A 57,671-nucleotide genomic window follows, 5' to 3' on the forward strand; every position below is an offset into this window, starting at 1 on the left:
TGTTTAGCTTAACACTCTCCTCTTAGCCTTGCACCTAGCTAAGACTCAACAGGTAGCCATAATGGTATCTTAAGCTGCCAATCTAATTGCAGCATATCTCGCTCAATATAATCCTTTAAAGCCTTACGGGCTTTAATCGTATAAACCCCTTTTTCTAACCTAAAGTCTAATAATAAAGTTCTTTTTAAGGTTTCTGGCAAATCAGGATTTGGTTTAAAATGTAGCTCAATATAATTATGCCACTCTTCATCCTCTTCTGAAGAAACCCATTCTTGATGAGCAAAATCAGCATCTACTATCCGAGATAAAACCAGATCAATAAATTTATTTTTAGAATAACAATAAGCCCTTAAATGATAGCGTTTACTGGTATAAACCAAATGATGAGGGGCAATAATTAAATTCTCATCACCGGATTGCTTAGAGTGATAATATAACTCTAGCGGTCTTTTGGTTTGAATCGCCTCTACCACAAAACGTACAGCCTTCGCATCCAAATGCGGACGATAAAGTGCATCACCATCCTCTATCGGTAAAATCCCCCAGTCTTCATCCTCCCAAAAATGATTAGTCAACGAATTACCACGTAAGTAATTCAGATAATAACGCGGCTCTCGATTAATGCAATGCGGGTGGGACTCTGCTTGGGCTTCATGGCGTTTAGTTGAACGATTATAAACCATATTATGCGGATACTGTTGGCGATACGCCTCAATACTCGCCTGTGCATTTTGGCGCGTGATGCCAAATGTTTGCCCTAATTGCCCTGCCGTAACGCCCCCGCCCCAGTATAAACAAGTTTCAATATAAGCAAAACGCCTTAACAAGTCTCGTTTCATGACAGTTCCTAGTATTGATTAGGTTAAACCATTTAACCCATAATGAATTGTATATTAAATCCCCACAAGGAGTCCCCATGTTACGGATTAGACTAACGTTACCTCCTCCTCTTGCTGCTAAACCCTATACACATCAAGACCTTATTCATGACGCTATTATTAATGGCATAGAAAGTGCGGGCTATCCCGCCTCTAACCTAATCGGGTCTCACGCCCAAATCTGGAATTTTGCCCCACTAGGATGGCATCGTGGTCATGTAGGGTTTGTCCAAGGCCTTGTAATCAGCACCACGGATCCTGAATTGGCACGCGCCTTAACACGCTTAAAGCCAGAGCATATTGCTCAACGGCGCTGGAATGATGAGTCGATTAATTTTGCTGGGGCTGAACTTCACGTAGAGCCTGACCCACTCTTTCCCCAACAGACGCAACTAGCCTGTTTATTATTATCGCCATTAGCACTGCAACAAACCCAACACGGCACGGCTAAACACTGGTGTAAAGATCTGCGTGACCTTGATTTAAGTGAAATTATTAGCCGTAAGCTCTCCGCCAAAGCAGGACGCCCTATTCAATTAACGATTAAGCCCGATGCCCTTTATCTTCGTGCGAATCCTGAGCACTCCGTTTTAGTCAACCTTAAACAACTGCGTCAGGGGCAGAAAAGTTTTGTGATAGGTATGCAAGCTCCTTTACTGCTAGAAGGGAGTGAGGAGGATCTGCGCTTTGCGTGGTATGCAGGTATTGGCGAAAAGACTCGCAATGGATTTGGCTGCTTAGGCTTATTAGAGCAAGGACTTCAGGGATGAACACAACACTGATGTACCAAGCGGGTGAATTAGCTGCTCAAGTTTATGAACGCTTTATGGTAGAAGTGATTGAGGCCAAAGTGCTAAATGAACGCGTGGGGCAATTACTCACAGATAAGCAAAAGCAAGACCTGCACAACGGCAAAATTATTGATACCCGTGTGCTGTATCTCATGAGTCTCAGCGGCAAAGGTGGCTGGGATGAGGATGCACAAAAACGCGAGCGTTATCTGAAAAATCAAAATATTACCTTACTAGATCACCTCCTCTCTGTGGTGCGCGGTGCGGTAGTACTATGCGCCTTAGACACAGCGGGTGCTTTAGGTACGGAAACAGTAGAGGCAGAGGATGAGCAAGCCTTGCTTGATACCTTGACCGTGGTTGCCGCGATTGCCTTTTTGCATGATTTAGACAAGATGCTGCGTTTAACGCGTGATGCTCCTCTGACACTAGAGCAGGTCGAGCAAAGCTTACAGCGCTATGGCATACGGGAGTACTTGGGGGAAATTAAACTCAATGCTGAGCAAATCCGTTTTTTAATTGAGCAAGCTGAAGAAACCCAACGTCATCGCCATCCTAGTCACACGCCTATTCCGCGTAGTTACACCCTTGCGGTTGAGCGCTATGTCAAGCTTGCGGATAAGCTGGATGGTTTATGGCAAGAGCACAGTAGCCAAGGCGGTCTAGAAAAAATTATTGAGCGCTTAGATCAGGATCAAAGCCTTGCCACGCGCTTATTAACTCAATGGGAAGCCGTTGATATTTATGACCCCCACCATCCATTTTTGCTGGATGAGTTACAACGTGCTTTATCAGGTCTTTGTAGTAATCCACGCTATGCAGGCATACCGCCCTTAATTGAAACACATCAAGATGGGCGCTTGTTTATGCTCCTACCTAAAGCCCATGCTGCTGCTATTAAAAAAATGGCCTTACAGCGCTTAATCAAACATTTGCCTTTCCAACTAGCGATCAATGTATCTAATCGTGGTATCCCCGAATTACTCAATGGCACACCGGATCATGAGGCACTCAAAACCTTTTTAGCCGACTATCCCCGTAAAGAACTCGGACGTTTATTTTTCATCAGTACCAGCCTAGTCGATAGTGTCACCTCCCCCTTAGATAGCTGCCTGAGCGCCCTAGGTTTAGCCCCACGCTGGCCTAAAGCGGTAGGACAATTACGCACACCCTATCCCGATCCAGAACAACTATCCCCCGCAGCACAAGGCTTATTTTTGCAAGCGGCTCATTTGGTATTGCTGCTCAATTTAAAGTTACCTGTCAGTAAGAAAAATGGTTTACCGGACTATGCCGAGCGCGAACGGCATGTACTTCAGTGCCTTAATACTGAACTACCTATCTGGCTAAGTGAGCTAAACGATGAGCAATCGCGGCGGGTCTTATTGAGCTTGTGGGCAGTGGCCTATTGTGACACTCATATTGAAGCTAAAGAGGCTATTTGGGGAGCGAATGGTTTATTAAAACAATGGTTGGAGGGTGATGAGCAACAAGCCGGATTCAATCAGTTTCTAGAAGGAGAGGGCGCTCAAGCTCAATTAGCTATAACGCGACATTTTAGTCAACTGCTCCAACAGCAACGCGCCCACCCTGAAGATGAAACCGCAACAGGTCGGTGCCTATTTACCGATATGCCTGCTAGTACCCTAATGGCTAGTAACTTAGGTTTATATCAAGTCAAGGTATCCGCTTTTTCAGGACGTGAAGGCAAACCAGACTCACTCACTGCTCCGGCTAATGGACAAGTACCGATCAACCTCATTTCTATCGCTGAACATAAGCTGCGCCAAGAAGCATTTAATCGCCAAGGCGGAAAACCCTCTGGCGTACCAACGCTTATTTCATCCCCCACTACCACAGGATTATTCGGCGCACTGACCCTCAATAATGAAGCCGATCTAAAAGCCCTGTCTATTTACGACTTAAGCCGCCAAAAGATAGAGGAAGGTAAGGCAGCCTATCGCGGCTTAGAAGTCTACCGCTATCGTTACCGTATGGCTCGATTGGAACGTATTCCTGAAAAAATAGAAGAGCAGATCAACACGTTACGCCTAATCCTACAAGCCTGTTTACGTATTGGTCGCCCGATTCATATTTTTCGCGGCTTACCCACACCCCAAAAAGCCTTCTTTTATTTTGATGCTATGCCCAGCCTGCTTAAGGCTTTAATGGGTTATCAAGCACTACGCCTTGAGCAAATTTCTAATGCTTTGGATCAATTACAACTCGCGCAAACCCTGATTGAAACCACCGGCTTAGGCTATGACGTGCTCAATCTCTATGCCTATGCACGTACCCGTTTTAGCGCTATTTGTCTGGTGTGGTGCCATGCCCACGATACCTTAAAGCAAGCCAGCGCCATTAAAACTGCCGCATTGGCAGAATTAAAAATACGCATGTATCACGACTTTCAAATCTTACAGGAGAATCAAACTATGACTGCAACTGATGGTGCTCTAGTGCGCTTAGGCCAAGCCGCCAGCCAAATCCAACGTCGGCCCCTCGCCCAAGCCTCTACTAATGAAGAAATGTTGGTATTCAATTTGTGTATGGATACTGCCATGGGCTTACGCGCCACCGGGCAAACGGATCACGCCTCCCTTGTGTATGGCATTGCAGGCGAGCTTGAAACCAATTTAGGGCGTAAAGACAAAATGTCGGCGAGCAAATTTCGAGAGGGGCAAACACTAGAAATCGCTTGCATGAATTTCGCCGCCCAATTTGTAAATGAAGTCTGGGACGGTGTGCTACAAGGCAAACCACCTGCCCAAAACACCCGGCGCTTATTAGGCAGTGTGTATCGCATGGCCTTTTTGCAAGGCTTTCGTCAAAGCACTCAAGATCACTCCACTGAAGAACTCACCCCAACTGTTTAAGGATAATCATCATGCAAGTACTCACTCCCTATTTAGCCTCTATTGACCAATTGACTAGCAGCAGCCCGATTGATGATAAGAAAACCTATATTCACCCTAAATTGAAAAATCTAGGCTGCATTAGTCTGGTGCTGATTCGCGAAGCCATTGCGCCGGTCATATTTCGCAATGCTGAACAAGAAATCACGGATATTGAATGGCTAGATGATCTCTATGTGCGTGCCGTACCGAATAAATTTAAATATACCGAGCGCAGCCGTGGCTTACAGATTTTGCGTGCCTTAGGTGTGGGGGGTAAACAAGCACAAAATAAAACCGTACTTTATAAGGGACAAAAGCCCGCCGATGCGTTTGATCTCAATACCTTAGTCTTTGGTGACTCGGCTAATTTTGATAATCGAGTCTTACCCGTGCGTGCAGCGATCAGCTATTCCGATGCTTTGAGTATTAAGCCGAAAGAGCAATGTGTGGATTCGACTTTCCATAATCGCGCGATGGAAGATGGCACCTTATTTGATGCAGAAACGAAAAAAAATAGCGATAACTTATTCACCCGCCACTTTATTAAACCGGGGACTTTAATGGTGCAAGTGCTCAGTACCCGTGGGCAAGTATTACCAGAAATAGGCTTAAAACATTTACTGCTCAGTATGGGGTTAGCGGGGAGTTATGGCGGGCAAACCTCGGTAACGGGTATTAATATCAGAACCCATATGGTAGGGATTTATGCCGACCCATTTGAGCAGGCCATTACCTCCCCCTATGAATTGCTTAAAGTACTCCAACCCCAAGCTAATGGGGATTTAATCAGTATTAAAGCCACGCTGCACGAAGCCCTACAAGCCCAGCATACGGTCAGCATTCAAGGCTCAGAAGCCGAACAGTGGCAACATGAACTGATTAAAGCATTTGAAAAGAATGGCAGTCCTTTAGAGCAAGACTATAAACAAGCCCAACCCAAAATCGCCACATTATTCAATGAATGGTTCAGTTAGGTTTCAATCCACGCCCTTAGGGGCGAATTTGGCAGGGGTTATACATACCCCTCCCAGCCAGTATATCTCCCTGAAAGGAAAGGTTTCAACCTAGGAGACATTTGATGAAAGCCATTATAACTGGCATTCAGGCAGAAACACTCACCCCCTTTGCCTATCACTCGCTGATGGTGCATGGGGGTAGCTCCACCCTGCCAGAATTAATTAGTGATCACGCGATTATGTTTGGGCTAGCCGCCACTTTAGGCATGATGCGAGCGTCGGTATGCTTGCCGCCTAAAGACTATAAGCGTGATTTAGACGCTATGCCGTGGCGAGCTTCGATTTTTACCACCACTACCCCAAGACTCTTAGCTCCAATCACGCGGCGCTTAAATCTAGAAGAGGAAGGTGGCTTCAAAAGTCGTCATTATGCTGTCACTAGCAAGGGTAATTTCAAAAACTATTTTTCCACCCAAGAAGTACCCGCAGGTATTGGCTATAGCGGGGCTTTATTTGGCTTTGATCCCTTTAAAGAAACACAACGCGATGAGCTAATTATTCGTATTGGTTTACATCGGGGGGGTATGCTGCGTTTAACGCCTGCACCCGTCGAACAAGTACAACTCAATGCTGCTACAGCTCATTTATTTGGGCGGGAATTAAGTGTGGCGCGTTATCTACTCTATGGGATTCAACTCACGCCTAAGATGAGCAGTAAAGAAGCCTTAGCCGAGGTGCAGCAATGGAATTAATCGTTAAACGCCATTGTGTCACTGCCCTAGCCAATGGCTTATCACCCTTACAACAGCGCTTATTAGATGAGCCTAAACGGGTGCGTATTGCTGATGCCCCCACGGGAGCGGGTAAAACCTATGCCTTTATTAAAGCCTTACTCCAAGGCAGCCGTATCTTATTCATTGTCCCTACGCGGCGTTTGGCACAAAACATTGCGGCTACAGTTATCAATAACTTAATCAAGGCGGGTTGGTCGAGCACACTTGCCGAGCAAAAACTAGCGGTCTGGAGTTCTGACCAAACCGCTGTTTTGCAAGAGCAAGGAGTCACACATATTCGCGGCTTACGAGTACGCCAAATGCAGCGACTCAGCCCGCGCCTGCAAGGTGAGAGTGAAATGATTGTGGCAGTACCCGAAGTGGTAAACCAACTCTTATTACGTGGTCGTCCCGATGCCCCTCAGACCGGATTAGATAAGGGGCAGGCCGGATTTAGCGTCTTTGATCTCTTGGAGTACTTCGATCATATTGTCTTTGATGAATTTCACACCATTGAAGCGCGAGGCTTTGGTTTAGCGGCATTACTCGCTAAATTAGTCAGTGTCACGACTGAATCAGGTCATACTGGCTATGGACGTGCCAAAATCAGCCTACTCTCCGCCACCCCACTGAATATCAAGCCTACCCTAACCGCGTTAGGTGTACCGGAAGGCGAAATAGCCGAGCTAAAAGAGGTATTGACCGAGGGACAAAATGATCGTGCCTTACACGGTGATGTGCGTTTAGTATTACATGAACAAAGCACTATGCCTGCTCTAGTTGGGGCGTACCTAGAGCCGATTCAGTACGCGGTCGCACAGGATCAGCAGGTGGTTTTAATCTACAATGCACTGGCGGATCTGCGCCGTGATTTACCAGCGCTTATTCAACAATTTAAAGCCTTAGGTATTCCTGCCAATAAGGTGCTGGTGATTAATAGTATTGATGATAGTGCTCAGCATCATCAAGCGCGGGCAGGCTATTATACCGGACGCCAACAAGACCCAGATCAATTTGCCATTTTAATTGCCACCGCCAGTGTCGAAATCGGTGTCACCTTCCGCGCTGCCAATCTCATGCTCATGGAATCTGGCTTTGCTCCCATGAATTTTTTGCAGCGTTATGGACGGGCAGCACGTAAAGGGGCAGATGGTTTGGTGGTGGTACGCCTAGATAATGCTTTATGTGAGCGCCAACCGTGGTTACGTGCTTTAAAAGAGTGGGTCAGTGCTCATGAAAATACAAAAGTTTCTATTCTAGAGCTAAGCCAAGTATTAAGCCATGAAGCACAACAGCAATTTCAGGGCGAACCTGTTAATACCAATACGTTATATTTTGGAGCCTTACCGCAGCAAGCGGTGTATACCAGCGGCCTATATTGGCAATTACTCATCCGTCACCCTAGTGCGGCTAAACACCGAAAACAACATTTGCTGCAACATCAACCGGATAGCAGTAAATGGGTCTATAGCAAGCTGAGTCAACTAGAGCCGCTCTTACAAGACCGACGTTATGCTAAACCGGCGCAACAATGGCGAACCTTGTTGTTTATGCAAGCCGCACAATACCGTGACATTGGTAAACGCGTTGCAGTACTAGAGGGTGATGGTCGTCGCTTACAAGTGGATCGGGTATGGCTAGAGCGTGAAACGGATATTATGCGCCTCTGCCCACCTCGCTATGATGAGCGTGAGCAAGAATATTTTCAGCTCCAAGGCGAGCTAGATGACTACTTACTCGATGATAAAAACCGAGCTACTCGACGTTTGAATGTCTATTTTCCACATACTAAATACCCTAAATTCTTAGAATACAATAGCGCCCTATGGAGCGAGTGGCGCAAACATCTGAATAATCAACGTGATATAGATACCGAAATGGCGTGGGATGACTATCCCGATGCTATGAAAGCGGCTGAGCAATTAGTTGCCTTAACTGGCTTAACTCCTAGTACCGATACGGAAGTAAGCACTTCAACTATGAACTTGGTATGGTGATTTTCTTATGCCGGAACAATTTCAATGGTCAAAAGCCGCCGCTTTTGTAGAGCGGGTGGAGCGTCTTAATCTGCATGGCTTGCACTTTCAACATATTGAACTATGTCAGCGGCGGGCTTGGATGTATTTGCATAAGGTTAATTTCGCCCAATGGTATGCACGGGTACAAACCGGCACCGCCCTGCACGATACCAGTTATCAACGTGATCATTCAGTGCGCGGTTTAATGGGACTCGCACCGGATCGCATTGATTGGGAGCAGTGTATGGTGTTTGAAAACAAAGGCACTGGTGGGGCGGTTGAAGCCTCCAGTAATCAAACCGCGTTTTATGCTCTGATATTATCCATTAGTACCGGACAAGTCTGGCGAGCCTATACGCATATTTTAAGTTCGCGGCGTAGACGTGAGGTGGTATTGGATGAGTCACGTTTAACAACACTATGGCAAGCCTCTGAACAGCTCGAACGTTTGAGCCACCAAGAATCTGTACCGAGTGCGCCTAAAATGGCTTTATCAGTTTCGCCGTAAAACCCCGTCGTTCACTGTGGGGATATCAGGCAAATCGGTTACAAATCGATGATTCGGTCATTTACTTGAGGTAGAATAGCAGTATGACAATCTCCCCGGCCTCTTCTTTTCTAAAAACCCTAAAAGTACGAGTTAAGGATAAGCACACGCCTATTCTGGAGCGTATGGCGTTTGAAGTGAATCAGGTCTGGAATGCAGCAAATGAGCAAAGTGCTTACTACGCAGCAATACCGNTTCCCGAAGTCGGTTGGCTGCATCTCTACGTGAGTGCTTATGATCTTGCCAACTCTCAAGCCGCTTTGCGTAAAGAACGTGGATTTCTCATTCATTCCCAAACAGTTCAAGAAGTGACGGAAGCCCACGAGAAAGCCCGCAAGCAATTCAAGAAAAGCAAATTGCGCTGGCGTATTTCTAGCGGTTCTAAGCGTTCCTTAGGTTGGATACCCTTCAAAAAAGGTGCAGCCGTATGGAAGAATGGGCAAGTTCGCTATGCGGGTCACTACTTCAAGGTATGGGATAGCTATGGACTAGCTCAATATGAATTCCGTTCTGGCTCATTTTCTCAGGATGCTAGAGGTCGCTGGTACTTCAATGTGGTCGTAGCAGTCCCTCTTATAGAGTCGATCGCTCAAGGGCAAATCGGCATTGATCTAGGACTTAAAGACACGGCTACCTGTAGCAATGGATTAAAACTGGAGTCCAAACAGTTCTATCGAGAACTGGAATCTAAACTGGGTATAGCTCAAAGGGCTAATAAGAAGCAGCGAGTCAAAGCGATTCATGCCAAAATCAAGAATCGCCGCCTAAACTCCATTCACCAATTCACGACCCAAGTCGTTAAAAACAACGGCTTAATCATCATTGGCAATGTCAGTAGTTCAGCCCTAGCCAAAACCAAGATGGCTAAATCCGTCTTGGATGCAGGGTGGCACATACTCAAGACACAACTGAAATACAAAGCGAGTGCGCGGTCAGGTGTGTGTTTAGANGTCAATGAATCGTACACNACCCAAGNNTGTTCGTGTTGTGGCTGCATAGGCTCCAATAGTCCNAAAGGTAGANNNGGCTTGCGAATAAGAGAATGGTCTTGCTCTGAGTGTGGAGCAACGCATGATAGAGATATCAATGCAGCTAAGAACATTCTCGCGCTCGGACATGAGCGTCTGGCAGCAGGAATCCCCGTCTTTTAGGTCGGGGAGGATGTCAAAGCGAACTTCGACCCCCAGTGCAGTATTTGAGTCGGGGGGTTGATGTGTATTCATCAATGAGTTATGTTAGATTTTACTCCTCTGATACAGCGGTATTTAGCCAGAAACACGTTGAAATCAGGGGTTACGAATCCCCATGCGGGGTTATGACAGCCCACTACAGCAGCGCTAATGCGCTCGTGCGAGGTGTTACGAATCCCCATGCGGGGTTATGACAGGCGCGTATCCTTTACTCCCCGGCGATTGCGAGAAGTTACGAATCCCCATGCGGGGTTATGACAGACAATTGTCTGAGTGCTGCGTCGTTGCTAGGTAGGTTACGAATCCCCATGCGGGGTTATGACAGCGAGCTGATCGCTCCTAACACGATTACAACGCTAGTTACGAATCCCCATGCGGGGTTATGACACTGATATTGCTAAATATCGAGATGAGCTAGTCGATGTTACGAATCCCCATGCGGGGTTATGACAAGGGTAGTAAAACCAATACGCAGCACGCGAACCCGGTTACGAATCCCCATGCGGGGTTATGACAGTGGCACACGAGGTGTTGGTTTGCTTGTGGCTCTAAGTTACGAATCCCCATGCGGGGTTATGACTTAATAAAACGTTACGGGAGCAATTGCGACTAGCTGTTACGAATCCCCATGCGGGGTTATGACCAAATCCTTAGCTCCGGCACATATGCCATTCCGCGCGTTACGAATCCCCATGCGGGGTTATGACTTGAATAGGTTTTTAAACGACACTTTGCTGAGACAGGTTACGAATCCCCATGCGGGGTTATGACGTCAATAGTTCGGTATTGGGCATTGGTGGGAGCCGTGTTACGAATCCCCATGCGGGGTTATGACACAGTGCTTACATGCTATCAACGCCATGACTAACTCGTTACGAATCCCCATGCGGGGTTATGACCCGCCCACTGACAGTCCCGCTATTTTTTTGCGTCGCCGTTACGAATCCCCATGCGGGGTTATGACTTGTTTGCACCTCTAAAAAGGAGTGCAATTCTCTTGGTTACGAATCCCCATGCGGGGTTATGACCTTGCGATGCGGCATGTTTTTAGCAACCTCTACTAGGTTACGAATCCCCATGCGGGGTTATGACCTAGAGCAATAATAGCCAGTGGAGCAGCAAGCGTTAGTTACGAATCCCCATGCGGGGTTATGACTACATCAGGGAGAAAGCAGCCGAACGCCTAACCGATGTTACGAATCCCCATGCGGGGTTATGACAAAAGCCTGCCCTTGATCTGGCAGTGGCTATTATCCGTTACGAATCCCCATGCGGGGTTATGACCTGACTGTCAGGCAGACGTATTTAAACGCATCATGGTTACGAATCCCCATGCGGGGTTATGACAACGTTGCCAGTAACCAAACCCGCAAGAAGACAGATGTTACGAATCCCCATGCGGGGTTATGACTACATGGCTCGTGCTGAAGCACGGCGCGAGTCTGGTGTTACGAATCCCCTTGCGGGGTTATGACAATTTGATGGTCGACTCCTCGCCGTAAAATACTTAAGTTACGAATCCCCATGCGGGGTTATGACTACATGGCTCGTGCTGAAGCACGGCGCGAGTCTGGTGTTACGAATCCCCATGCGGGGTTATGACATTTAGATGGCTGCCAATCTTGCTGCGTTGCAAAAAGTTACGAATCCCCTTACGGGGTTATGACTAAGTCAGTCTCAGTGACTACGCTCTTTTCAATCATGTTACGAATCCCCTTGCGGGGTTATGACTCTGTTGCGAGAACGACTCTCTGTTTAATAAAGCCCGTTACGAATCCCCATGCGGGGTTATGACAGTGCTCAAGGCTCAGGCCGCAAAGGAGACGCAACGAGTTACGAATCCCCATGCGGGGTTATGACNCGCTGAGCAGGCCGCTTACAAGTATGGCTCTAAAGGTTACGAATCCCCATGCGGGGTTATGACAGTGCTCAAGGCTCAGGCCGCAAAGGAGACGCAACGAGTTACGAATCCCCATGCGGGGTTATGACATTCAGTTATCAAAGTTCACATCGTTATCAAATCATGTTACGAATCCCCATGCGGGGTTATGACACGCTAAATAGCTCAGGATCGGGAGTCTCAAGGCGTGTTACGAATCCCCATGCGGGGTTATGACCAAATACGCAGCTCAGGCACATATGCCATGCCGCGCGTTACGAATCCCCTTGCGGGGTTATGACGAGATGGATGCCAGCGGCGGCGCTTACGAATCCCCATGCGGGGTTATGGCACTAAAAACCGCACTCTAACCCTCCATGCCCCTTCAAAGTGAAGAAAAAACTAGCTGATTCTCATATAGAGTGATTATCAATTCTCAGAATTCAGGTATACTGATCATAAATACAAATGGACGTATCAATATACAAAATAGGACTCGTCTCTAAACATTAAAAACAACTATGCTAATAAAGGCCGCAATAATATGAGAGAAAATACCTCGTTTAACACAAACCATACTATTTTAAATACCTATTATGTAATAGTTTCTCTCTATAACTAAAATAGCTTTTACCCTACTATCAATTTAGATCAACACCTTAAGTTAAAGATAATATCCTTTTAAAACAAAACACTAATATTATGGCATTGAACCTATTGAGAGAGCCATCACTACTCATACTGGAGTGCCCCGATTGATAACCATCTTATCTTTCAGGCCGGGCTTGTATTTTGCTCAAAAATACTGCATTTATAAAAGTATAGCCACAATGATAACTGTTAGAACACTTGGTTATTTCTTGTGGTTTATTCGCCTAGATGAAAACCAAACACCCTTACTCCATAGCAATATTTAAAAAAAGGATCGTAACCTATGCCCATGCAACCATTAACTATTGCCGACCTGTTTGAGCCTAAATCCAATCAATGGAATTTGCGCGGCGATGCCTACCTATGGGATGAACTACAAGCCTATTTTTCAGGCGTCCCCTTACCCGACAATAGTCAGGAATTGACGGAACTGGTGATCGAAGCTTTTGAAGTCTTAACCAGTCGCCCCCTAACCGACGATAAAACTTTTTTTATCGATAAATTAGCCAAAGGTGAAATGATTAGCGGATGTGTATCGCCCCCCTTCTGGCGTGAGCGAGCCTTACCCCTATTACAATTACGTTATGAGTATGCTTATACGTTTGAACGCTAAATAAACCACCGCAGTAGCGTTATACTAAGTTTGCTTAAACTCATACGAAATCATCATGGCTTACTGGCTATTATTCTGGAGTGCCTTACTCGCGGCTACTCTCGTCCCTGCTCAATCCGAGGCATTACTTGCCGGACTCATTATAAATACCCCGGAGGCAGTAATGCTCCTAGTGATCACCGCCACTCTTGGCAACACCCTAGGATCGACGCTCAATTGGGGCTTAGGCTATTACGCCATGCACCTGCAAGAGCATAAATGGTTCCCGTTTAAACCTCCGACCATTGCTAAAGCACAGGCTTTTTTTCAACGCTATGGTGCGGGGATTTTATTATTCAGTTGGCTACCTATTATAGGCGACCCCTTAACCTTAGTCGCGGGCTTAATGCGTATGCCCTTTTGGCAATTTATTATGTTGGTACTCATAGCAAAAAGCTCACGCTATATAGTACTAGCTTGGTTGGTATTAAAGGGCTTGGAATAAAACTGAAAAAACAAGGTTTAGGGTAAATTAGCTTATTTTTTAGTATGCTATCCCTCAATTAGAATAAAAATAAGTGGAGGGTGATGCCATGACAGCTAAACTACCGCGTGCGCTGCTGGACGATAAATATACCACGCTTAAAGGTCGTGCCTATATGAGTGGCACACAAGCTCTAGTGCGCTTACTCTTACTCCAAAAGGTACGCGATCACTTAGCGGGTCTTAATACCGCAGGCTTCGTTTCGGGCTATCGCGGTTCGCCCTTAGCCAGCATTGATCAGCAACTATGGCACGCACAATCCCACCTCTCCTCCCATAATATTGTCTTCCAGCCAGGCCTCAATGAGGATTTAGCGGCTACGGCCGTCTGGGGGTCGCAACAATTAAACCTCTACCCTCAGGCTAACTATCAAGGAGTCTTTGCACTCTGGTATGGCAAAGGCCCTGGCGCTGACCGTTCAACCGATGCCATTAAACACGCCAACGCTGCCGGAACCTCACCATACGGTGGAGTACTGATGGTGGTGGGTGATGATCATGCCGCAAAATCGTCCTCCTTAGCCCATCAATCCGAGCACCTCTTAGCCGCCTGTGGTATCCCCGTTTTATATCCCTCTACTATACAAGAGATTATCGATTTTGGTCTGCACGGCTGGGCGATGAGCCGTTATTCTGGCCTCTGGGTGGGATTAAAATGTGTCACTCAAATCGTAGAAACCTCCTCCTCTATTGAAATAGACCCTGAACGTATTCAGATCGTTTTGCCCGATGATTTTACCCTGCCACCGGAGGGCTTAAATATCCGTTGGCCTGATCCGCCTCTAGTGCAGGAAGCGCGGATGGTTAATTACAAATGGTATGCCGCCCTCGCTTATGTGCGGGCTAATCGTTTGAATCGTATTGTGATTGACTCCCCCCAAGCCCGTTTTGGCATTTTGACAGCGGGCAAAGCCTATCAAGATGTGCGCCAAGCCCTCAATGATTTAGGGCTTGATGTCGCCGCCTGTCGCCGCTTGGGCATTCGGATGATGAAAGTGGGCTGTGTCTGGCCTTTAGATGCACAGGATGCGCGGCATTTTGCCGAAGGGCTAGATGAGATTCTGGTAGTAGAAGAAAAACGTCAAGTATTGGAATATGCCTTAAAAGAGGAGTTGTATAACTGGCGCGAAGATGTACGCCCCAATGTCTATGGCAAATTTGCCGCCCGCGATGGAGCCGGAGGAGAATGGTCTATTCCGCGCAGTGAATGGTTACTCCCTGCCACCGCCGAGCTATCCCCAGCGATAGTTGCCAAAGCCATCGCACGACGTTTACTGACGATGGTATTACCAGAGGATATTCGTGCTCATGTTTTAGAACGCATTCATATTATTGAGCAAAAAGAGCGTGAAACCGCCCGCCCCCGTGTCACGACGGAACGCAAACCGTGGTTTTGTTCAGGCTGCCCGCATAATACCTCCACACGGGTTCCTGAAGGGTCGCGCGCACTGGCGGGTATTGGCTGTCATTATATGGTCAATTGGATGGATAGGAGTACCGCGACCTTTAGTCAAATGGGCGGCGAAGGGGTGGCATGGTTAGGTCAAATGGCCTTTACTCAAGACCCGCATGTTTTTGCTAATCTCGGTGATGGCACTTATTTTCATTCGGGGCTGTTGGCAATTCGCGCAGCGGTGGCAGCTAAAGCTAATATTACTTATAAAATTCTCTTTAATGATGCTGTAGCAATGACGGGCGGACAACCCTTAGACGGCATACTCACCGTGCCACTACTTGTCGCTCAGGTACAAGCCGAAGGTGTAGCTAAAACCGTTGTAGTGACCGATGACCCAAGTAAATATCAAGAGCCCAGCTATCGTTTACCGCCTGATATTAGCGTCTTTCATCGGGATGAATTAGACGCGGTACAAAAGCAATTACGCACCACCACCGGCACCACTATCCTTATTTACGAACAAATGTGCGCTACCGAAAAACGCCGCCGGCGCAAACGGGGCACCCTACCGGAATCGACCCAACGGGTGATTATTAACCCAGCCGTCTGCGAGGGCTGTGGTGACTGCTCAACCCAATCCAATTGCTTATCCATTGAGCCGCTTACCACCCCATTGGGGACTAAACGCCACATCAATCAATCGACCTGTAATCAGGATTTTTCTTGTGTGCAAGGGTTTTGCCCCAGCTTTGTTACCCTAGTAGGTGCTCAACTACGCAAACCAGAAGAGAATCAAGCTCCCAATATCACCCTAACCGAGTTACCGCCCCCACTGTTGCCTAGTTTGACCCATCCCTATCGGATTTTAATCACGGGAGTGGGGGGAACCGGCATTGTGACCCTTGGTGCATTGCTGGGGATGGCGGCTCATCTCGAACATAAAGGGGTTACTGTATTAGATATGGCGGGTCTGGCACAAAAAGGCGGGGCGGTACTCTCCCATGTGCAAATCGCACAGGAACCGTCTCAACTCAATGCCAGTAAAATTGCGACGGGTGAGGCTAATCTCATCATCGGTTGTGATGCCATAGTATCGGCCTCAGCCGAAGCGCTCAGCCTGATTTTGCAAGGATTAACCCAAGGCGTTATTAATAGTAGTGCTACCCCTACCGCTGAATTTATTACCAATCAGCGCTGGGCTTTTCCGGGTGCTTCGATTACCCAAGATCTCCAAACCAGTATGGGCGCTGGCGTAGCTGAATTCTTAAATGCCAATGAGTTAGCCCTGAAACTCTTGGGCGATACCTTATTTGCGAATACGATGCTACTAGGTTATGCGTGGCAAAAGGGTTGGATTCCCTTAAAACGCGACAGCATTATACAAGCGTTGGCTTTGAATGCGGTTCAAGCCGACAAAAATGAGCAAGCCTTCGCATGGGGATGCTATTTCGCCCATTATGGCAATGCTCATGAATACTTAAATAGTTCACCCGCACAACCGACTGAAGAACTAGATCTAGCCGCTTTAATCCACTTACATCAGAACTGGCTCACCCATTATCAAAATAAGGCTTATGCCGAACGTTATGCAACCCTACTCCAGCCCTTACAATTAGCAGAGCAGCGCTTAGGCTTAGATAGCACCCTGCCCTTAACACGAACCGCCGCTAAAAACCTAGCGCATTTTATGGCCTATAAGGATGAGTACGAAGTCGCTAGGCTTTATAGCGGTGCTGAATTTAAAGCACAACTTTCGCAAACCTTTGCGGGTGAATTAGGTAAGGATTATCAGCTAAAACTCCACTTAGCCCCGCCCTTTTTCACGAAAAAAGACCAAGAGGGCAAGCCACTGAAACAAACTTATGGTGCTTGGTTGTATAGACTATTTCCACTTTTAGCTCGGCTTAAAATACTCCGAGGTACGCCCTTGGATATATTCGGCTACACACAAGAACGGAGGCAAGAACGGGCTTTAATTCAGGAGTATAGCCAAGTAATCCAACAAGCAGCACAGACCTTAACTGCAGATACTTATCCTAAGCTATTAGAGCAACTCCGCGCTTATGATCACATTCGCGGTTATGGTCATGTAAAAACCGCCGCTATTCAACGCCTGCGCGGCAATAAGTAGGTTAAAGTAGTCCGGTATTTCTGGAGCAGCCGCTGTGAATACCTCCCTGTACGCTACAAGGCGGCATCCTTGCCGCCAAGACTGTTCCAGAAATACCGGACTACTTTGGCTCAAGTACTTAACTATCACTAATTAATCCAATCTGCTATAGAGGCTTTTTATCAAGGTGCTATGCTTTCACTAGCTATCCGTTTACTTTTGCTCTAGTTTTTGCATGATATTTACTCAATTTTTATCTACACTAAACTCTTAACGACGGCTATTAGAGTGAAATAATGTATTTAAAACATTCATTAACCCTGCTTGCAGCTATATTATCTAGTTCAATAACCTGTACTTACGCCGAGACATTACCTGAAACCTATTCGCTTGATTTTGATCCTAATCATTACAAAATCAAAACCTTTAAGGTTCAGGGTCAATCCATTCAGGTGCGTGCCTTTGAGCATATTGTTTATGTAACACAGCCTGTTGATGTTCAATATCAACATATGCATGTGTATGTACCAGAGGCGTACTTTACGGGTAAAACCATAGGGTCATATAACATCACTACAGCGCCGATTTTTTTCCCTAATCGGGTAGGTGGCTATATGCCCGGCGAGGCGGATACGCCCAAGGTTGAGCGCGAGGGTAATGCTACCCTGCTGGCTTTGAGCAAGGGCTATGTGGTTGCAGCACCTGCCGCACGCGGACGCACCAATCAAGATGCCGAGGGTGGTTATATTGGTAAAGCCCCTGCCGCCATTGTTGACCTCAAAGCCGCCGTGCGCTATTTACGCTATAATGACAAAGCCATGCCCGGTGATGCTGAGAAAATTATTGCCAATGGCACAAGTGCGGGGGGCGCTTTAGCCACTCTATTAGGTGCTACGGGAAATAATTCCGACTATGTGCCCTACCTCACTGCACTGGGGGCGGCAAATGTCCGAGATGATATTTTTGCAGTATCAGCCTATTGTCCGATCACGAACTTAGATCAAGCCGATGCGGCGTATGAGTGGCAATTTAATGGCTTGCATGATTATAAAAAGCTAGTCATTGCTAAAGGCACAGACTATCAAATCAAGCGCAAACTCGTGGCAGGCACCTTAACCCCGGAGCAAATCAAAGTTTCAGAGCGGCTCAAACCTATTTTTACCGCCTATCTCAATAGCCTCCATTTAAAAGATGCTAATGGGCAAACGTTAAGTTTAGATGAGCAAGGCAATGGCTCCTTTAAAGACAGTATTAAAACCTATGTTATGCGTTCGGCTCAGCAGGCTATAGATCAGGGAAAAAACTTATCAACCCTAAAATGGCTGACTATTAATAATAAAAAAGTCATGGATCTCGATTTTAACCACTATCTTGCTTATATGGGACGCATGAAAACTCCACCTGCTTTTGATGGCTTAGATTTAAGTAGCGGAGAAAATGAGTTATTTGGTACGGATGCTATTAATGCCCAGCACTTTACTGCCTTTGGCAAAGATCATTCTACGGTAGAAAGTAGTTTAGCTGATCCTTTGCTAGTCAAAATGATGAACCCGCTTTATTATCTGGGCATACCCGATACTAAAACAGCACACTATTGGCGCATTCGCCACGGCACTCTAGATAAAGACACGTCGTTAGCTATTCCCGTGATCTTAGCCACTTTGTTACAAAACAAAGGTTATCAGGTCGATTTTGCCTTGCCTTGGGAGCGTCCGCATAGTGGAGATTACGATCTAGAGGAACTGTTTAGCTGGGTAGAGCACATTAGCCAAGGAGCGACACCATGACAGCGTCCGTTTTATCCTGCACTGAATTACTGACTCTAATTCGCCAACGTGATACTAAACAACGACAACTCATTGCACTTGCAGCGCCCCCCGCTGCGGGTAAAAGTACACTGGCACATCAATTGGTAATGGCGTTGAATCAGGGGCAAAATGAATGTGCTAAGGTAATTCCTATGGATGGGTTTCATTTAGATAATCGTATTTTAACCGAGCGTGGTTTACTGACACGCAAAGGCTCACCTGAAACGTTTGATGCGTTGGGTTTTATCCATTTAATTAAACGCTTAAAAACTGAAAAAGAAGTGATTATTCCCGTCTTTGATCGGGAACGTGATTTAGCATTAGCAGGGGCGGAAGTTGTACAAGAGCAGCATAAGATACTCATAGTCGAGGGTAATTACTTATTATTACAGCGCGAGCCTTGGCAACAACTCCATGCTTTATGGGATTTAAGTGTTTGGATTGAGGCTGAGACTGCCCTATTGGAACGGCGTTTAATAGAGCGTTGGCTTGGCTATGGGCTGAGTGAGGAAACCGCGAAAAGTAAAGCATTACTCAATGACTTACCTAATGCGTATACGATTATTAACGAATCAAGGCCAGCCGATTATATACTAAAGGATTTTTAAAAGCGCTTTAAGCTTATACTCAAAGCGCTTATTAGGGCTAAGCCATATTCTGTGCAGCAAAATCCCAATTGATTAGTTTATCTAAAACAGCCGTGACATAATCCGCACGCTTATTTTGATAATCCAGATAATAGGCATGTTCCCAAACATCGATGGTTAATAAGGGTTTTAAGCCATCGGTTAAAGGGGTATTGGCATTGCCCGTTTTGACCACTTTAAGTTTATCACCGTCTTTTACTAACCATGCCCAACCACTACCAAATTGACTAGTAGCCGCCTTTTGTAGCTCGGCTTTGGCGGCATCCACACTGCCAAAAGACTCTTCTAATTTCGCTTTTAAAGCTGCTGGCGGTTCACCACCGCCATTAGGCTTTAAGCTATTCCAATAAAAAGTATGATTCCACACTTGTGCCGCATTATTAAAAATGGCGGTATTATCCTCTTTGCCCACGGTCTCAGTAATGATTTTCTCTAAAGTTAGATCAGCAAAGGGTGTACCTGGAATGAGTTTATTTAAGTTATCGACATAGGCTTTATGATGTTTGCCATAATGGAAGCCCATGGTATTCGCCGAAATCACTGGCTCTAGCGCATTATCCGCATAAGGTAAGGTGGGCAGTGTAATAGGCGTCGACTCAGCACGTGCCATTTTCGCCCACGACCCTAAAGTAGAACCTGCGATTAAACCCGCGCCTAGCATTAAAAACTTACGCCGACTCATTATCGTATTCGGTACAGACAGGGTAGCCATAATAAAACTCCTTTTTTAGTTCATGAGGCCAACTAAGGTGACCTATGCAATAGGTGTGCATCCACAATACCCTATCACCTCTTTAGTTTATCCCATCAAAACCACTTGTGCTTATTACAGTAATAAGACTAGGTTTAAAAGCCAGCCTGTTCTCACACCGCTCCCTAATACTCGCCGCGTTGAAGTTTGTGAATAGGTAAGGTGGCTTGATTACGCAAGGCATGAGCCACAACAGTACTCAGTAATAATGCGCCACAGACCAAAGCAAATAGGCTGACAGTTATGCTCACCTGCCATTGATGTACTGTTATGGCAATAAAACCCCAAACTGCCACTAATGAGGCCTCACGCATATTGCGATACTGTGTCCACAATAAATAAGCACTCGTGATGGCAGCTAAAGCCAAGATGGCCCAAGTTTCGGCGCTAAATAGCGGCGGAGTGATAAAAGCGGTACTGAGTAATACGGCTATATTTAAGGGTAATGCTAAGGTAATCCAACCGATATAAATACAAATCGGCCACCAGACCCAAAAGATAATTCTCACCGGCGCATCCCACAGCTCCAAGCGTAAACTCACAACCAATTGGAATAAAGCGCCCCACAGTCCTAAGATTAGCAATGCCGATAAACCTATTTCATGATTAACCCAAGCGATAATCCATAGGGCATTCAATACATTACTCAATGCAAACCAGATAGAGGCCGGTTCTAAAGACTGCGCATCATCACCTTGTTGATGCGATTTCCATTGATAAGCTAGAAAGCCAATCAAGAGTAAATAAATGAGTCCCCAAATACTAAACGCATAACCTGCTGGCGTCAGTAGCGTGGTATAGCGAGCGCTAACCTCTGCCACATTTACGCCAAAACTGCCTGAACTCCCCGCGATATTAACCAAAATCATTAGGATAAAGGTGGCTATATTCAGCCACAATAAGTGAGTATTAGTAAGCTTCATAGCGATTCCTGTGTTGGGTAAATATGCTCTAAGCATAAGCTAATTTTTAGTGAATTATCGCTTATTATTGTGGTCACTCCATGAGCTAATAACAGCAAAGGAACACTAGGTTCCTTTGCTATCGATGTAGGGGATTAGACTCTACAAACTAAACCAATAACTCTAAATCCATCAAACATTGTTTGATTCTTGCTTTATTGACAGCACTTAATGGCAGCATAGGCAGGCGTACTTCTTCACTACATAAACCTAATAAAGACGCCGCATATTTAGCACCACTTGGATTAGGTTCACAGAATAAGGCTTGATGTAAGGGTACTAGGCGCTCGTGTATCGCTAAGGCTTGGCGATAATCGCCTTGAGCACAGGCGTTTTGTAATTGAGCACATAATTGTGGGGCAATATTGGCGGTTACTGAAATACAACCTTTCCCACCTAAGACATGATAAGCCAACGCATTCATATCATCACCAGAGAAATAGGCAAAAGGTTTATGAATCAATTGGCGTTCTTGGCTAATCCGCGTTATATCGCCCGTGGCATCTTTTACTCCCATCACTCGCGGTAATTCAGCGATGCGTGCCATGGTTTCAGGCTTAATATCGACAATGGTGCGGGGTGGAATATTATAGATAATAATCGGTAAATCAGTGTGATCATGCAGGTATTTGAAATGCTGATATAAACCTTCTTGAGAGGGGCGATTATAATAACCTGCCACACATAATACCCCATCCGCCCCCTGCTCTTGTGCATATTGAGCATAATGCACGGCCTCTAGTGGGTTATTAGAACCCGCCCCGGCAAGCACGGGAATACGCCCTGCGACTTCCTCAATGACGATTTTCACGACTGCCTCATGTTCCGCCGTGCTCACAGTCGAGGACTCGCCCGTCGTACCCATAGGAATCAGGCCATGAGTCCCCTGCTCAATATGCCAATTCACCATATGCCGTAAAGCTTTCTCGTCAACCTCGCCCTCACGAAAGGGGGTAATAAGCGCCACATACGAACCACTAAACATTGTCTTATCCTCTACATCACTAAATTAACAGCAAAAAAAAAGCCTGACCTCGATTGCTGCGGTCAGGCTTTTATGTATTTGAGCATTATTAAATACGTAAGCTACCCATCACCGCAGAGTATGCAGCGTTTGTTCTTCTTTGCGACAGTGGCTAAGAACACAAACATGAAGGGCTTTTTCCATAGTTAATAAAGTGAGGGGAGTGTAAAACTATCCGTAGAACTTTGGCAAGCGGCATCACTCATTGATGGCTAAATCACACCCCTAAACGGTTAGCTGCCGCCCAAACACTCCCCATAGCGTAAGCGGCTTGGGTTAAATTATGCGCTGTTTCCGGCAGTGCTTCGCTCAAACTCATGGGGCGCGGGGTAATACTAAATGCGGCATCAATGCCTAACTTATTTAACTCTATTGCATCAGTGCTCAAAGCACCCGCTACAGCAATCACCGGTATGCCATAACGTTTAGCCCGCTGAGCAACCCCCAAAGGTGTCTTACCATAAGCGGTTTGATAATCTAAGCGTCCCTCGCCGGTGATCACTAAATCAGCATCCTTGACTAAAGCATCAAATTGCATAGCATCTAAAATGAGATCAATACCCGGCTTTAATGTTGCCGGACAAAAGCCTAATAATCCCGCCCCCAAGCCCCCTGCTGCTCCGGCTCCGGCTAGAGTGCTGACGGTTTTTCCCGTCACGTGCTTAATAACAGCGCCCCACTGCGCCAAGGCTTGATCCAGTAATTGAACTTGCTCTGCTGTAGCTCCTTTTTGTGGCCCAAAAATCGCCGACGCCCCCGTCGTTCCCGTCAGAGGATTAGTCACATCACAGGCCACCTCAAACTGGCATTGTGCGATACGGCTATCAAAGTACTGAGTATTAATAGTCTGCAACTGAGCTAAAGCCGCGCCCCCGCGAGCTAACTCATGTCCTTGTTCATCAAGTAGCTGCAAACCCAAGGCTTGTAATAGTCCTGCCCCACCATCATTGGTGGCACTACCCCCTAAACCAATAATGAAATGGCGCAAACCTTTGTCTAAGGCGGCTTTAATTAATTGCCCCATACCATAGGTCGTGGTCAATAGAGGATTACGTAATGCAACCGGCACTACATGCAAACCGGCAGCGGCGGCGGTTTCAATCACTGCTGTTTTGCCATTGCCAAGTATGCCCCATTGGGTTGTTAAGCGATGACCGAGCGGATCTGTTACTGTTTCAGTCACTAATTGCCCTTGAGTAGCTCGCACTAAAGCCTCGGTAGTCCCCTCCCCACCATCTGCCACGGGGGCGAGGATTAATTCGGCATTAGGAAGAGCTAAACGCAAACCCGCTGCCAGTGCTTCTGCCACACCTAACGCGCTTAAGCTTTCTTTAAAGGAATCGGGGGCAATCACAATCTTCATATAATAATCCGCTCCACCTCGGTAATAGAGATCGCATCACTATTCCTATCGTATAGCTTCGTAGTGCGGGGTGACTCATGGGCAGCCATTTGCTGCGCTTTTTCGAGCGTGCCACCATTACTTAAATAGGTCGTGATACCCGTGCCCCGAAACGAGTGATTACAAATCGGGGTATTAATCCCCGCCGCTACCGCCCGCCGGCGTACCATACTCCACGCACAGACTTGACGCATGGCGTTTTGCGTCATAATCCCACTATTGCCCTTAAACGTACGAAACAACGGCGTATTAGGCTGATCGGCAAGCTTTGCTGCTTGAATATACTGATCTAAATACTGCTCTAGTTGATGGTGCGCGGGCATTTCATGGTACTTCCCCCCCTTTTCATGCAAACGAATCCACCAGCGCTTACCATTCGGGTAATAATCTTCTACCTGCATGGCTAAAGCGGCACCAATACGTGCAAAGCTGTAGACCATCAAGGCAATTAAAGCGCGATCCCGTAGCCCAATGAGTTCATCGGTAGGAATACTGTCCAAAAGTAAACGTGTATCTTCCGCACTCAAAATCGGCGTTTTGCCACGAGTCACCTGATGGCGTGGCCCGCGTACGGGATGCGCTGGATTATGCGCGAGTATTTGCCCGATCACTAACCAGTCAAATAAAGCCCGAATCGCGGCTAAATGTTGTTTGACCGTAGGGGCTGAGGTGTGGCGCTGTAAAGCCTCAATATAAGTGGCAATATGCACCGAACTGAGGGTCTCTAGGGCTAAGCCTTTGGAGTGCGCCCAGCTAAAAAACTGAGAAATTGCGGTGTGATAAGCGCGGCGCGTATTGAGGTTGCGAATCGTAGCAGTAAAAAACTCAATAAACCGATACTGTGCCTCTTCACCTGCCTGAGTAATGAGCACCGGCAGGTTGTTTTGTGGAGCGAACGAAAGCGTATTCACACGAGTACTTAGGGTCATAACGAGTTTTTCCAATACAACTAAACCACAGGATTGATGCTAAGCACCTGCTAACACCTTAGCAGTACGAGGTGACTTGGTAAAGGTAAGCGGATAGTTCTTCCGCAGTCGCTGTAAATACATCCTTGTACGCTACAAGGCGGCATCCATGCCGCCAAGACTGCTCCAGAACTATCCGCTTACCTTCGCTGCTGCATTAGCCATTCATCCTACGCAGCCACTCCCTAACCGTTGCTCGATCCGGTAAAGCCTCCATGACAAAATCGGTTAAGCGTTCTAAATCTGCCTCAGAAATCACGCTAGGGTCAGCCTGTAAATGACGCTTAGGATCGGTAAAGCGTTGTTGTGCTTCAGGTTGTTCAATCAAATCCCCTAATAGCTCCTCTAATAAATCGGCTCGACTTGGCGCTCTAAACCCAACCGAATAGGTCATACACTCACCCAGAGCGACCCCATAATGCGGCACATTAGGAGGCAAATAGAGCAAATCCCCAGCCTCTACTACCCACTCTTGTTCTGGCACAAAATCACGCATAATGCGTAAATCGAGATTAGGAATAAAATTTTCCTCACTCACCGCTTGAGTGCTAATTTGCCAACGCCGCTGCCCTAATCCTTGTAATAAAAACACATCATAAGCGTCAATATGTGGCCCTACTGAACCACCTTCGACTGCATAACTAATCATTAAATCGTCAATACGCCAATCGGGAATAAAACGAAATGGGGCAATAATAGCTTGTAATTCCGGCAGAATTTCATTCATATCATTGACTAATAAAGTCCAGTGCGTCGCCGGTAGCTTTGTAAAATCGCGCTTGCGTAAGGGCGAATGATGCACTTCCCAAGGCGTTTTACCCCCCTTTTCCTGTACCAAACGCGCCGTATCCACATCGCAAGCAATACCCGCTAATTCATCGGGTGTGACGGGGCTAGTAAAATTCGGGAACACTTGGCGCATGAGCAGCGGCTTTTGCTGCCAATATTCCGCTAAAAACTGCTCAACAGAAATTTCGCCTAAATGAGTGAGAATCGTGTCAGACATCACAGTAAACATCATGTTTAAAAAGTGTAGTATAATGACATAGGGCTAGATTCAGCTATAAGGAGCTTATGGGTGCGTGATTATAAAAATTTACAGGGGCAATCTGGTGTTAAACGTTATGCTATTGCAGATGACGCTATGCTTGTTGAATTTAACAGAGGCGGCATCTATCTCTATACTGCTGCCATGATAGGCGAGGAAAAGCTTGAGCAAATGAAACAATTAGCGGAAATAGGTCAAGGCTTAAATACCTTTATTAGCCGCCATGTTGATCAAGCATTTAGTCATCGATTTGATTAGGGACTGACTATGGGCTGGAGTCTTTTAGTTGCTATGGGTGTTATGTTAATTATTTTTGCCAGTGCGGTATTAGTCATTGGTGCGATTCGGCATTTTTTCCCTATGGTAGAACCCATGATTCCCGAATCCTTTAAAAAAGGTCTAAGTTTTCAATACGGTGCTTATTACCTCTTAGCAGGCTTATTACTGATGCTAATAGGCACAGCATAAATAACTGCACCTAAGCGTATTTAAATCAAAAGAATCTATTTACGGATGAATAGGTTCTATAAATCCAATCGATACATCTGAAGACGGGCAATCTGCTAACTTAGATACATTAATATAGGAACCATCCGCTTTACGTATAAAGGTATATGCAAGATCTACCTCTTTATTGTTCAGCTTCAGCGACCAATAGGTTTCTCCACCCGACTCACTAGCGACAACCGCTAAGGATTTCACTACTTGTGGCTTTTGGCTAAAAAAATCTTTATCGCCACAAGGCTCACAAAACTCAATATAAGTACTATTTGGTTTAATATAATCTAGTGCCCTTGCCATTTGCTCTGGCTCAATTAGCTGGCATTGGTCGGCCTGTAGCGTAGGTGCTGACAACGCTACTGTGATCAGTAAACCCAGAATTAATTTAGCTTTCATCCCCTCTACCTCCCTAAACTAAAAAACTATAATTGCATCGTATTTTAGTACGAAATCTACAGATTGCTTTACTAAATGAGGGTGAAATGTTAGAGCGTCATGTGGTGAACACATCTCTATTAGCAGAAAAATAAGGGGCAGCGTCCTTGCTGCCAAAATCGCTGTAGGTAGCTAGAGCTAAACATAAAAAACCCCCTATCATTGGCAATTTAATAGGGGTAGGGCAGTATACTCAGTTCAGCTCGTAAGCTACTGAGTGAACATAAACAAAAACTATCTCTAAAGGGGTATTTAAAACAAAAACACTAGCTACACAAAACACTATCAACAGTAAGTCACTAAATACTGACTCAAAGTCAGCGTTCATATTAACTAAAAAAATTAACAGTGTCTATTTAGTAGATTAAACTCAATAAAATTTTACTATTTCGGTAAATTATTTAAAGTTCCTAATCCACTGATGCTAATAATGACTAATTAATTGATATTTTTAAAGGAATAGAATTAGCAGGCCAAATAGTAAAATTTTCATGTTGATTTCTATATTTTAAAACCCTGCCAAATATAAATGACAAGTAGGGTATTATAATTAACTATTTTGCAAAATTTCTGCGTGTATTTTTAACAAAAAATAAAGATATGCAAGCAATAATGGAGGGGTCTAAGCAGGTAACTTACCCTAAAATTATCAGCTAACTTTAGGGTATAGGGTCGTTGACTCCCCGTCTTAGGCTAAAGCGGGCGTTTTATCCCCTGCTTTTTCAGTTAGATACATGACAAAGCGATTATTTTTATCGACTAAAATAGCCTTAGGTTCAACAGGCTTATCAGACAGTTCAAAACCCATGACAATAATTTCTTCGCCCTGTTTGATCAGATGGGCTGCTGCTCCATTCACACACATTACCCCCGACCCGCGCTCCCCGCGAATAGTGTAGGTTTCCAGCCGTGCTCCTGAGGTATTACTCACCACTAGCACCTTCTCCCCTATATCCAGCCCGCATTGATCCAATAGATCCTCGTCAATGGTAATGCTCCCGACATACTCCACATTCGCCTCAGTTACCGTGGCTTTATGAATTTTAGAGCGTAAATACCAACGCATAATGGTGGACTCCTATTCTCAAGGTATTAAACAATAGGCAACATAGTACGGTAGCATCCGCACTGCAACAAATTACCCGTAATCAGTGGCTGCATAATAGACTCAACCATAGGAAATAATGACGTGAAACACTTGCCAATACTGGCTTTCTGGCTGCTAGGATTCATCTGGGGCAGCAATTTTATTTATATGAAACAGGCGTCAGTCCTGATTCTACCGGAGCAAATTGTATTACTACGGGTATTATTCGGATTCGTCCCCGTACTCACTTATGCCCTGCTCATTGGCGCTTTGCAACGGCGGCATTTACGTTATGCTCATCATTTTCTAGTCATGTCGGTATTAGCAACAGCGGCCTATTATTACGGGTTTGCTAAGGGGACAGCGCTACTACCCTCAGGGATTGCTGGAGCACTGAGTGGTTCCATTCCGATCTTTGCGCTCTTACTGGCTTTGCTTTTTATTCCTAATGAACGTGCTACTTGGCAGCGGGTGTTGGGACTGGTGGCGGGATTTTCTGGGGTGTTATTAATTGCCGATCCTTTTAGTGCTGATCTAGGGGGTGGTAAAGCCGCAGGGGTTCTCTACATGGTGCTAGGCTCACTGAGCTTAGGCGCTTCATTTATCTATGCAAAAAAATATCTCAGCCCATTAGGTATTGCACCAGCAGCACTAACCACTTATCAGCTTGGGCTAGCGCTACCGATTTTAGGGTTTTTCACCCGCCTTGAGGGCATCGGTAATATTTTGCAAAGCCCTCAGGCTACTTGGGGATTGATTATTGGACTGGGTCTGCTCGGCACGGGATTGGCCTATCTAATTTACTATTATATTGTTGATAAATTAGGAGCCGTGACCGCCGCTTCTGCGACTTATATTCCGCCTGTAGTGGCACTTGCCATCGGAGCGATTATTGTGGGCGAGCCTATTACAGCAAAGGATTATTTAGCAGCCATTTTGATCTTTATTGCAGTAATATTGATCAGCATGAAAACGCGCCCTGTTACCCTACCTGTAGCCGCTAAAGTCGCTGATTAGGTAAGACAAGGAACTCACCCCCCGTTACTAGGTATCACTTATCGGCGAATTGATGTTGGCCTACTAGCGGGTGGAGCACAAACCCCAAAATTCCAGTGCCTTACTCCCCGTAAACAAGTACCCGTACTGATTGGAGGCACTACCGGGCTGGATCATAATGGAGGGATAGAGTTACGGTTTACGGTTGAAGACTCGCTATTTATGCAACTCAAAGGGGCTAACCTCCAGCACTCAGAGCATGTATAACCTCTATCATATAGGGAGTTAGCTAGTGAAACAGCTATAATTTCCTAACGATTACTAACAAACTAATCCGCCTTTTAAACACAATAGGGAACAAGCTTTATGAATCAAGATGACCAAATGCTTCAGATGATTCGTGCTGCCTTTGCAGATTGCCCTCGACCGGAGCACTTCACCAATTACCAGCATTGTGAAGAGTGCTATGAACATGATGAAACGCTTCGCAACAATAACCTCGAAACCTTATCTATTGAGCAGGTTGGCAATACGGGCTGGGATCCTATCTGTTTTATCTCACCTGCTGGCTTTGTTTATTACTTTCCAGCGTTAGCTCGTATTGCACTTGCTGAGTCACTCGACTATCCCTATCTGCTTCAATTACTGTTCCATCTCAACGATCCAGTGGGCTACAAACATAGGTTACATTGCACACCTGTACAGCGAAAGGCTGTTATTGCATTTCTTGGTTATATAATCGACAGCAGAGCAGAGCTTCTTGATCACTATGACAGTAGCGATGAGGCTCTGTCCGCATGGGGGGCTTGGGCATCAGCTCCTAAAACAGACAATACCTAGCCGATCTGCCACCGAATCCCGTATGCATAAATCAATCCCTCCCCTTCCACTGCCGGCATACCCCTGTTTATACACTAATAGACTGTTACAATAACGGTAGGGTATCTCTATCGTAGCTATGAACTTACCTTGCTTAGCGGGTGGGGAAACCGATCACTGTACCTGTGAGTGAGCCGCTCTATGATTTTGCGCCTGACATTAATGTCCTGCTACAAAGCCATTTGTTTGGTGATCTATTTGGGCGCGGAATACTGGATTACAAAAATCGAGAACTTGTCACCATCTCCGCATTGGCGAGTGTTGCGGGTCTAGAACCACAGCTACGATCATACCTTAATGTTGGACTCAATACCGGCCTGACCAAAAAACAGCTAGCAGAACTAGGTAGTGTGATCGGGCAAGTTGTGGGTAAACCGGAGGCTACCAAGGTTGAACAACTACTACAGGCAATACAGTAAAGCCAGTACTCCCCTCTGAATTACAAAAGCTATTATGAAGTAATAGGCAGCTTTTCTTCATTCCGTATTTGGATGACCACAGAAAATGAAGCCGACTGCAAAAGTGTCGGGAATATTTTTTAACGCTCATGATGTTATAGGTTGATAATATTGGTTATGCTATAGCCAATCGATCAAGGGAGTAGTGTCATGATTAAGCTGGAATTATCAAGTGTTCTTGCTCAGTTACGTGAGGAAATTGCCGAGTCCCAACAGCAGGCTGAAGGTCAAGATATTCGTTTTAAGGTCAAGAATATCGATGTTGAGTTGCAGGTAGCGGTGGACTGGGAGTTTAGTGGTAAGGGTGGTGGCAAGATCAAGTTCTGGGTGGTTGATGTAAATGCGGAGGGTTCATCTAAATACACAAGAGCCAGAACGCACAAAATAAGATTGACGCTGGAACCGACGGACGCCAAAAATCCTGATCGGGATGGCAATCCGGGTGAGTTGCTTACTCGTGATAAAGAATAATGGATACTCGGCTGATCGCCAAGGTATTGTCTACTGACAAGGATGGTGAATGTTCGGTTGGCACGGGCTACCCCATTGCTGAAAATCTGCTGATTACGGCATGGCATGTGGTGGTGTTTGCTGAGCGGGATGAGAGCATTCCTATTAGACTGGAGTGGCCTGATCTTGGGTATGAGGACGCTGAGGCAGAGATCATCTATGCAGGGGGGAGCCTTGAGTGTGATATTGCGGTTCTAAAATGTAAAACCCCGCCGAATATGCAGTTGCTACCATCTCTTCTGGCGCGACGGATGCCTAAGGAGCATGAACCTTGGGCGACACGCGGCTATCCACGCTTTAGCAAGTCACTGGATACTGGTGGTAAACGTAAATTATCTCCTGCAATGGGTACATTTTTCCCACCGGACCAGAACTGTCCAAAAAGTCATTTGCTCTCTCAAGGTAATCCGTTAGAAAAAGGAGACTGGAGTGGAATTTCTGGTGCGCCTGTGTTTCATGAGGAAACGCTTTACGGAGTAATTTCCAGCGTTCCGACACAGGTAGATGAGCGCTTTACGGTGATACTGATTCCTTGGTTGTTACAGGGTGATAATGCCCCTAAGTTTCAGCAAGCGATACAAGTAGCAACTGATGCTGCCATTGCCAAGCTCAGTGCTTATTTGAACAGACTGCTAATCGCTGAAATTGCGCGTGAAATTGCGAAGCCGGGGGCAGCTTTGCTGGACAAGTTTCGGGGGCATTTTGAGCGCCAAAATGATTCCGCAGGTGATATTGCTGCTTATCTCGTCGATGGCAAGCAGATTGACTCAGTACAGCAGGCCATCATTCAGCTAAATCAGATGTCAACTAAACTCAGGCTTTGGGGGAAAGATAACCCGGTAGGTTGGAAATATTATTTACAGCAAATAGAAACGATTTGTGGCTGGTTATTGCTGAAAACCATATCACCGCAATGGTGGTTGCAGCACGCAGAGGATTTTCAGGGTAAAAAGGGCAGTACCCTGACCCATCAGGTGGTGCTGGAGTCGCCTGCTTATATTGAAGTTTTGGTGTCTCGCAGTTTCGGACAGCCAGCACGTTATACACTCGATAAGTATCATAAGCCACGTCCATATGATGATGAGTATGATATTTTACTGTTTGATGCTAATGCCTGCAATGCAGTCAACTATGAGCTACTGATTCCCGTGCTAAAGGATTTGTACCACAATCCGCCCAGTATACGTGATTACGGAAACTCGGATTTAGAAGATTTGCTGAGTGACATCGAAGATGCCGCCTTGGGTTTGGTAGAAGCCCGTGGTGGCAAGATTATCTATTATCTGGTTTCAAATGATTATTTGATGTTATTAAGGGAACAACATTGGTTTCCGAAGGCAGAAAAACGGCTGTCACCCTGCATACGCTTCATATGTTGCGGCAGTGCAGGGGATAATCATCATCATTCGCCGTGTGTGGAAAGTGAAAGTCAGCGTGAATTATTGCGTCAGGTGGGTACTTTGTTGCGCATGTCAAAGGAGTAAAGAAAAATGGCAGGCACACTTCAATTAAAGAATTTTATTCCTGAGCAGCTAACGATCAAAAATCCAGCTAAAAATCTGCATCATGTTTTCGAGGAACAGGACTGCTATGCCCTATGGGCAGCCTATGCCTCAGGGAGACCGTTGTTATTACGCGGCGCACCTGGCACGGGCAAAAGCCAGATGGCAAAGGCCATTGCTGAGCAATTGGGTTGGGCGTTCGTGAGCGAGGTGATTCAGGGTAATACCGAGCTGAGTGATCTGCACTGGCATTTTGATGCGGTGGCAAGATTAGGTGAGGCACAGGTTCAAGCAGGGCAAGTTGATAGGGATAAATTACAGGAGATCCTTAATCCACGTCGATTTTTAGCACCGGGCGCTTTCTGGTGGGCTTATGACTGGTGTTCTGCACGCAAGCAGTATCCGCAGTGTGCCACACAGTTGCGTCCAATGCCTGCTTGTCCTGAAAGCTGGGATGAGCAGCGGGGCGGAGTGGTGCTGTTGCTGGATGAGATTGATAAAGCCGAGCCAGATTTACCGAATGGCTTGCTGGAAACACTGGGGCAGTATCAGTTTAATGTTCCGTTTTTAAGTCATGAATCATATAACAGCACAGACAAAGCAGATGTGCTGCACAACCCGATCAGGGCTGACCCCAAACGCTTATTGGTGATCATTACCACCAATGAGGAGCGCGAGTTACCGCGTGCCTTTGTACGTCGCTGTCTGGTACATACATTGAAAATGGAAAACTCTGATGAGTGGTATCAGGACGAACAACTTCTGAAATCACCTGAGCCGCGTCTCCAAAAGCGTCATCATTGGCTGATCGAGCGCGGACGTTTGCACTTTGGCGCAGCAGTTTCGGAGCAGGCTTATTTTCTGGCGGCAAAATTACTATGGGATGATCGGGATGCCAATCCGCATAGCCTATACCCTCCCGGTCTAGCGGAGTACATTGATCTATTGACCGCTATACACACGCTTAAGCCATCCGAGCAGGAAGATCGATTGCGGAAGATTGCCGATTACGCACTGAAAAAAGAAGTGAATGTGTAAATGGCCTGGAAACGTTTAGCACAAATCCAATTGGCGGGCGAACCGGCTGAAGTACTGGATCGTTTCTCGCAAGTATTAGGTTATGAGGCGCGAACAAATAAAAATTCAGACAAGACCCAAGATGAGTATTTAGTACAAAACTTTAATACTTTCGACAAATCTGATGGTGAGCAAAAATCAAGCTTTCACACAGCAACTGCTCAGGATGCTAATGCGTGGTTTCTGCGTATTCGTAAAATCATTCGGAAACAACCAGCAGATGATACTCCTGCCTCTTATTTGTATGATCCAGATTGGCGGTTTACTGCGAAAGATCGTGAGCAGGAGGGTACATATCAGTTCGCCAGTCCACCCGCTTTATTCTCCATCTCTCGTCTAACACCCTTGTTACTAAATGCTCTCGGACAACAGCGTGCCGGTTCGCGACTGAATCATCGTTTATTAACACGGCGTATATCCAAGGGGTTGGTAGTACGGCGGTTGCCGTATTTATTGCGCCAGCGCTGGGCGAAACGTTTGTTAATTCTGGTGGACTGTAACAAACATCTGGAGCCTTACTGGTCTGATTTTGCCTGGTTAGTGGGGCAATTACGTTGGCAGTTAGGGGAGGAAGCACTACAGGTCTTGCAATTTGATCAGGGGCGACGGGATACCCAACTATGGGTAAAGCCGTGGCCAGCGCAAAAGAAAAAATCGAAATCGACACGATCAATAACAACGTGGTCGCGCTGGCGCTGTGCACCAAGTGCTGTGCCCGTGTTGATTTTAAGTGATTTGGGGGCAGGCGACTCGACGGGAAATGCTGTTGATTTCTGGCAACAGGTTGCAGTGTGTTTGCGTAATCATAATGCTGCTGTGCTGAACCTCAGTCCTTTGCCCCATTCGGTTCGCGACTATGCCATAACGCAGCATTTGCAGCCTACACCCTTCAATGATGGAGTGACCTTGCCGCGTTATCCGGCACGCACGGGCTTTACTCTGGATAATACAGCGATTGCCATGGATAAAATTCTGGCATGGCTGTCTGCTGTGCCGATAGTAGATGTAGGATTATTACGGCGCTTGCGTTTGTTGCTGTGCTGGGGAGCCAGCGATATAGAGGGGGTGATCTGGAATCATGCCGATATACAGCGCACGGCTTTGGGCATTCGGATACGCTCGAATGTTGCCGAAAAATATCAAGCCATTTACCAGAAAGAACTGGCGGGTTCGGAGGTGGCGCAGCATTTTTGGGATGTGGTGGAAAATCATCATCAGGGCGCTTTTACGGGTCTGAAGCGTCTTGAGCAATGGCATCATTGCTTGTTGGAACAGGGAGAAAATCAGGCAGTCCGCGATTATTTACAGCAGCTGGCAGCGAGCATTGCCCAAGGAAAGGAAACACAGGCACAGTACAACGCACTGTTGCAACAGGGGAAAAGCTTTTTGAGTAGCCTACCTGCATTGGTATGGCAGGGTGAGTTTAGTGATTTGGCATATGATCTGTATGCTCTGGTCAATGAGCAAGCGCTGCGGGCAGGACAACTACCTGAGATGCTACCCTCTGGCTTTGAGCTGGAACGTGCTATGCAGCGGGTACTATCACAGAAAGAAAAGCTGGAGCGAGAGCGCTGGCAAGTGGTGCAATGTGGTAGCGAGGGAGAGTTTAGCCTACGGCGCGAGCAGCAGTGGCCGGGTTTGCAGACAACGGTATTGGCTGAGATAGAGTCCTTGCGTGGTTTGCCACCTGTTTTGGATTACCCACCCATTAATGAGGGACGCAAGCAGATTGTTCGTCAGGGAGTGTGTTACACCTTGCCAGAGGGCTTAGTGGGTATTGAATCATCCTCACACTGGTTGGAGTTAGAGGTAGTCAGTAAACCCAGTTGGGCCAGACGTATCTGGCGCAATGCCGAGGGCTTGTTTGCAGAAATCATGTTTGCCGGGCAGAGCTATCAGGTACGCTGGCAAGAGAGACTCGACCAAATCAGGGGCAGTTGGGACTGGACGGGTACACCCTTCGGTTATGATGCTGAGACCATCGATTTGCACCATCCCGATGTAAATTTCTACGCTGACCTTACCATCAAAAACATCACCCAGCGCTTCCGCTGGATCGAGCCCGATACCTTCATGATGGGTTCGCCGAAAGATGAGGAAGGCCGATATGATAATGAGGATCTGCATCAAGTTACCCTGACGCAGGGCTTCTGGCTAGCCGATACCACCGTGACTCAGGCCTTGTGGCAAGGCGTTATGGGTGATAACCCCAGCCACTTTAAAGAGAACTCGAAAAACCCAGTTGAGCAAGTCAGTTGGAATGATTGTCGGCAGTTTATCCGCAAACTCAATAACATGATGTCAGGACTGAACGCGCAGCTTCCTTCTGAGGCGCAATGGGAGTATGCCTGTCGGGCAGGGACTACAACACCTTTTTCTTTCGGCGGTAAAGGCGATTTGAATCAGGAGAAAGTCAATTATTCTGGCAAATGGGATGCTGCTGATTCCAGCGGATCCACCAAACCTGTAAAAAGTTACCCACCGAATGATTGGGGCTTATATGAAATGCACGGTAATGTATTGGAGTGGTGTCAGGATGTTTGGCAGCCTCATTTAGGCAAGCCGGCAGTTACTGAACTGCAGGGGCAGTCGCACGTGATTCGTGGCGGCTCCTGGGCCAACAAGGGGCGAAACTGCCGTTCTGCCTTCCGCCTCTTCAGGAGCACGCCTGACGATCGCGACAGCTACCTTGGCCTACGTCTTTCCCTGGGTCACACTGAGTTCAAGCCGGGCGGAGGAGCCATAATGAGTGGAGTAAGTGTAGAGGTGAACAAGCAGCATCTGGCACAACGCTTGCAGATTCTATTGGGTAGATTCAGGGGTAAATCATGAAACAAAAATTTTTTAAGATTTCCGTTGCTGATCCGCACTGGCGACACGAAAACTTTTGTGGAATGAAGGTAAGTGACCAGATCTTCATCCGGTCTTATCTTCCCTGGCAAGCAAAAAGCAAGGCAATCGGTACGTTAGTAATCTGTGTGGATGCATGGGTGAAAGCCTGTCAACTAGCCGACTTACCAGGGCACCGCCATGCCCCATAACCACCTTTCACCATCCGTCTTCCCCTACACCTGGGCCTCCGATTGGGGGCAGGATCAATACGGCTTGTGGCAGGCATTTACTTACAGAAATGTACGCCATGCCTTCCGCTGGATACCGCCGGGTACATTCATGATGGGTTCGCCAGAAGATGAGGAAGGGCGTTACAACAGGGAAGATCTGCATCAAGTCACCCTGACCAAAGGTTTCTGGCTCGGTGAAACCACCGTGACTCAAGCCCTGTGGCAGGCTGTGCTACAGGAAAATCCTAGCCATTTTCAGGGCAGTGAGCACCCTGTCGAGCGTGTCAGTTGGGACGATTGTCAGCGATTCATTGGCGTTCTGCGTAACATGCACCCGGAATTACAAGTGCGTTTGCCATGGGAGGCCGAGTGGGAGTACGCCTGCCGGGCTGGCACGAAAACACCTTTTTATTTTGGCGGGAAAGCTGACCTGAGCAAGGAAAACGTGAACTATTCAGGTGACTGGGACAAGTGGGGCTATGAGGGTGAAACCAATCCAGTCAAAAGTTATCTACCCAATCCTTGGGGTTTGTATGAAATGCACGGCAATGTGCTTGAGTGGTGTCAAGATGTTTGGCAAGGGAGCTTGGGCAAGCAAACCGTCACTGATCCGCAGGGGCAAGCCGGAGGCGATCCGAAAAGGGCCAAGCGCATGTTTCGTGGCGGCTCTTGGCTCTATGGGGGGCGGCTCTGCCGTTCTTCCTTCCGCTTCAGGCGCGAGCCTGACTTTCGCTATTACAACCTTGGCTTGCGTCTTTCCCTAGGTCACTGAGCGCAGGCCGGGCTGCGGAGCCACAGTGAGCGGCGAGCGTCATCGAGCGGAGGAACGGACAGCTCGGCACCGGGCAACGCCGTTCGGCTCTGAAATGACTACTAAGAATTTGACGATAGGCTCTAGTAGTGCAAACCAAGCGGGTGGATCGCTCGGTGAGTAGACCAATATACGATTTTGCGTCTGACATCAATATCCTGCTGCAAAGCCATTTGTTTGGTGATCTGTTTGGGCGCGGAATACTCGATTACTTTGGCTCAAGTACTTAGCACAATGCCCTCTTTTGCCGCCCACTGTCCTAGATCTTGTTTCATAAGCGTATGCGCCATTAGCTCTGGAAACTGATCTGGGGTACAGGCAAAAGTCGGTACGCCTAGTGCCGCATATTTGGCAGCCATATCATGATCATAAAAGGGCGCTCCCTCATCACTAAGGGCTAATAGTGCGATCACCTGCACCCCTGAGTCCACTAGCTGCGCAGTACGCTTAAGCATTTCCTTACTATTACCCCCCTCATATAGGTCACTGATTAGAATGAGTATGGTATCGTCGGGGCGGGAAATCAGCCCCTGACAATAGCCCAGAGCTCGATTGATATCAGTGCCCCCACCTAACTGTAAACCAAAGAGCAAATCGACCGGATCATCATGTAACTCATCGGTGAGATCAACAATCGAGGTATCGAATACCACCATTTTGGTACTCAGTGCCGGAATCGAAGCCATCACGGCAGCAAAAATGCTGGAATATACCACGGAGGGAGCCATAGAACCGCTTTGGTCAATACATAACACAACATCCTTCAATGCGGCACGTTTGTGCTTGCGCCCATAGCCAATCAGTTTATCCGGTACTATGGTGTTGTAGTCGGGTAGATAATTTTTAATATTAGCGCGGATGGTGCGGTTCCAATCCATCTCTTGCAGGCGCGGACGACGATTGCGTACCGCTCGATTCAGTGCTCCCTTGATCGCCTGCTGCATAGGCTGCTCTAAACGGCGCAATAAATCCTCTACTACCTTATTCACTACCTGACGCGCACTAGCCTTAGTCTTAGCCGGAATCACATCTTTCAGGGAAATCAGGGTCGCCACCAGATGAATATCAGCCTCGACCGCCTCCAGCACCTCCGGCTCTAGCAATAACTGCCGCAAGCCCAGCCGCTCAATAGCATCCTGCTGGATCACGCGCACGACCGAAGACGGGAAATACTGACGAATATCGCCCAGCCAACGGGTGACATTCGGGGCAGAACTTCCCAGACCACCTCGTCTACTGCCATTCGCTTCATCGCCATAAACGGCTGCTAGGCAATTATCCATACCCTGCTCAATAGCGCTTAGGCTACAGCCAATACCATCGGCCTCACCACCGCCTAAAATCAGTCGCCAGCGTTTTTCATGTTGCTCAGTGGGTGTCGTGCTCATAGGTGTTGTGCTCCCTCTAATTAGGCCGTTAGCCCCAGAATGGTGGCTATTAGTGGCAAGGCTGCGGCAGCTCGTGTGGTATCCCTATCGCTAACCACCGCTACAACAGGTGGCATAGCACCCTGCCCTTGTTTAACGCGCTCCCCCATTTGGCGACGTTCAGGTGCGGTGAAAGTAGCAAAGGTACGACGCAATACCGGCAGCAATTGCTGGAAGGTATCCGCATTTAAGCCACCCACCCATTGATCAATCAGCCTCCATAAGGCTTCGTCATAAATCAGCAATTGCCCACTGTCACGCAGGAAACCATCCACCCAACTAGCAGCTTGAGCCGGATCATTAGCGGTGGAGAGTGCCAGACTAAAGCGCCGCGCACTTTCTGCATCATCGAGTACACCGCTTTGTAGTAATAAGCGACAGCAGCGTCCCGCTAGCAGAGGATGCAATCCCTGCTGGTCAATCAGAATATGTAGGGTTCGAGTCCATTGCACCCGAAACTCGTCCTCCGCCAGCAGATTGATAGCTTCCTGCACCGCTTGAATATGCTTGAACATGGCCTCGGCGGCTTCTTCATTTAAAGCGCTACAGGCATTGGGTAGCCCAATACAGATACGCGTAAGCATGCCATTGACGACCTGAGCCACTTGCTCCAGCGAGGTTTGACGCACATCACCATAACGCAACAATCTAGCTAGTTCGGGCAGTGCTTGCATGAGATTTAGCATATCACTGCTGATAGCGGCTTCAGTCTCTAGGCGTTGCATTAGGCTATCTACCGCTTCAGGCAGATTGGCATAAAGAGCATTGTGTACCATGCCCGCGAGCTGCTCTAGTGAAGCCGTATCACGAGCCTGACTAATCAGCCGATTACTAGCTGCCACCGCCAGCGTATTACCCCAAAAACCAGCCTCAATCAAGCAAATGGCAAACTCCGGCTGCCACAGGAGACGCCAGCTTTCCTTAAAAGTACCCTTACCCCGTACTGCATCCCCGCCTTTGCCCCAAGGAATATCCAGTGCGACCAAACGGCGTAATAGGTAACTGCGCTCTAGCTCAGTGGGCTTACGCAAATCCAGTACTAGTTCGGTATCGCTAGCAGAGGGCTTGAGGCGGAGACGTTTTTGCTCTTGTGCTAAATCCTGCTGTAACGGGGTTTGGGGTGTATCCTCTGGCACACTGCCCAACAGCTCACCCACTAACAGTTTGCGCTGCAATAACTGCATGGGAGCCGCATCACCGAATAGCATGACACTCTGCACTGCTTCGTTCATTTCGGTAAGCCCCGGAAGCGGTCGATTACGCATCGCTGCTAAGGTCTGTGCGAGGCGCACCGTCTCAATCACATGGGCGGATGAAATATCCAGCCCCTGCTCCCTGAAGGTATGGGCTATCCGTGTCAGCCAGCGGGTGGTGAGAGTGTTAGAAGAGTCAGGCTGTAACGTAGCCTGCCAAATATGCGCATACCAACCGGGAGCATCCACCCCCGCTCCATAACCACTCGCATTACTCAGGCGTTCATGCGTCCACGGTACCCAAGTAGCGGTGGTTTTAAGTTTGGGCAGATTTTTCAATAAGTCATTATCGGCCTTGGCAGCGGGTAGGATTTGCAAAGCGGGGGCATGCCATGCGCCACACACCACAGCTATGGTAGTGAATCCGTCTTTTTGCGCCTGCCGAATGCACTTACGCATATGAGCCTCGCGTAGCTGTTCGTGCTGACCCTCAGCAGAGTGATGCGGATAATGTGTATCTACCTCCTCACGTAAAGCGCTCATGGCTTCCAGAATGGCCTGAAATAGCTCAGTAGAATCCTGACGCTCCTCGACCATATGCTCCCACCAACGTTCGCTATCCGCATAGCCCGCCGCCTCAGCCAATAAGGCCAGCGGATCACGCCGAATCAACACATCGTGCTCGGAGAGTGATACATCGGTAATGTCTGTTATGGTTGTAACAGGCTCATCCGGTGGATTAACCATTTCCGCCGCTTTGTCGCGGGCAAAACGGTGGCTGACGGGCAAATCAATGAAACGTACGGGTATGTGCTGGCTCAGAGCATAGTGTATGGCCTGCCATTCTGGTGAAAATGCGGCAAAGGGATAATACACCTCACGCTGCGGTTCTTCTGGTGCATAGACCAATAAGGCAACAGGGGGCTGCATTTGCTTATGACTAGCTAACGCTAGAATGTCATCAGCCTCAGGTGGCCCCTCAATTAGAATACAATCCGGCTGAAGCGCTTTTAGTGCTTGTAATAAGCTACGGGCAGAGCCAGGGCCGTGATGACGAATACCAAAAACGTGATGGGGCATAATCATTTACCTCACAGCACTTCTTTACACGCCCGATATAAGTCCTTCCAAGCGCTACGCTCTTTCATCACCGTTTCGAGGTACTCCTTCCAAACCACGCTATCCTGTACCGGATCTTTAACCACGGCACCGATTAAACCAGAGGCTAAATCACGTGCTGTTAGGCTGCCATCACCGAAATGCGCCGCCAACGCCATACCGCTCCCCACCACCGAAATGGCCTCGGCGGTGCTCAGCGTACCAGAGGGGACTTTCAACTTAGTCTTGCCATCATCGGTCACACCCCCGCGCAATTCACGGAAGATAGTGACCACGCGCCGGATTTCAGCTAAAGCGGGTTTTTCTGCGGGTAATTCCAGCGCCCGACCTAGACTTGCCACACGTCTATCGACAATGGCAGCCTCTTCCTCCAGCGTTTCTGGAATCGGCAAAATCACGGTATTGAAACGACGCTTGAGCGCACTGGATAACTCATTCACCCCTTTGTCGCGGTTATTAGCGGTGGCGATCAGGTTAAACCCCTTTTGGGCTTGGCATTCGGTATTGAGTTCGGGAATGGGAAGCATCTTTTCCGATAGGATAGTGATTAGGGTATCCTGCACATCCGCCGGAATGCGGGTCAGCTCCTCCACCCGCGCAATCAGACCATGTTGCATGGCATGCATAATAGGGCTAGCAATTAATGCATCCTGAGAAGGGCCTTTGGCAATCAGTTGGGCATAGTTCCAATTGTAACGCATGGTCTCTTCACCCGTACCCGCCGTACCCTGCACAATCAAAGTGGAGCGCCCAGAAATCGCGGCGGCTAAATGCTCTGATACCCACGACTTAGCAGTTCCCGGTAGGCCGTATAGCAATAGCGCACGATCCGTCGCGAGGGTGGAAATAGCAATTTCAATTAGGCGCGGATTACCGATATATTTGGGGGTAATTTCAATCCCGCCCTTGAGTGTGCCACCGAGTAGATAGGTACGTACCGCCCAAGGAGATAGCTGCCAATTAGGGGGACGCGCATGGTTGTCTTGCTCGCGTAAGGCGACTAACTCATGTGCAAATTCGGTTTCAGCGTGCTGGCGGAGGACGGCTTGAGCCTGATTATTCTCACTCATGGTTGATCCTTGGAAGCTATAGTTTTTAGTGCGCTCAGTGCCTCAGCACGGAAACGCAAGAGGGATAAAATATCGGTTAAGATACGGTGAAAGGGATGATCTGTCGCTTGTAGTGGCTCTTGTAATAAATCAGCAAAATCGTCCACACAAACAATATCAATACACAAAGCCAATTGGCGTAATGCGCCTTGGACACTATAGGGGTAAATATTGCGTTTGCGGGTAATGCGGGTTTGTAGCTGCTTTAAAATATGCTGGGAAAAATCCAAGCTCCACGCGTGATGCAAGTGGGATAAAATATCCAGCAGCCCCAGACTGTCACTGTCCTGCAATAAAGCCCGTGCTGTAGCTTCGGCCTCGGCAGGTACCAGTACTTTCCACAAAGGTGAATGAAGCGGATCACTGCGAGCCAGCCAAACTTGCGCCCACTCACGATTAGGGTAATGTAATAAAGCCATTTCCCAACCCGCTAATAGGGCATCCTTCCAGTCGCTATCCTTTGCTAACACTAATAATTCAGCCGGTGTGAGTTGCCAATACTGGCTCCACCAGATCGGCGGAACATAAATCAGTGCCTGCTCTAACCACCATGCCTTATTGCCCTTACCTCTGGGGGGCTTTTCCTCAATGCCATCACGCAACCATGCTTTGTCCCAGTTTTCGGGTACATTAGCCTGTAATTGTTTCTTACCCGTGAGCTTGCCCAATAAACCGGGTTTATTGCCTAAGACTAGCCAGCTTTCCAAGCGAGTACGCATACGTTGGCTAAAGGCCGAATCCGGCAAGGCACCGAGTAATTCGGCCGCTAATTGACGCACCCCTTTGCTACGATCATCCAAACAGCTTTCCAGCCACGCTTCATCCGCAAGACTCAGATTAATACGCCAAGCCTCCAGCAACTCTTGCCGGACGGAGGCAGACTCTTGTTTCCAGACAGCCTGCAAACACTCACGCGCGGCCAAGGGATTATGGCTACGCAAACGCTGTAAATACTCGCTGCGCTGCTCCAGACTACCCTCTTCCCAGATACTGACATCTTGCTCATCGTTTGGTGTTTGGGTCAAAATATTATGCCAATCGGCATTTTGCTGTATTAACCAGTGTCCGCGCTGACCGATCACCGTGCTAAGAGCCGCTCGGATAGCTTTACTCTGGCGAGCTTGCTCCATCAAACTAGGCATAAAACTTACGGGCACCCGCAAACTTTGCCCCGCTACCTGTACCAGCCACTCATTTAATAAGGGTCGTAGAGTACTATCTGCCAACATGCGTCGCAGATGTATGTCGGCTGCAGTGGGGATCAAAGCTAGCTTGTGGCTATCATCGGGTAGTGGCAGAGTACCGCTAAAGGTCGCCGGTAAACGCCCCACCGCCTGATATTGCCCGACCAGTGCTACTGTATTTAGAAAAGCACGTTCGCGAGCCTCATCGGTCGGAACTTGTCCATTAGGATAGAGTTGTATTAGGTAGGGCTGCACATTCGCATCCGCGTGCGGCACTTCTGTTTGACGCTCGGTTCCTAACAGGGCGATTTTAAGCAAATTTTGTTGTAATGACATATCACACCCTCCCCTGTGGTTGAGGCGTACCGCAAATGCTTAAGGTATTGCCGTCCCACTCACCAAATACGGACAACGTATGCCCCCCACTTTCACCCAGTAAAATCCAGCCCTGCTCATCGCTGATACTCAAAGGGATAGCCTGTTGGGCATTATCCACTAATAACCACTGTGTCTCTTGACGCACCATATGCACATGAGTCAGAGTGAAGGGAAATTGGCTCAGCCACGGATTTACGGTAAGCGCCTTGGCATAGGCACTGAAATTGTCGGCTAGAGTTATCGCCGGTATAGAGCTGTATAGTTCTTCTTGTAGGGGGGAATTAGGATAAATCGTCGTTTCATCTTCGCGCAGTAAAGCCCGCAAAGGTACTGCTGAGGGGTAAAACACCAGCTCACCTACTATGACCTGTCCTATGGCAGGGCGTAAAGTCATGGGCTGTTTTTGTACGGCAAAATCTAGCAATAAGGCATAGCGCTGCGACTGAGCACCGTATAACCAAGTGCGCTGGGTACGCATCTGCCCATCATCCTCTTGCACCTGACCTAATACCCACCAATGATCTGCCATCCCCGGTAAGACTAATAACTCGTCTTTGCTTTGGGTAAAGCCGATTTGTGTTAACACATCAGCCTGCAACTCAATGGGTAAACTGTCACGTCGTTGCCAAGCTTCTAATAACAGGTGTAATTTACCCAGTTCGCTCAGTAGTGTTTGTTGCCATGCACCACCCTGATAACGCAGGCTAGCCGCAGCCTGCAAGCGACGTGCAAGGCCGGGAGCCTGTGCATCAATCATGCGTGCTGCCATGCGTTGCCATTGGGCATCATCTTGCTGTGACAAGCCTTGGCGTATTTGATCAAAGAGCCACCGTTGCAACTCTGCAACCCCCGCATCAATCTTATCTTCACGCGCGGCATTGCGTTTTTGCTGAGCGGCGGTACGTTTTTGTTGGGTGGCCTCATCCACTGGCTCGTTTTGAGCGGCTGTTTTTTCGGCTTTTTTCTGGGCGCGTTGCTCACGCTTATCCAACCACTCCCATAACCAAGCCGGTGGCTCGCTGGCATTCAGAGCGCTCGGACTACTCGCCAAAATCAAAGCTAACCCTAGGCCATGTTTACAGGGAAACTTACGGCTAGGACAGGAGCATTTAAAGGCAGGCTCCGCTAGTACAATAGCGGTTTGATAAGGATTTTTACCACTCCCCTTAATTTCGCCCCAGAGTAAGCCCTCCATTTGCCCCAAGGTTTGCCATTGACGGGGCTGGCTGAGTTTTTCTCCGGCCTTCAGTGAGGCGGCATCAGGCGCGAGTGCTGTGACTTGTGCAGTTGTCCAGTGTGTCATGCATTATCTTACTAGTTAGTCAGTAGTGATGTAGCACCATTCTACTATAAGGGTCGGTCAGAGGAGGTATAGGCTTAATAGTCATTAAAAGGTACTACACTATTTATAAATATAATTTTCCATGTATAAGAAAATTAATACCGCCCACGCACTGAGCTTATTACTCGGTCATTATTCCTCTGCATAATAACCAGAAATCCTACGCCTTAAGCCTAGTAGATTGCTGTTTTATCATTTCTTTATATAAAGAATGAACATATCCAAACCCTATTGACATAAGTGCTAAATCACCATGCAACAAACTCCATATCTTTATAATCGGCTGCATTTTGATGACTACCTCACTGGTGGCGCTCATAAACTTGCTTATTTAGATTGGGGGCAATTACAGGGCGATTTAGCACCTTTTATTTATCAGCACTATAATAAACCCAAAGCGCTAAAACCTAAACGCCAACTCACTAAACCCTATCATGACCCGCAATTACTGCAAAGCTATAATATATTATGCCAGCAGTTAATTAATAAATCGGTCATTGCTTTAGAGTTTCCGGGAGGTTTTTATCGCAGTACGCTTAAACTATTATTAGATGATGGTAATAGCGTCATTGCCACCCGCCGTTTAAATGCCACCCGCTCCCGTTATGAAGCGCTCATTTTACAACGCCTTGCACGACATAGCGCCCCCATTCCCCAGCTTTATGCTTATAATGGTTTAGTCATGTTGCAAGAGGATCTCTCAGGACAACGTTTGTCTGCGATGTTATTTCACGCCTCAGAAGCTGAATACTTACAATGGATGGACATGGCGCTCAATGCACTCCATCAAATTCACCTCTATGCCGATTATGAAGAGCTGCATACTAGTACCCCTGTTATTGGCTATGAACATGAGTGGCTCATTACCTTGCTCGACCGTACCGCCGTCTTAGGTCAGTACTTTAATCTACCCTGCCCTAAACTACCCGTGCAATCCCTTTATCATCAATTGCAATTATTAAATCCACGCTTTGTGAAATGGGATGCCCGCCCTAGTAATGCTATGCTGCATAATGGTCAAGTGAGTTGGTTTGATTGGGAACATTGCGGAGCGCGCATGCCTTGTGACGATATGGTATGGCTACTCTGTGATGAAACGGTGCCAGACTATCCTGATGCTGAAAATTGCCTGATTGATACTTGGTTAGATAATTTTGCCGGAAATATACCTAATCAAGTGGCCTATGAGTATTTACGTGCCTTTGGTGTGCATCATAGTTGTGTGCGCTTAGCGCGTATTCTAGACGCTAAGGGTAAACAAACTTGGGCTGAGTATGAGGGGCGCTTAGGTTTACAGGGCAAATTAGCACCGATGGCACAGCGCTTATGTATTCGTGCCGCGCGTTGGGCCGAGCAAAATCCTCTTACTAAATCACTACAACCTTGGCTGTTGGAACTATCCGAAAAGGTGATAGTGTAGTATTGAATTCCAGTACTGTCTTCATATTCTGACAGTACTGAAACTGCTAAGAACTCAAGTAGCCAAAGCGAGTAGTGACGCATTGCCTCCAGAGGCGGTGGTATCAATCGTCACGACTCGCTCTGTACAAAAACGCTGCCAGCCCTCTTTGAGCTGTAGCAATTGCACTCGTACCCCTGAACGCTGAGCCAATACTTGCCGCAGTGCTAATAAAGTCGTGTCATTCCCCTCTCGTGCCACTAGAGACAGTGACGGGAAGGTTTTAATAGGTTGCAGCTCATCCGAACCTAACTCAACGACTCCCACTAAATGCTTATCTACACCAGATGCTTGCAATATAGTCACTAGATAGTGTGCCAAGGGGATATTTGGTAAGGCCACTGCATTACCTGCCGCTAATGCCAGTAGAGTTTGTACCACTAATGCACCATCAGGCCATTCTCCGCCCCCTAAACATAAGGCAATCCCCCGTCCATGTAAGGTTAAACGATTCGACTCTCCGGTTGGACTAGGCAATTGTACCGCCGTTTGAACTCCGACTAATACTTGATCCAAAAGCGTGCCTATGACAGCAGCATAAGCCGGCGGGAGCTGCTTGAGAATTTGCTGACATATATGCACCCGTTGGGCTGGCGTTTTATCCCAAAGATGTTGTGCTTTTTTAGCACGGCTAACAAACGCCTCTATCGCCTGTGTTGTTACAGATTTATTCTCATTAGGAATATGACTCAGTGCTTTAAGATTAATCACTTCAGGCGCTTGTACAAAACGTAATAAATAATGCTCACCCCCCGCTTTAAACCCTGTTCCTGATAACCCCTCGCCCCCAAACGGTTGCACCCCTACCACTGCACCAATTTGATTACGATTCACATAGAGATTACCCACATGGGCGGTTTGCATAATGCTTTCCATCCGATCATCCAAGCGAGTCTGTAACCCCATTGTCAGACCATAACCACTAGCATTAATGTGCTGCACCACCTCATCTATTTCAGCGGCATCAAACGCTATGATATGCAAGACGGGGCCAAATATTTCACGCTTTAACTCATTAAAATGGGTTAACTCGATCATCGTGGGAGCAACAAACAACCCTTGCGCTGTCTCGCCTATAGGATGCTGGAACAATACCTTACCTTGGGCATTAAATTCGGCACAATGCTCCTTAATGATTTGTTTAGCCTCTGCATCAATCACCGGCCCTACATCGGTGTCAGGCAGCCAAGGATTATCTATCCGTAATTCCTTTATAGCACCTATTAGCATCGCCACTATTTTGGGCTTAATATCGCGCTGTACCCATAAAACTCGTAAGGCTGAGCAACGTTGTCCCGCACTTTGAAAAGCCGAGTTAATAATATCGCGTACTGCGGCCTCTGGTAGGGCAGTTGAATCCACCAGCATAGTATTAATGCCCCCCGTTTCGGCAATCAAGGGAGCGGTCGCATTACCCGCATTAGCCATAGCACGATCAATGAGAGTGGCGGTATCTGTAGAGCATGTAAAACATACCCCGCCAATACGTGCATCACGAGTAAGAGCAGCACCTACAACCGCCCCCGCTCCGGGCAATAGCGCTAATACCTCGGCAGGCAAGCCGGCTTTTAGCATGAGTTGCACGGCAAACTGAGCAATTAAGGGCGTTTGCTCGGCAGGTTTGGCAATGACACTATTGCCCGCCACTAAAGCTGCTGCAATTTGTCCGGTAAAAATAGCGAGGGGGAAATTCCAAGGGGAAATACACACAAATACCCCAAGTCCCTGCATTTGCCCTAAGGACTTTCGGGCTTGATAAGCGTAATAGCGTAAAAAGTCGACCGCCTCCCGCACCTCTAGAATACCATCTAGACGTGTTTTTCCGGCCTCGCGGGACAAGAGCGCCATTAGCTCTCCCCTATTAGCCTCATATTGATCAGCAATAGCCTCTAGTAGTGCCGCTCGGTAGTCAACAGAGGTATCTCGCCAGCGCGGATAAGCATTTAAGGTCGTTTGTAATGCTAAATCTACCTGCTCTAAGGTAGCCTCGGTAACGGCACCCACTTGATCCTTATCATCGGCTGGATTAAACCTAGGATGAGTTTGCCCCTCGCCCATTTGTCCATTAATCAACGGAGCTGCTCGCCATTGCTGGCTCTGAAAGGCTTGCATGCCTTGCTCTAGCTCAGCCGCCATCTGGACTTGATTAATATTAAAACCTTTAGAGTTTAAACGCGGCTGCCCTTGCGCCTGAAATAAGGCAGGAGGTAAAGGGATATGGGGATGAGGAATAGCGTCTAGCTTTTCTGTATATAAAATCGGATCGTATACTAGGGTGGCAATGGGTATTTCGGTATTCAGTAATTGATGGACAAAAGAAGAATTCGCGCCATTTTCTAATAAACGCCGCACTAAATAAGCTAGTAAATCCTCATGTACCCCCACGGGTGCATAAATACGGGTACGGTGTCCAGTTTGAGTATGCACTAATTCGTGTAAAGCCTCTCCCATGCCCTGTAAGCGTTGAAATTCAAATCCGCGCTGTTCGCCTGCCATCACCACGATAGCCGCCATAGTTTGAGCATTATGTGTGGCAAATTGTGGATAAAGGTAATCACACTGCTCTAGTAAAAAACGCGCACAAGCGAGATAAGACACATCGGTTGAGGTTTTACGGGTAAATACCGGATAAGCTGGCAAACCTAACACTTGGGCTTGTTTAATCTCGGCATCCCAATAGGCTCCTTTTACTAAACGCACCGCAATTTTACGTTTTAACTCAACGGCTAAGGCTTTAATCCAGTGTAAAGTGGGAAGCGCATGTTTAGCATAAGCCTGCACCACAATCCCAAATCCATCCCAGCCTTTAAGGTCGGGGGTGCGTAGTACGGCCTCAATGACGGTCAGCGAGAGATCGAGACGCTCGGCTTCTTCTGCGTCAATATTAAAACCAATATTCGCATTACGTGCCTGCTCGGCTAAGGCCGCCACACGCGGCACTAACTCCTGCATGACCCGCTCCTGATTCACACTTTCATAACGGGGATGTAAGGCAGATAGTTTAACCGAAATACCCGGATTATCTTGTGCCTCAGATGCTTTAGCCTGTTCAGCAATCGCACTAATCGCTTTTGCATAGGCACGAAAATAACGCCTAGCATCGGCCTCGGTACGGGCAGCTTCGCCTAACATATCAAAAGAGTGTAGGTAGCCCTGCTCTAGCTGATGCTGCCCCCGTTTAAAGGCTTCCTCAATGGTTTGACCTAATACAAATTGCTGCCCCATCACTTTCATAGCCTGTCCTACGGCGGTACGCACGACGGGTTCACCCACACGTTGAATCATTTTACGCAAGGTATGGACGAGACTATGGCTGCTATTTTCTGTGCGGAAAATTTTCCCCGTCAACATTAAAGCCCAAGTAGAGGCATTGACTAGCAGTGACTCCGAATCCCCGTCCGGTCGAGTCCAGGTGACCCCGCCAATTTTATCGCGGATTAGAGCATCTAAAGTGGGAGTGTCTGGTACACGCAAATAGGCCTCTGCCAGACACATTAAAGCAATGCCTTCATCCGTGGTTAGGCCATATTCGGCTAAAAAACTTTCCATTAAATTCGGGTTCGGATCAGCACGTAAGGCTTGCACCCATTGACTGGCATAATCCGTAATACGTTGTCGGGTCGCCGTATCTAGACCCTGCCCTGTCAGACGCGCTTTGACTACCTCGGTTTCATCACAAAACCAAGCCGCATTAATGGTACTACGTATTAAGGTAAGATCTGATAAGGACGTAACTGAGGACATATAAACCCCTCCGCTAAGAGCGTCAATAGAGTCAAGGTTAAATAAGAGACTTGTTATATTACCCTGTTAGTCTAATGAAAAATATGGAGGATAATAATGAATTAATCCTAACAAACGCATTATTCGGCTACACCTTAACTGAAGCCAAGTGGCTAAATGATTAAAGCGTTTAAAAGGTCTTTTTTGTTCATTATATAAATATAAATCTAATTTATGCTGAGTGCTATCAATCGCAATCACGGTAAAGCGAGATAAGTCGCTACTCCAGACCATAGGCGAAAATAAATAGAGTGCTAGAAATAACAAAACCCCGAAGCTATATTGACGGTATAACATCATCATATCCAACTAATTTAGTAAACTTAATAAAGCTTTAGCATAATTTGGCAGGTATATCCACGGTATCGCTACGCTAGTACAGTTTGTTTTTAGGTTGTGTCTGGGGTGTTTTATACTGATTGTATAGTTCTTAATAATTAATAATGAGAGTCTACAATGCAAACACAAATGGATCAAAGTTGGAAAGACTGGGTTCAGCTTAATATGTCGCGCGGTTGTGATAAGGATGGCATGATCAAAATCTTGCTTGAAGCAGGTTTTCATCCCATCACCATTGTGAATGAAATGCAATACTTACCACAAACTGCCGGGTTGGGTACGCTGATGAATCAGGTGATAGAGCGCACTCTGCCCATTAAAAAGCCAGAGCCTGCAGTGTATCAAGCACTCGATGCGATTCAACTACCTCTTGCTACCCGTGTCGATTCGGATAAAGTCCATTTGTATTTGGTTGAGGATTTCTTGAGTGCTGAAGAGTGTGACGCACTAGCGGCTCAAATTAAGCATAGCTGCCGCCCCTCCACCATTACCAATCCCGATGAACCCGACAAATATTTTCGTACTAGCCAAACCTGCGAATTATCCAATGAGCCTAATGCATTCACTGACATGATTGATCAACGCATGGCGGAGTATATGGGCATTGAGCTAGAGCGCTCAGAAGGAACACAAGGGCAGTATTATCAAGTCGGGCAACAATTTAAAAAACATACCGATTATTTTGAGCCAAATACATGGGAATTTGAAAAATTTGCCAGTGATATGGGGCAACGCACTTGGACTTTTATGATTTACTTAACCGATGTGGAAGAAGGCGGCGAAACGCTTTTTACCGACATAGAGGTAGAAGTTAAGCCTAAACGCGGTCGGGCGGTGGTCTGGAATAATCTCACCGCTACAGGTGCGGTAAACCCCTATACCGCGCATTGGGCAAAACCCGTGATTAAGGGCGAAAAAATCATTATTACTAAATGGTTTAGAACACAAGGCCTCATGACTACGCCTTTTAAATCCCTACCTTATAAACAACTCCCCCTTTTCACCCCTGAAGGCTTTAAGAAAACCCGTTTACCTGATGATTTATTTCAAACCATTACCGAGTTTTATCAACAAGGTAAAGCCAATATGGTATTAGAAGTTAATGACTCTATTGGTACTTATATTCAAACCACGACTGAGCGGCATCCGGCAAAAATGATTGAGCTAAGCGATGCATTACGCCAAACCATCTTCACTACTATTTGCCCCCTATTAGAAGAATGGACTCAGCTCGAACTAAAGCCGAGTGCTATTTATGGTATTAGAGAATATCAACGCGGGGCTACCTTAAAAATGCATGTTGATCGTATTGATACCCATCAAGTTAGTATGATTATTAATGTGGCTCAACAAGTCGATCAAGATTGGTTTTTACATATTGCAGATCATAAAGGCAAAATCCATAAGGTCACCATGCAGCCTGGTGATGTGATATTTTACGAGTCAGCACGCTTACAACACGGGCGTCCTGAGCCTTTAGAGGGTGAGTATTATGCTAATATTTTTGCCCACACCGCACCACTCTGATCTCTAATCGTATAGGTAAAAAAGTAAGTGGGTCTTTCTTCCGCAGTCGCTGTAAATACGTCCTTGTACGCTACAAGGCGGCATCCATGCCGCCAAGACTGCTCCAGAAAGACCCACTTACTTTTTAAAACTCCATATCATAAAAAATGCACCTGTTTCGCCCCCGCTAAAATAATGCTATTTAGGCTACGCATTAATTCGGTTTCAATACCCCATTGATGCCAAAACAGCGGAATATCCAATGGCAAATCAGGAGTTAAATAAACTAGCTGCCCCTGCTCTACTAATTTACGCACCTGCATTTCGGGTGCCATACCAAAACCCATACCTAAAATTAAACCCTGCACAAAACTCTCTGCCGAAGGTAGAATATGCTGAGCGAAATCCTCCCCTTCTAGTTGAAAATGCTGGCGTAAATAATAATGCTGTAAATCATCTTTTAAATTAAAACGTATCATAGGCGCGGTTAATAAGGTCTCTTTATTAACTCCCTTAGCAAAATACTCGGCATAAAACGCCGGACTCACCGTAAATTGATAACGCACCTTACCCAAAGGCGTACAACGACAGCCTTGACTGACCTTTTCTCTAGCAGAAATACAGGCTAATACCTCGCCTTGTTGTAATAAATGATGAGTTTGATCCTGATCATCCACCCGAATATCCAACAATACCCGCTGTACTTTACACCACGGAGCGAGGCACTCCAGTAACCAAGTCGCGAGAGTATCCGCATTCACCGCAATCGCCATATGCAGCCAGCCATGTTGCGCACTCGGCTGTAGATCATGCTCTAACATATGCCCCAATTGCTCTAATTGCTGCCCATATTTTAACAGTGCCGTACCTGCCAATGTCGGGCGCACGGGAATACTGCGAATAACTAACGTCTGCCCTAACTTTTCCTCTAATAACTTTAAGCGCTGCGAAATAGCCGAGGGTGTAATGAATAAAGCTTGAGCCGCTCGATCAAAATTACCCTGACGTATAATCGCCATGAAGGCACTTAAGCCTTTGAGATCAATATCCATTATGCAAAGCCTTTAGAATAATTAAAGATAATGAAAAATTATTAAATTTACTAAATATTTTACACGCGGCATAGTAGCACCTATCAATGATTCAATAGTGAGTAGTTCATTATGTCCGGTTTAGCATTATTAAAAGGGTTTGGTATTGGTGGTAGTCTGATTGTGGCTATTGGATCACAAAATGCCTTTGTCTTAAGTAACTCCATTAAAAATCAACATATTGGTGCCATGGTAGCGGTATGTATTGCGATTGATGTGGCTCTGATTTGGGCGGGGGTATGGGGTTTAGGATCGTTGATTCAACACTACCCCTTATTAATTAATGTGGCTACTTGGGGTGGAGCGATCTTTTTAGCTTTATACGGTACTTATGCACTACAACGCGCCCTCAAACCTCAGGCTTTGTCCACTCAAGAACTAAAACCGATGGCCTTAAAAACCACCGTGCTAACGCTACTAGCACTTAGTTTGCTTAATCCCCATGTCTATTTAGACACCGTGATATTGCTAGGTAGTATTGGCGGGCAACTACCAGCGCCACAGGGTTGGTGGTTTGCCTTAGGAGCGAGTTTAGCGTCCTTATGTTGGTTTGCGACTTTGGGCTGGGGTGGGCGTTTATTAGCACCTTGGTTTACTAATCCAAAAAGCTGGCGCATTCTCGACTTAATCGTGGCAGCGACTATGTGGATATTAGCTGCTTTATTAGTCATCAATAGTCTTAACGCTACGGCGGCATAAAACCCCTATCTAAAGGCAGATCTTACACTCTCTTAGTTCTGCCTTTTCTCCATTATACATCTAACATCAGCTTTAAAGGCTTACGCATACCCGCCATTTTACACGCTTGTTGGGCATAGCCATGGGGAAATAATTGATATAAGTATTTGCGAGTCCCCTTATCCTCTCCCCATTGTTCGCGCATATATTTCAATAATTTACGCGCCTCCGGTACGGTAGCATTAGCCTCATAATACTCACGGATAAACAATACAATGCTACGTTGCTCTGCGCTTAAAACAAGCGCTTGCTCAGTGGCTAATTGCTCCATGAGTGTTTCTGACCAATCGTCTGGATTTAATAAATACCCTTCATTATCACGCTTCACTGTTTGCAAAATACTAGGCATCGCTTTAAGCCCTGAATCAATTAATTCCCTCTCATTATCAAGGAAAAAGTTAAAATAACGTATAGGACTCTGGGGATATTCAAAATAATACATCCTTGTGGACATTGGCTATTTTACTAGTGGGTAATACCTTGAGCACTAATCCATAATCTTAAATCAATTACTAAGCATTGTGGCTTATTTTATAGAGGCAATGCTTATTTAAAGGATGTCCCTCAGCTAAATGAGGATGCGAGAAATCATGATGATAGCTCATCCCTAGCCGTTGCATTACCGCTTGAGAACGTTGATTTTGTACCGCAGTAAAGGCAACTATTTCAGTTAACTGTAACTCTCCAAAGCCAAACGCTAAAGCAGCTTGTGCTGCTTCGGTTGCATAACCATAGCCCCAAAAGGCGCGGGCTAAACGCCAACCTACCTCAATACAAGGATTAAACTCAAATGGAGCCGTGGGGCGATTAAGGCCAGTGAATCCTATAAAAGCTCCCGATGCTTTCAACTCTAATGCCCAAAAGCCCCAGCCTTGTTGTTCAATTAAGTGCTGTATATGTTGTGCTCGTAAATGGCTTTCTTCTGATGTAAGGCAACTCGGAAAATACTCCATTACTTGAGGATCTGCATTTAATTGTGCAAAGGGTAAGTAATCACTAGCTCTCCATTGGCGTAAAATCAAACGCTCTGTAGCTATCATCTGTTATACCTTGGTCGCAAAAAATTATGGCTCTTCAGGATCTTCCGTGGTGAGAACCTTTCTCATTATTCTGTTGGATAATTCTGCTTAACGAAATCAACAAGTTGAGATGTTCAGTCTGCTAAATTTCGCTCTTAATATGATTAAAAATTCAGCATTACCACGGGAAATCCCAAAGAGCCAAAATTATACCAATATACCATTTCATTTATACCCTAACTAAACATCGCAAAAACCAAACCCATTTTGCTACACTCTGCCCCCATGAAAATAGGCTCTTATACCCTCACAAATAATCTGATCGTCGCCCCCATGGCAGGTGTTACGGATCGCCCCTTTCGCACCGTATGCAAATACTTTGGTGCTGGGCATGCTATCAGCGAAATGATGACCGCTGATGCCACCTTATATGCTCAAAAAAAATCATTCTATCGTGCCAATTTTGCCGGGGAACTTGCCCCCATTTCGGCGCAAATTGCCGGATCAGAGCCGGCTTTATTAGCAGAGGCGGCGCGGTATCAAGTGGCGAATGGTGCTCAGATTGTTGATATTAATATGGGTTGCCCCGCCAAAAAGGTTTGTAAAAAACTAGCGGGATCAGCGTTATTACAAGACGAGGACTTAGTTAAGCGTATCCTAGAAACCGTCGTGGACGCGGTAGATGTACCAGTGACATTAAAAACCCGCCTAGGCTTTGCTTATGGTAAAGAAAATATTATTAGAGTTGCCCAAATTGCTGAGCAAGCAGGCATTGCTGCTCTGGCTATTCACGGGCGCACTCGTGATCAAATGTACACTGGCAATGCGCGTTATGCTTTAATTGCTGAGGTGAAACAAGAGCTTAACATTCCAGTCATTGCTAATGGCGACATTGATAGCCCCGAAAAAGCTCAACAAGTATTAGCAGAAACCAACGCCGATGCACTGATGATTGGGCGAGCGGCACAGGGTCGTCCGTGGATTTTTCGCGAAATTCAGCATTATTTACAAACAGGCCAAGTACTTCCCCCACCAGAGCTTACTGAGGTACGTGAAATAGTGCTTAATCATCTCAATGATTTATATAGCTTTTATGATGAATATATCGGCTGTCGTATGGCACGCAAACATATTGCTTGGTACACACAAGGCTTGCCTAATAGCAATACCTTTCGCGCTGCTATGAATGCCGAAACCAGTACCGCTAGGCAGGCACAAATAACCGATCAGTATTTAGCCGAACTCATTGCACAAGGGGCGAGTTTTAGTAGTGCTACTCTTCCTGTAGATACTGCACAGGAACATGATCAGTAAGCCAAACGCCATTCTCTGAGCAATAAAATACCCCACCATCGCGCTGCATTTGTTCCGCATCAACCCTTAAAATCACTGGATTACCGTGGCGCATCCCAACCTTGCGGGCGGTGCTTGGCTCACTAGAGAGGTGAACATGTTGGCGCGAGCCTTTCACTAAACCTTGTTCAAGAATCGAGCCTAGAAAACGGGTCGCCGTACCATGATAAAGGACTTTAGGTGGAATTTGGGGCACTAAACCCAGATCAATATGGGTTAACGAATGCCCTTGATTCGCCCGAATTTTAGTGTGATCCTGATTAAAGCTATAACGTTTTTTATTATTAGTCGCCACTATTTCCTCTAATTCCTCCCTAGTTAAGGCATGCTGGTGTTTAGCCAGTTGCGCCAATAACTCCGTCACAGCAGCCCAGCCCTCCTGATCAAGGGTGAGATTAATTTTACTCGGCTCATGGCGTAATATCAGGCTTAAAAACTTACCTTTGCGGATCTTCTCTTTTTCATTCATCATAGCATTGATTACTTCACTTCAGCTAAATTAGCAAAAATACCCGTGGCGGCCCTCACTGATATGTTTTGATTATGCGCATAAGCACGGCCTGCACTGGCACGAATCGTATTGCTATCCTTACCTTTTAGCCAATCATTCACGGCATCACGCAGTATAAAAGCGCCGGGGTACATAAATTGTGTAGTTAAAAGTGTCGGCTTGCCACCTAAACTCTCAATACGACTTTTGAAATATTGCTTGCTTTGACAGGCTAATACCATGGCGGCGGGATTTTTATTTGTCTCTGAAGTAGTTGTTTGATCGGGAAGATTTAAATTAAAATCCATAAGACCATTATGACCAATGAATACCACTAAATCATACTCATCATGCGCTAATGCCTGCTCAAAATCACTAATAGCCTGCTGCATATACGCACCATTATATGCTTTTGCAATCAGCTTAGCGGGGTATTGCTTACTTTGATAGACTCTAGTACGCAAAACCGCATGAGAGCTATCATTTTCTGATTTTTCAAGCAATGTCCAATATTTACTTTTATCAAAAATGGTTTTTAAACCATCCGCACTTCCCCAATATAAATTATTATCTGGATCTAAACCATTACCTAATTTTTTTGGTACGGGTACTAAACCTTGATGCTCATTATCCGCTAAGGCTACAAAAACCCCAATCGTTTTTTCTGCGGCAAAACTAGCGTTAAAAAAACCTAACCCCAACATTACCCCTAAAATCGCTATTTTTATTAATTTCACCTCAGTCCTCCATAGGATAAGTAGGTATACCAAAGTAAGCGGGTATTTCTGGAGCAGTCTTGGCGGCAAGGATGCCGCCTTGTAGCGTACAGGGAGGTATTCACAGCGACTGCGGAAGAAATACTCGATTACTTTGGCTCAAGTAACTTAAGTAGGCAAGTAAGTATACCAAAAGACCTCTTGCAAGCGGTCTAATTAAGCCTACCTTTTAGATTTTAGGTTTAGTGTCCGCAATTTTTTTACGAATCACATTCA

The 57,671-nt window shown here is 46.7% G+C and carries 48 protein-coding genes and 1 CRISPR repeat array (1 of these 49 cut by a window edge); of the genes, 27 read left to right on the plus strand and 21 right to left on the minus strand.

Translation table 11 applies throughout. The features are described from left to right. Positions 1-38 precede the first annotated feature (38 nt). Positions 39-839 carry a WYL domain-containing protein gene (locus A3IK_RS0114520; RefSeq protein WP_020560712.1) on the minus strand — a complete coding sequence of 267 codons (801 nt, stop codon included), beginning with the start codon at positions 837-839 and terminating at the stop codon, positions 39-41. A 77-nt stretch (positions 840-916) separates the two neighbouring features. Here A3IK_RS0114520 and A3IK_RS0114525 point away from each other — a divergent pair, with 77 nt between their 5' ends. The 12 genes from A3IK_RS0114525 to A3IK_RS0114580 all read left to right on the plus strand — a co-directional run bounded on the left by A3IK_RS0114525 (position 917) and on the right by A3IK_RS0114580 (position 19,637). After that, positions 917-1,648 carry a CRISPR-associated endoribonuclease Cas6 gene (locus tag A3IK_RS0114525; RefSeq protein ID WP_020560713.1) on the plus strand — a complete coding sequence of 244 codons (732 nt, stop codon included), beginning with the start codon at positions 917-919 and terminating at the stop codon, positions 1,646-1,648. Next, the gene (locus tag A3IK_RS0114530) at positions 1,645-4,545 is read left to right on the plus strand and encodes a hypothetical protein (RefSeq protein WP_020560714.1); all 2,901 of its coding nucleotides are present in this window, start codon (positions 1,645-1,647) and stop codon (positions 4,543-4,545) included. The genes A3IK_RS0114525 and A3IK_RS0114530 overlap by 4 nt, the downstream gene beginning before the upstream one ends. An 11-nt stretch (positions 4,546-4,556) precedes the next feature. Next, the gene (gene cas7d / locus A3IK_RS0114535) at positions 4,557-5,540 is read left to right on the plus strand and encodes a type I-D CRISPR-associated protein Cas7/Csc2 (RefSeq protein ID WP_020560715.1); all 984 of its coding nucleotides are present in this window, start codon (positions 4,557-4,559) and stop codon (positions 5,538-5,540) included. Positions 5,541-5,644: 104 nt separating this feature from the next. Further along, positions 5,645-6,274 (plus strand): hypothetical protein, encoded by a 630-nt coding sequence (locus A3IK_RS0114540; protein WP_020560716.1) that lies wholly within the window; start codon positions 5,645-5,647, stop codon positions 6,272-6,274. Next, positions 6,265-8,292, plus strand: a complete 2,028-nt coding sequence (locus A3IK_RS0114545; RefSeq protein ID WP_020560717.1) for a DEAD/DEAH box helicase — start codon at positions 6,265-6,267, stop codon at positions 8,290-8,292. Before A3IK_RS0114540 ends, A3IK_RS0114545 begins: the two co-directional genes overlap by 10 nt. Before the next feature lie 7 nt (positions 8,293-8,299). Then, positions 8,300-8,821: a CRISPR-associated protein Cas4 gene (locus tag A3IK_RS0114550; RefSeq protein ID WP_020560718.1), complete on the plus strand. Its 522-nt coding sequence runs from the start codon at positions 8,300-8,302 to the stop codon at positions 8,819-8,821. Positions 8,822-8,904: 83 nt separating this feature from the next. Beyond that, positions 8,905-10,011: an RNA-guided endonuclease InsQ/TnpB family protein gene (locus tag A3IK_RS0114555; protein ID WP_020560719.1), complete on the plus strand. Its 1,107-nt coding sequence runs from the start codon at positions 8,905-8,907 to the stop codon at positions 10,009-10,011. A 141-nt stretch (positions 10,012-10,152) separates the two neighbouring features. Continuing rightward, a CRISPR array of direct repeats spans positions 10,153-12,281; the repeat unit is 28 nt; unit sequence GTTACGAATCCCCATGCGGGGTTATGAC. Positions 12,282-12,863: 582 nt separating this feature from the next. After that, complete coding sequence (locus A3IK_RS0114560) at positions 12,864-13,193, plus strand: hypothetical protein (protein WP_020560720.1); 330 nt, start codon at positions 12,864-12,866, stop codon at positions 13,191-13,193. 55 nt (positions 13,194-13,248) lie between these two features. Beyond that, positions 13,249-13,677, plus strand: coding sequence for a YqaA family protein (locus A3IK_RS0114565; RefSeq protein WP_020560721.1), 429 nt, complete (start codon positions 13,249-13,251; stop codon positions 13,675-13,677). Between the two features lie 88 nt (positions 13,678-13,765). Next, on the plus strand, positions 13,766-17,242 hold the full coding sequence (locus A3IK_RS0114570) for an indolepyruvate ferredoxin oxidoreductase family protein (protein ID WP_020560722.1): 3,477 nt from the start codon (positions 13,766-13,768) through the stop codon (positions 17,240-17,242). A gap of 275 nt (positions 17,243-17,517) precedes the next feature. Continuing rightward, complete coding sequence (locus tag A3IK_RS0114575) at positions 17,518-19,008, plus strand: subtype B tannase (protein ID WP_020560723.1); 1,491 nt, start codon at positions 17,518-17,520, stop codon at positions 19,006-19,008. Then, a complete protein-coding gene (locus tag A3IK_RS0114580; RefSeq protein ID WP_020560724.1) occupies positions 19,005-19,637 on the plus strand; it encodes a nucleoside/nucleotide kinase family protein in 633 nt (210 codons plus the stop codon). Before A3IK_RS0114575 ends, A3IK_RS0114580 begins: the two co-directional genes overlap by 4 nt. Positions 19,638-19,674: 37 nt before the next feature. Here A3IK_RS0114580 and A3IK_RS0114585 read toward each other — a convergent pair whose 3' ends face one another. The 6 genes from A3IK_RS0114585 to A3IK_RS0114610 form a co-directional block, all read right to left on the minus strand. After that, the gene (locus tag A3IK_RS0114585; protein WP_020560725.1) at positions 19,675-20,388 is read right to left on the minus strand and encodes a superoxide dismutase; all 714 of its coding nucleotides are present in this window, start codon (positions 20,386-20,388) and stop codon (positions 19,675-19,677) included. A gap of 164 nt (positions 20,389-20,552) precedes the next feature. After that, on the minus strand, positions 20,553-21,350 hold the full coding sequence (locus tag A3IK_RS0114590) for a tryptophan-rich sensory protein (RefSeq protein WP_020560726.1): 798 nt from the start codon (positions 21,348-21,350) through the stop codon (positions 20,553-20,555). A gap of 148 nt (positions 21,351-21,498) precedes the next feature. After that, entirely contained in the window at positions 21,499-22,374 is an 876-nt protein-coding gene (dapA, locus tag A3IK_RS0114595; protein WP_020560727.1) for a 4-hydroxy-tetrahydrodipicolinate synthase, read from the minus strand. A 256-nt stretch (positions 22,375-22,630) separates the two neighbouring features. Beyond that, a complete protein-coding gene (locus A3IK_RS0114600; RefSeq protein ID WP_020560728.1) occupies positions 22,631-23,776 on the minus strand; it encodes a glycerate kinase family protein in 1,146 nt (381 codons plus the stop codon). Then, positions 23,773-24,744 carry a tyrosine-type recombinase/integrase gene (locus tag A3IK_RS0114605; RefSeq protein WP_020560729.1) on the minus strand — a complete coding sequence of 324 codons (972 nt, stop codon included), beginning with the start codon at positions 24,742-24,744 and terminating at the stop codon, positions 23,773-23,775. Before A3IK_RS0114605 ends, A3IK_RS0114600 begins: the two co-directional genes overlap by 4 nt. 196 nt (positions 24,745-24,940) lie before the next feature. Beyond that, the gene (locus tag A3IK_RS0114610) at positions 24,941-25,789 is read right to left on the minus strand and encodes a cupin domain-containing protein (RefSeq protein ID WP_020560730.1); all 849 of its coding nucleotides are present in this window, start codon (positions 25,787-25,789) and stop codon (positions 24,941-24,943) included. Positions 25,790-25,861: 72 nt separating this feature from the next. Between A3IK_RS0114610 and A3IK_RS0114615 the strand changes: the two genes are divergently transcribed. Together A3IK_RS0114615 and A3IK_RS0114620 are read left to right on the plus strand one after the other, a co-directional pair. Further along, positions 25,862-26,089, plus strand: a complete 228-nt coding sequence (locus tag A3IK_RS0114615; RefSeq protein ID WP_020560731.1) for a hypothetical protein — start codon at positions 25,862-25,864, stop codon at positions 26,087-26,089. A 9-nt stretch (positions 26,090-26,098) separates the two neighbouring features. Then, positions 26,099-26,299 (plus strand): hypothetical protein, encoded by a 201-nt coding sequence (locus A3IK_RS0114620; protein WP_020560732.1) that lies wholly within the window; start codon positions 26,099-26,101, stop codon positions 26,297-26,299. A gap of 39 nt (positions 26,300-26,338) precedes the next feature. Here A3IK_RS0114620 and A3IK_RS0114625 read toward each other — a convergent pair whose 3' ends face one another. After that, positions 26,339-26,728 carry a hypothetical protein gene (locus tag A3IK_RS0114625; RefSeq protein ID WP_020560733.1) on the minus strand — a complete coding sequence of 130 codons (390 nt, stop codon included), beginning with the start codon at positions 26,726-26,728 and terminating at the stop codon, positions 26,339-26,341. Between the two features lie 727 nt (positions 26,729-27,455). Then, positions 27,456-27,833, minus strand: a complete 378-nt coding sequence (panD, locus tag A3IK_RS0114630; protein WP_020560734.1) for an aspartate 1-decarboxylase — start codon at positions 27,831-27,833, stop codon at positions 27,456-27,458. Between the two features lie 123 nt (positions 27,834-27,956). On the opposite strand from panD, the gene A3IK_RS0114635 reads away from it, so the two are divergent. The 9 genes from A3IK_RS0114635 (at position 27,957) to A3IK_RS0114675 (ending at position 37,110) form a co-directional block, all read left to right on the plus strand. Further along, the gene (locus A3IK_RS0114635; protein WP_026220999.1) at positions 27,957-28,871 is read left to right on the plus strand and encodes a DMT family transporter; all 915 of its coding nucleotides are present in this window, start codon (positions 27,957-27,959) and stop codon (positions 28,869-28,871) included. A 345-nt stretch (positions 28,872-29,216) separates the two neighbouring features. Further along, the gene (locus tag A3IK_RS0114640; protein ID WP_020560736.1) at positions 29,217-29,690 is read left to right on the plus strand and encodes a DUF6714 family protein; all 474 of its coding nucleotides are present in this window, start codon (positions 29,217-29,219) and stop codon (positions 29,688-29,690) included. 140 nt (positions 29,691-29,830) lie between these two features. Then, positions 29,831-30,148, plus strand: coding sequence for a carboxymuconolactone decarboxylase family protein (locus A3IK_RS19650; RefSeq protein WP_020560737.1), 318 nt, complete (start codon positions 29,831-29,833; stop codon positions 30,146-30,148). Between the two features lie 189 nt (positions 30,149-30,337). Next, positions 30,338-30,658: a trypco2 family protein gene (locus A3IK_RS19655; protein ID WP_020560738.1), complete on the plus strand. Its 321-nt coding sequence runs from the start codon at positions 30,338-30,340 to the stop codon at positions 30,656-30,658. Beyond that, a complete protein-coding gene (locus A3IK_RS0114655) occupies positions 30,658-32,181 on the plus strand; it encodes a trypsin-like serine peptidase (protein WP_020560739.1) in 1,524 nt (507 codons plus the stop codon). The genes A3IK_RS19655 and A3IK_RS0114655 overlap by 1 nt, the downstream gene beginning before the upstream one ends. Before the next feature lie 6 nt (positions 32,182-32,187). Next, entirely contained in the window at positions 32,188-33,237 is a 1,050-nt protein-coding gene (locus tag A3IK_RS19660; protein ID WP_020560740.1) for an AAA family ATPase, read from the plus strand. Further along, the gene (locus A3IK_RS21785) at positions 33,238-36,108 is read left to right on the plus strand and encodes a formylglycine-generating enzyme family protein (RefSeq protein ID WP_020560741.1); all 2,871 of its coding nucleotides are present in this window, start codon (positions 33,238-33,240) and stop codon (positions 36,106-36,108) included. Then, positions 36,105-36,317 (plus strand): hypothetical protein, encoded by a 213-nt coding sequence (locus A3IK_RS0114670; RefSeq protein WP_020560742.1) that lies wholly within the window; start codon positions 36,105-36,107, stop codon positions 36,315-36,317. The genes A3IK_RS21785 and A3IK_RS0114670 overlap by 4 nt, the downstream gene beginning before the upstream one ends. Continuing rightward, positions 36,307-37,110, plus strand: a complete 804-nt coding sequence (locus A3IK_RS0114675) for a formylglycine-generating enzyme family protein (protein WP_020560743.1) — start codon at positions 36,307-36,309, stop codon at positions 37,108-37,110. The genes A3IK_RS0114670 and A3IK_RS0114675 overlap by 11 nt, the downstream gene beginning before the upstream one ends. Before the next feature lie 257 nt (positions 37,111-37,367). Here the strand turns inward: A3IK_RS0114675 and A3IK_RS0114680 are convergent, their stop codons facing one another. The 5 genes from A3IK_RS0114680 to A3IK_RS0114700 are packed head-to-tail and all read right to left on the minus strand — an operon-like array spanning position 37,368 to position 44,862. Then, positions 37,368-38,537, minus strand: coding sequence for a VWA domain-containing protein (locus tag A3IK_RS0114680; RefSeq protein WP_020560744.1), 1,170 nt, complete (start codon positions 38,535-38,537; stop codon positions 37,368-37,370). Positions 38,538-38,557: 20 nt separating this feature from the next. Further along, positions 38,558-40,849: a DUF5682 family protein gene (locus A3IK_RS0114685; protein ID WP_026221000.1), complete on the minus strand. Its 2,292-nt coding sequence runs from the start codon at positions 40,847-40,849 to the stop codon at positions 38,558-38,560. Positions 40,850-40,860: 11 nt separating this feature from the next. Then, complete coding sequence (locus A3IK_RS0114690; protein ID WP_020560746.1) at positions 40,861-41,958, minus strand: ATP-binding protein; 1,098 nt, start codon at positions 41,956-41,958, stop codon at positions 40,861-40,863. Continuing rightward, positions 41,955-43,517, minus strand: a complete 1,563-nt coding sequence (locus A3IK_RS0114695; RefSeq protein WP_020560747.1) for a DUF5691 domain-containing protein — start codon at positions 43,515-43,517, stop codon at positions 41,955-41,957. The genes A3IK_RS0114690 and A3IK_RS0114695 overlap by 4 nt, the downstream gene beginning before the upstream one ends. A gap of 1 nt (position 43,518) precedes the next feature. Then, complete coding sequence (locus tag A3IK_RS0114700) at positions 43,519-44,862, minus strand: SWIM zinc finger family protein (protein WP_020560748.1); 1,344 nt, start codon at positions 44,860-44,862, stop codon at positions 43,519-43,521. Between the two features lie 292 nt (positions 44,863-45,154). Here A3IK_RS0114700 and A3IK_RS0114705 point away from each other — a divergent pair, with 292 nt between their 5' ends. Continuing rightward, positions 45,155-46,321, plus strand: a complete 1,167-nt coding sequence (locus A3IK_RS0114705; RefSeq protein WP_020560749.1) for a phosphotransferase — start codon at positions 45,155-45,157, stop codon at positions 46,319-46,321. Positions 46,322-46,375: 54 nt separating this feature from the next. Here A3IK_RS0114705 and putA read toward each other — a convergent pair whose 3' ends face one another. Next, positions 46,376-50,104: a bifunctional proline dehydrogenase/L-glutamate gamma-semialdehyde dehydrogenase PutA gene (gene putA / locus A3IK_RS0114710; RefSeq protein ID WP_020560750.1), complete on the minus strand. Its 3,729-nt coding sequence runs from the start codon at positions 50,102-50,104 to the stop codon at positions 46,376-46,378. Between the two features lie 495 nt (positions 50,105-50,599). Between putA and A3IK_RS0114720 the strand changes: the two genes are divergently transcribed. Then, the gene (locus A3IK_RS0114720; RefSeq protein WP_020560752.1) at positions 50,600-52,009 is read left to right on the plus strand and encodes a prolyl hydroxylase family protein; all 1,410 of its coding nucleotides are present in this window, start codon (positions 50,600-50,602) and stop codon (positions 52,007-52,009) included. A gap of 137 nt (positions 52,010-52,146) precedes the next feature. On the opposite strand, the gene A3IK_RS0114725 is transcribed toward A3IK_RS0114720, so the two are convergent. Then, a complete protein-coding gene (locus tag A3IK_RS0114725) occupies positions 52,147-53,040 on the minus strand; it encodes a LysR family transcriptional regulator ArgP (protein ID WP_020560753.1) in 894 nt (297 codons plus the stop codon). Between the two features lie 111 nt (positions 53,041-53,151). Here A3IK_RS0114725 and A3IK_RS0114730 point away from each other — a divergent pair, with 111 nt between their 5' ends. Beyond that, complete coding sequence (locus tag A3IK_RS0114730) at positions 53,152-53,778, plus strand: LysE/ArgO family amino acid transporter (RefSeq protein WP_020560754.1); 627 nt, start codon at positions 53,152-53,154, stop codon at positions 53,776-53,778. A gap of 52 nt (positions 53,779-53,830) precedes the next feature. Here A3IK_RS0114730 and A3IK_RS0114735 read toward each other — a convergent pair whose 3' ends face one another. Together A3IK_RS0114735 and A3IK_RS0114740 are read right to left on the minus strand one after the other, a co-directional pair. Then, complete coding sequence (locus tag A3IK_RS0114735) at positions 53,831-54,166, minus strand: TusE/DsrC/DsvC family sulfur relay protein (protein ID WP_026221001.1); 336 nt, start codon at positions 54,164-54,166, stop codon at positions 53,831-53,833. Positions 54,167-54,329: 163 nt separating this feature from the next. After that, entirely contained in the window at positions 54,330-54,857 is a 528-nt protein-coding gene (locus A3IK_RS0114740; RefSeq protein WP_020560756.1) for a GNAT family N-acetyltransferase, read from the minus strand. 264 nt (positions 54,858-55,121) lie between these two features. Here A3IK_RS0114740 and dusB point away from each other — a divergent pair, with 264 nt between their 5' ends. Beyond that, entirely contained in the window at positions 55,122-56,150 is a 1,029-nt protein-coding gene (gene dusB, locus A3IK_RS0114745; protein ID WP_026221002.1) for a tRNA dihydrouridine synthase DusB, read from the plus strand. Here the strand turns inward: dusB and A3IK_RS0114750 are convergent. The 3 genes from A3IK_RS0114750 to A3IK_RS0114760 form a co-directional block, all read right to left on the minus strand. Then, positions 56,110-56,661, minus strand: coding sequence for an RNA 2'-phosphotransferase (locus A3IK_RS0114750; RefSeq protein ID WP_020560758.1), 552 nt, complete (start codon positions 56,659-56,661; stop codon positions 56,110-56,112). The genes dusB and A3IK_RS0114750 overlap by 41 nt on opposite strands. 8 nt (positions 56,662-56,669) lie before the next feature. Further along, a complete protein-coding gene (locus tag A3IK_RS19670) occupies positions 56,670-57,416 on the minus strand; it encodes a hypothetical protein (RefSeq protein WP_020560759.1) in 747 nt (248 codons plus the stop codon). 208 nt (positions 57,417-57,624) lie between these two features. Beyond that, positions 57,625-57,671 carry the end of a DUF2330 domain-containing protein gene (locus A3IK_RS0114760; RefSeq protein WP_040849312.1) on the minus strand. It continues 1,240 nt past the right edge of the window, so the window shows 47 of its 1,287 coding nt (coding positions 1,241-1,287); its start codon lies off the right edge, out of view; the stop codon is at positions 57,625-57,627.

The sequence above is a fragment of the Thiofilum flexile DSM 14609 genome, assembly GCF_000380185.1.
GTDB lineage: Bacteria > Pseudomonadota > Gammaproteobacteria > Thiotrichales > Thiotrichaceae > Thiofilum > Thiofilum flexile.

Excerpts from the sequence above, each read along its gene's own strand:
- A3IK_RS0114520 (WP_020560712.1), bottom strand. The coding sequence starts at position 839 with ATGAAACGAGACTTGTTAAGGCGTTTTGCTTATATTGAAACTTGTTTA.
- A3IK_RS0114525 (WP_020560713.1), top strand. The coding sequence starts at position 917 with ATGTTACGGATTAGACTAACGTTACCTCCTCCTCTTGCTGCTAAACCC.
- A3IK_RS0114530 (WP_020560714.1), top strand. The coding sequence starts at position 1,645 with ATGAACACAACACTGATGTACCAAGCGGGTGAATTAGCTGCTCAAGTT.
- cas7d (WP_020560715.1), top strand. The coding sequence starts at position 4,557 with ATGCAAGTACTCACTCCCTATTTAGCCTCTATTGACCAATTGACTAGC.
- A3IK_RS0114540 (WP_020560716.1), top strand. The coding sequence starts at position 5,645 with ATGAAAGCCATTATAACTGGCATTCAGGCAGAAACACTCACCCCCTTT.
- A3IK_RS0114545 (WP_020560717.1), top strand. The coding sequence starts at position 6,265 with ATGGAATTAATCGTTAAACGCCATTGTGTCACTGCCCTAGCCAATGGC.
- A3IK_RS0114550 (WP_020560718.1), top strand. The coding sequence starts at position 8,300 with ATGCCGGAACAATTTCAATGGTCAAAAGCCGCCGCTTTTGTAGAGCGG.
- A3IK_RS0114560 (WP_020560720.1), top strand. The coding sequence starts at position 12,864 with ATGCCCATGCAACCATTAACTATTGCCGACCTGTTTGAGCCTAAATCC.
- A3IK_RS0114565 (WP_020560721.1), top strand. The coding sequence starts at position 13,249 with ATGGCTTACTGGCTATTATTCTGGAGTGCCTTACTCGCGGCTACTCTC.
- A3IK_RS0114570 (WP_020560722.1), top strand. The coding sequence starts at position 13,766 with ATGACAGCTAAACTACCGCGTGCGCTGCTGGACGATAAATATACCACG.
- A3IK_RS0114575 (WP_020560723.1), top strand. The coding sequence starts at position 17,518 with ATGTATTTAAAACATTCATTAACCCTGCTTGCAGCTATATTATCTAGT.
- A3IK_RS0114580 (WP_020560724.1), top strand. The coding sequence starts at position 19,005 with ATGACAGCGTCCGTTTTATCCTGCACTGAATTACTGACTCTAATTCGC.
- A3IK_RS0114585 (WP_020560725.1), bottom strand. The coding sequence starts at position 20,388 with ATGGCTACCCTGTCTGTACCGAATACGATAATGAGTCGGCGTAAGTTT.
- A3IK_RS0114590 (WP_020560726.1), bottom strand. The coding sequence starts at position 21,350 with ATGAAGCTTACTAATACTCACTTATTGTGGCTGAATATAGCCACCTTT.
- dapA (WP_020560727.1), bottom strand. The coding sequence starts at position 22,374 with ATGTTTAGTGGTTCGTATGTGGCGCTTATTACCCCCTTTCGTGAGGGC.
- A3IK_RS0114600 (WP_020560728.1), bottom strand. The coding sequence starts at position 23,776 with ATGAAGATTGTGATTGCCCCCGATTCCTTTAAAGAAAGCTTAAGCGCG.
- A3IK_RS0114605 (WP_020560729.1), bottom strand. The coding sequence starts at position 24,744 with ATGACCCTAAGTACTCGTGTGAATACGCTTTCGTTCGCTCCACAAAAC.
- A3IK_RS0114610 (WP_020560730.1), bottom strand. The coding sequence starts at position 25,789 with ATGTCTGACACGATTCTCACTCATTTAGGCGAAATTTCTGTTGAGCAG.
- A3IK_RS0114620 (WP_020560732.1), top strand. The coding sequence starts at position 26,099 with ATGGGCTGGAGTCTTTTAGTTGCTATGGGTGTTATGTTAATTATTTTT.
- A3IK_RS0114625 (WP_020560733.1), bottom strand. The coding sequence starts at position 26,728 with ATGAAAGCTAAATTAATTCTGGGTTTACTGATCACAGTAGCGTTGTCA.
- panD (WP_020560734.1), bottom strand. The coding sequence starts at position 27,833 with ATGCGTTGGTATTTACGCTCTAAAATTCATAAAGCCACGGTAACTGAG.
- A3IK_RS0114640 (WP_020560736.1), top strand. The coding sequence starts at position 29,217 with ATGAATCAAGATGACCAAATGCTTCAGATGATTCGTGCTGCCTTTGCA.
- A3IK_RS19655 (WP_020560738.1), top strand. The coding sequence starts at position 30,338 with ATGATTAAGCTGGAATTATCAAGTGTTCTTGCTCAGTTACGTGAGGAA.
- A3IK_RS0114655 (WP_020560739.1), top strand. The coding sequence starts at position 30,658 with ATGGATACTCGGCTGATCGCCAAGGTATTGTCTACTGACAAGGATGGT.
- A3IK_RS19660 (WP_020560740.1), top strand. The coding sequence starts at position 32,188 with ATGGCAGGCACACTTCAATTAAAGAATTTTATTCCTGAGCAGCTAACG.
- A3IK_RS21785 (WP_020560741.1), top strand. The coding sequence starts at position 33,238 with ATGGCCTGGAAACGTTTAGCACAAATCCAATTGGCGGGCGAACCGGCT.
- A3IK_RS0114670 (WP_020560742.1), top strand. The coding sequence starts at position 36,105 with ATGAAACAAAAATTTTTTAAGATTTCCGTTGCTGATCCGCACTGGCGA.
- A3IK_RS0114675 (WP_020560743.1), top strand. The coding sequence starts at position 36,307 with ATGCCCCATAACCACCTTTCACCATCCGTCTTCCCCTACACCTGGGCC.
- A3IK_RS0114680 (WP_020560744.1), bottom strand. The coding sequence starts at position 38,537 with ATGAGCACGACACCCACTGAGCAACATGAAAAACGCTGGCGACTGATT.
- A3IK_RS0114685 (WP_026221000.1), bottom strand. The coding sequence starts at position 40,849 with ATGCCCCATCACGTTTTTGGTATTCGTCATCACGGCCCTGGCTCTGCC.
- A3IK_RS0114690 (WP_020560746.1), bottom strand. The coding sequence starts at position 41,958 with ATGAGTGAGAATAATCAGGCTCAAGCCGTCCTCCGCCAGCACGCTGAA.
- A3IK_RS0114695 (WP_020560747.1), bottom strand. The coding sequence starts at position 43,517 with ATGTCATTACAACAAAATTTGCTTAAAATCGCCCTGTTAGGAACCGAG.
- A3IK_RS0114700 (WP_020560748.1), bottom strand. The coding sequence starts at position 44,862 with ATGACACACTGGACAACTGCACAAGTCACAGCACTCGCGCCTGATGCC.
- A3IK_RS0114705 (WP_020560749.1), top strand. The coding sequence starts at position 45,155 with ATGCAACAAACTCCATATCTTTATAATCGGCTGCATTTTGATGACTAC.
- putA (WP_020560750.1), bottom strand. The coding sequence starts at position 50,104 with ATGTCCTCAGTTACGTCCTTATCAGATCTTACCTTAATACGTAGTACC.
- A3IK_RS0114720 (WP_020560752.1), top strand. The coding sequence starts at position 50,600 with ATGCAAACACAAATGGATCAAAGTTGGAAAGACTGGGTTCAGCTTAAT.
- A3IK_RS0114725 (WP_020560753.1), bottom strand. The coding sequence starts at position 53,040 with ATGGATATTGATCTCAAAGGCTTAAGTGCCTTCATGGCGATTATACGT.
- A3IK_RS0114730 (WP_020560754.1), top strand. The coding sequence starts at position 53,152 with ATGTCCGGTTTAGCATTATTAAAAGGGTTTGGTATTGGTGGTAGTCTG.
- A3IK_RS0114735 (WP_026221001.1), bottom strand. The coding sequence starts at position 54,166 with ATGCCTAGTATTTTGCAAACAGTGAAGCGTGATAATGAAGGGTATTTA.
- A3IK_RS0114740 (WP_020560756.1), bottom strand. The coding sequence starts at position 54,857 with ATGATAGCTACAGAGCGTTTGATTTTACGCCAATGGAGAGCTAGTGAT.
- dusB (WP_026221002.1), top strand. The coding sequence starts at position 55,122 with ATGAAAATAGGCTCTTATACCCTCACAAATAATCTGATCGTCGCCCCC.
- A3IK_RS0114750 (WP_020560758.1), bottom strand. The coding sequence starts at position 56,661 with ATGATGAATGAAAAAGAGAAGATCCGCAAAGGTAAGTTTTTAAGCCTG.